Genomic DNA, 57,671 nt, shown 5'->3' with positions numbered 1-57,671 from the left:
ATAAGTTATCACCATTCATTATATTGCAATGACGTTGATTCTGATGGTGATGAAGTCTTACATTGGATTTGTGCTCATACGTTTCTGTCTGCTTATTAAACACATACTGTTCTGTTAGATTCAATTCCTTTTTTGTCAATTGCTTCCCTGTTTTAGAATCTACAGTTAAATGATGATCTCCTGCAAAAAACCAAGATGTTCTATTGGCATTCCAATGCTGAGTACTTAATGCTCCCCAGCCCGATTCTTTATTTGCTTCTTCAGGTTCCCAATTCCACAGTGCTTTACCTTGTTTTTCTTTTTCCAAACTAATGAGATTTAAGCCAACAGGACGTTCAGGAACACCATGCGGTCCGCCCCTACCTATCATTACGGCGGGTTTTCCATCAAAAGTTTCTCCTAAAACTGGGGTATTATAATGTGTTAATGCTTCTTTTGTTACCCATACACGTTCTCCAGTGCGTTTATTAAAAGCATGCAGGTAATTCCACGTTCCATTTCTAGTTGTGTCTCCTTCTACTGGTGGTTCTACGTTTAAAATTAAATCCTCAAATAAAATGGAATCGAATTGCTTATTAAAAGGTCTTCCTGTTGAAGGTTCCCATGTACGCTCCCAAACTAAATCGCCGTTAATCGTAAAACAAGCCATTCCTCCGCTAGCATTGATACCCCAAACATTTGTTCCATCGGTTATAGGGCATGGTGTTGTGGCATCACTAAAACCATAATTATAGGCACTATGTAATGTTCCTTTTATAGCTTTCTGCCATAACGTTTCTCCTGTATTAGCGTCTATACAAAGTAACAGTATATCTTTACCCGTGGCTCCTCCTCGTTTTAATTTATTTAGTTCCGCCAACTTAGAATTTGCCTGTATTAAATCTTTTGATTTTACGTGAACATAAGCTTTATATAGATTAAGCTTTTTTGAAAATGCTTTACCTTGCTCTGTTTTCCTCATTAAATTATTATAAACGGAAGGCTTTTCTAAATCTGAAACGCTTTGGTAATGTTTATGATTTTTTAGTAGTTCTTTCCAAGCGCTTTCGGGAGCATCCATAGCCTTTTTTAACCCGAGGAATTGCTTATCTTTTTTCAATTTCAAACGATTTACAACCTCGTTAAAAAGCGAATCATAGTACAGTTTTGCCTCCTTATACACTTCTAAAACTTTAGAATATTTTGGTGTATCTACTGGCGGATTAATAGTTAAAAATAATTTATCATCCCAAACGGCTATTCCACTTTGACCACCTTCAGGCAACGTTGTTTTCCACTTAATATTTTCACCTGTTCTAACGGACCATTTAACCGGTACATCTAGGTCCGTCTTTACTTTCCAGCTTCCATCGGGACCGCCTGACATCGGCCACTGATTAATGCTATTTGGGATAGTTACGACAGATTGCTCTTCTTGATTGCAAGAAAAGAATAAAAGACATAAACAAATGAGTTTTCCTAATAGTTTCATGAATGGAGTTTGTACGTATTTTTAATCCGCTTTAGAATATATCTTGTAAACTCTTCTACCATAAATTGCAACAACTAAAAGACATACAAATGATAAAAAGAAGGAATACCTCATCTCAGAAACTCCTAGGAAGCTAGTATCTTCATATCCGCTGCCTCCAAAATCTAATATAGAACCTTGTAATAATGGCATTAAAGCACCTCCCACAATAGACATCACTAAAAACGAAGAACCAAATTTAGCATCTTCTCCTTGTCCATCTAACGCAATTCCATAGATAGTTGGGAACATAATTGAGAAAAATAATGATGTAGCAACTAAAGAATAAATACCCAACATTCCTGGTAAAAAGATGGCTCCTAAAATGGTTGTCATACCACATAAACCAAATATCATTAATAATTTACCAGAATTTATTCTAGCCAATAATACGGTTCCTACTGCTCTTCCAATAAGAGAGAAAATATATCCTGCCAAGCCGTACATTACGGCTGTTTGACTATCAATTCCTAAAGTCTCTGCATATTGATAAACATAAGTCCAACACATTATTTGAGCACCGACATAGAGTCCTTGAGAAATAACACCAAAAGAAAATTTAGGTTGTTTCCATAAACGTTTTACAGATTCTGAAAACTTAACTTTTGCCCCATGGTGCTTACTTTTAGGCATTTTTACTACAGCAATCAAAATAAAAAATACTGCTAAAAAAACACCTAGCGCTACATACGGATCTCTAATAACTTGTAAATCGGAAGTCCTTACAGCTGCTTTTGCTGTTTCAGATAAGGTATCATAAATAGGCGTAACACCATCTTCAGCTAAATTGTCTGATTGTAATGAACCAAGCACAAAATTCTGAGCTATTAGAAGTCCTGCAATGGACCCCATTGGATTAAACATTTGAGCAAAAGTTAAACGTTGCGTTGCTGTTTCTTCTGCTCCCATGGCCAAAATATAGGGATTCGCAGTGGTTTCTAAGAAAGCTAAACCAAATGTTAATATGTACAATGCCGCTAGAAAGAATCCGTAACTTTCCCAAGAGGCTGCTGGATAAAATAATAAAGCTCCAATAGCGTATAATGCCAACCCAATTAAAACACCACTTTTATAGGAATATTTATTCACAAAAAGTGCCGCGGGTATTGCCATAGTAAAATACCCTCCATAAAATGCCAATTGCACAAGCGATGCTTGTTTGTTACTCAATTCTAAAACCTTTTGAAAGCCTCTTACCATAGGATTGGTCATGTCGTTTGCAAAGCCCCATAAGGCAAACAAAGAGGTAATTAGTATAAAGGGTATTAAAAGTTGTTTACTAACAACTGGAATTTTTGATTGCGGTTCCATTTAATCTGATTTTTAGTTTATAATTGGTTAATCTGACTTTTTTACACAAAAAAATACAATGCTAATCTTAAAACATTAAAATTAACATTGTATTGGTTTTATTTTAGATATTTCTTTTATTTCTCTTGTACAATTCTTTTTATTTAATTGAAGACTTTTGGTAAAGGACCTGTACTATCAGCAAAACTATCTACCTTAACTCCCACAGTATTTAACATGCTTACAAATAAATTAGACATATGCACATGTTTTGCATCAAATACCTCATAAGAACCATGCTTAAGTCCCATATGTTTTCCGCCTGCTAGTATTAGAGGTAAATTATTAGCATTATGTGTTGAACTACAAGCACTACCGTAAAGTACAAGGGTGTTATCTAATAAAGAGCCGTGTTCATCATGAGTAGTTTTCATTCTGTCCATAAAGTAAGCAAACTGCTTACTTAGCCATTGGTCATATTTACCCAAACGCTCTTGATAACCAGCCTTTTTATCATGTGTCATACCATGATGTCCGGTTAGATTTAGCGCTAATTTTGGAAAAGCATCTCCAAAACCAAGGCCATCTTCGCGAGCCATCATATAGGTTATTACTCGCGTTAAATCTGTTTCAAACCCTAAAATCATGAGATCCAATGTAGAACGTAAATATGCTTCTGGGTCTACAGTAGCATCGGTATCTAGATTTAATCTAGAGGCATCAAAATCTCTCATAGGTATATCTAACCACTTCTCATTTCTTTTAACTTGCTCTTCTACTTGGTTTAAGGTGGTCATATACTCATCTAGCTTAGATTTATCATTATATCCCAGCCGTTTTTTTAAACTCTTGCTATCCTCTAAAACCAAATCTACAATTTTCTTGTCTTGTTGTAAACTCTTCCTTCTTTCTTTGGTAGTGGCTCCATTATTAGGCGAAAAATAGCGTTCAAAAATTTCTCTTTGACGATGTTCTGAAGGTATCGCTCTTCCGTTAGCATCAAACGATAGTGTAGAGGCTCTAGACTTATAGCCCACACCTCCATCTGTAGACAAGGTTAAATACGGAATTCTTGTATGCCTTCTCAATTTCTGAGCTGCTAGTTGATCTATAGATATGGAATTGTTATAAGTATTACCTCTTAAATCGCCTCCAGTTAGCCAAGTATCTCCTGCAATGTGCCCTAAGACATATCTACTATTTGGATGGCTTAAACCTCCCAAGATGGTCATATCATTTTTGAACGGTGCTAATGGGGCAATTGATTTAGTAAATTGATAATCTGATCCTGTTTTATGTGGAAACCAATTCCATTGACTGTATAGTTCATGATCCGCTCCTGGAACACTTACACCATTTGGAAAATATACAAAACACATACGTTTTGGCTTAGCGGGAACCTCTGCAAACTGACTTAATTTGCCCATACCCATACACTCCATATAAGGCAGCAAAACTGCTGCACCAACACCTTTTATAAAGGTTCTACGGTTTAGATGCCACGATTTTCCCATAATCCAAATGTTTTGAAAATGATTTACTCAGTATTATATGTTTTAAAACCGATTGAAATTTATAGTCATTCTTTTTAACCTCTTCTACTATTCTATCAATCTCTTTATCATCGGCAAAATTAACATCTCTTCCCAGTGCGTAAGCATAAAGGTGCTCTACAACAGATCTTGTAAAGTCGTCTCTTTTCAAAGATAATATATATTCTTTAATCCCTTGAATACCATCAACTTCCGATCCATCTGGTAATTTAGATTTAGAATCTATAGCCTTTCCTTTTGTTTCGGTTATATACCTTCCTACGGCATCATAATTCTCAAATGCCACGCCATACGGATCTATCTTTAAATGACAATCTACACAAGAGGCTTTGTTTCTATGTAATTCCAATTGTTCTTTTAGGGTAAGCTTTTCGAAGCCTGGTGTTTCAGGATCTAATTCTGGGACATTTGGCGGCGGCGGCGGTGGTGGATCTCCTAATATTTTTTCCTTTATCCAAACCGCTCTTTTTATAGGATGTGCTTGTACACCATCTGAATGTCCTGTTAAAAATGCACCCTGAGATAACAAGCCACCGCGATTTTTATCTCTATTAATGGCTACAGGTCTAAATCTTGTTCCTTTAACATCTTTAATGCCATAAAATTCGGCAAGATTCTGATTGAGCATAGCAAAATCTGAGTCAATAAAATTCATTATACTCATGTTTTCTTGAAGTACGTAATGAATAAAATTATAGGTTTCACTAGCCATATCTTCTTTTACAAATCGTGTAAAATCCGGATAAAGCTTTGCGTTAGCAGTCATATTTTCTAAACGATCTACTCGTAACCATTCATATGAGAATGCCTCAATCATTTTTTTAATCTTAGGATGCCCTACCATGCGCTCAATTTCATTGCCTATATTAGCTTTCAATTGTCCTTGCGAAGACAACTCCAAAAGCTTATCATCTGGTGGAGAATTCCATAAAAAGTAGGCCATTTTAGAAGCTAACAGGAACTCATCGGCTTTCACTTCTGGCGTAACCAATTCTGGTTCTAACATATACAAGAAATTAGGAGAACATAGTACAGCTACTAAAACCTCTTTTATGCTTTCTTCAAAAGAATCAAAATTCCATCGGGTATCTTTCCAGAAATTCACATATTTCCCAAGTTCGCCTTCTGCTAAGGGTCTTCTGTAAGCGCGTTCTATGAAACTTCTCAGCACCTCTGTAGCATAAAGCTCTTCATTAGTTTTATTGTCGGATTCAAAAAATATCGACGTATGACTTTTTGGTGGCCAAACTGGATAATAAGGCACTTCTAACTCTACAGATTTCACTTTTAGTGGTGGGCCATTTTCTCCTTTTTTCTTAACTAGGTGGTCATTCCAAAGCCCAACCATTAAGGTATTTGACAGTAATGTGTTTTCTCCTGGATCATAAACAGGTACTGGCAAATTTTCTAGATGCCCATAAAACGCATATGTTTTTAGGCTCCCAGATTCATTCGTAACTTCTTTATTAACATCAAAAGTTCTATAATCCATACCATCATCTGTTCTTGTGGCTACAAAGGTTCTTATAGACGGTGTTAAATGGGCGTATTTCTTCTCATTCTTTTCGGCCTCAGCTTTCAATTCTTCAGTTAAAGTACTCTGACCTTCTTGTAAAGGTGTTACTCTAAGCTCTTTGAAACCTACAAAAAACTTACCTCCTAAAAATGTTTTGTATTTGCCCTTTCTTAAATAAGCCAATGACACGGGTGTTACAATTTCTTCTCTCTCTTTAAGCGATTCGTCTAACTGCAAACGTTCTTGAATCTTATTAAACTTACCTATCCTTAATATGAAAGAAGGCATATCTTCAGTTGGCACATAGGGATGCACTAAATCTATCTGGTAAAACCCATCTTTGGGTATTATAATATCAATATTAGCTGTAGAAAACCCATCTACTTTAACAGGCATAAGCAAACTATCTTTTTCTACAAGATTTTTGTTTCCGTAGGTTGCATTTAAAGCTGTTAAATGCATCATATTTTCCGTTTCCTTTGCTGGTGTATCTTCTCGCAGTTCAATGAGCCCTTCTCTTAGCGCAATGGCATGCCCTTTTGAAGCTTTAACCCTTAAAGCAAAAGGTCCTGTTCTGGGGTAGTTATTTTTTATAAGCACCTTTAAATTTGGTGATGGTCCCTGCCAAGAGCGAGGTGGTACGTCTTTATGTGGTAAGGCGGAATACAAAACCATACCATCATCTTCAATAGAATATCTATCTGAAGCCGAACCACGCATACCAATACCAATCATTTTTTTAATAGCATCTGTAGTATCAATATTTTTTCCATTTTCATCAATGACATCTACAATAAAATTATCGCTTTGAACAGGAGCAGATTGAAATCCGCCAAATTCTGCTGAAGGTGCATTAACCCCTATATTCTTTCCAAAGGTGACCTTGTACTTTTTTGAAACAGGTTTATCGCCTTTAACAATGGCTTTGTCTAAGGCTTCTCTGGCAATTTTTTGATAATAATCGATATGAAGGGTAGACATCTGAAGCACATCTCCATTGTTGGTAAATCCCATTTTTGATTTTCCATCATCTGGAAGCACGTCACCAAAATTAATTGGAAGGTGCAATAACTGACTCAAAGTGTTTGTGTATTGTGCTTTTGTTAATCTTCTAATAGTTGTTTTAGTTTGCCCTTCTTTAGCTTTAACCGCTTTATCTAATCCAGTAGTAATCCAATCTACTACCAATCTGCGTTCATGGTTAGATAGCTGCGGTTTTTTCTTTGGCGGCATTTCTCCAGAGTTAATCATATCTAAAGCGGCATGCCATCGCTCTGCGTCATGTCCGTTAACCATATCCCAATTAAGTCTATCTAAACGCACACTGCCTTTTTGCTTTTTTGGTCCGTGGCAACTTACACAGTATTTATTGATAATCGGTTTTATGTTATTAACATAATTCAATCCTTCTCCAGAGAGTTTATGCGTATTTTCAAACTGAGAAACTATGGCTAATTCTTCTGCTTCTTCCTTTTCTTCAATAAGGGCAACTTCTTTTTCTAGCTCTGGGTTAATTTCATTTAAAGATGTATTAATCCATTTTAAAATGCGCTCGCGGTCTGCAGTACTAAGGGGTTCTTTTTCTTCCGGAGGCATGTTACCTTCTTCTATTTCGGTGTATACCGACTGCCACTTCTTTACATCATCAATATTTGAAAATTTCCAGCCAATATTATCTAAACGCAAATCACCTTTTTGCTTATCATTATTATGGCACTCAAAACAATTCTTATCCATAATAGGATGTATAGAATCTGCAAACATTAGGGCATTGCTATAGGTTTCAGACTTTGCTAACTTTTTTATTTCGGAGATAATAGCGTCATTTTCACTTTCTTTTATTCCGAAGAAAGCCTTCATGTTTTTGGGCATATCTTTGGTAAGGTACCCCGAACCATGGGTAAGCGTTCCTCCATAATGACCAGCTAATGATAAAACAATCACATTGAGTAAAAGCAGACCTCTATAAATTTGAATATGAAGCTTAGATTTAGAAAATGCCCAAAGTCTGTAAACCAGTAACCACACACAAATAAAAGCTGTAATCCAACCTAACCATTTGTGATAGGCTAAGGTTTCTTCATTATAACCACCACTTGAAGCCAAAAAGAAACCAAAAACAGCTGCAGGAATAAAACTTATGGCTGTAAACCACAAAAGTACCTTACCTGCATTTTCTAAATTCAGTTTTGGAGATACTAAACTTACTACTTCTAGAACCAAGACCCCAATTAAAGCCCCAATTGGAACGTGTAACACAAGAGGGTGAAAATTGCCAAAATAGGCAATAAGGTCACTAGTAGTGCCTTCGTTTAATGGGAACATTAAAAGGCTCGCCAAAATAAACGTAAATACAACGGCTATGGAAAGGGTTAATCTCATAAAATTTCTGACTCCAATAAACCATATTCTTTAAGAACTTAAGTTCCTATGGGTAAAGAATATGTACCTATGCATAAAACTACTTAAATACTCCGAAAGTTTTTGTAACATATAATTCAATTTGTATCAAATATGATTCAAATTAAAATAGTGTTACTAAATATAAATCAAGCATTTACAAAGTTTAAACACAGTACTGATACGATGTAAATCTATTGAAAAAACCCATGTAAATATTTTTGCAAAGCTTTTGCACAGCTTTTGCACAACTATATTTCTACTGTTTAGGTTTTAAATTTTTGATTATCAATATAGCGTCGGCCTCATGCCTCCAAGGACGATAATCCCAAAAGCCATATTTATGCGGAAAGATCATTTTTTCTTCTTTTGAGAATTCACCTGTAAGTGTATTAAACCATTGTTTGGTGGCTTTAGAATAATCGAATTCTTGGTCTAAATAGCGTTTAATATCATCTGAATGAATTTCTTTTGGTAAATATTGAAGTACTATACCTTCGGTTTTGTTGGTAAGGTTATAGGATCTTTTGTTATACTTGGTTACTGGCTCAAAGTTTTCAAAATTTAAAGTATCAAAAAGTTTACGCATGTGCTTAAAGTATTCATACTTTGGTTTATAAACACCTTCTGGCTGTTCAAAAGGGTTGTGAATTATAGCATTCCAAGACGCACCCTGCCAATAATATGTAGTGTAGGTTCCTGCAAATAAGCACATGTAGTTTCTTCTTAAACAGGCTTCGGCATTACTATAACCCCCTGGGAAAATTTCATAAGGTGATTCTTCATACCCCCCATGTTCTATATTAAAAACAGGTTTATTTGGAAATAGATTATAGGCACTTAACATACTTTCATGGAGTGACATCTTCCAATCTTGAGTAGAAATAAAATCCACATCTTCTTTATGACTTCTACAGAAACTATAAGCGTGTACCGACAACAAACGGTTATACGAATCTAAATCTCTTGTACGCTCAATACGCTCTTCTATATGCTGCACCACATTTTTATTTTGCGCTACTGCAATCTTATTAGTTGCTTCCTTAGACACATCCCAAATGATATTGGGAAACGCTTGGTATCTTTTTATTATATGATCATAATACATATTATCGGCATCAGAACCCGCTTTAGGCCATGCTACACGTTTGTTCCAAACATAAATCATTAGGTGACTTATAATTTCATGCTGGTGCATTTGTGCTACAACTTTATCAAAATGTTTAAAGAAGTTGATATTGATAGAACTGTAGTCGGGATTACTATTAGAGCCCAAAAACGGATAAATATCTTCGCGTTCTCCATAATCGTGTTCTGGGTGTTTTGGTAGGTTTTTATCTCTTACCCAATCAAAATCTAATCCGTAAGCATATACATTCATAACGATTTGATTGAATCCATTTTCATTTAACAGCCCCAATAAATGCTTTGTTTTAGGTAGATCTTCATTTCCCCAATCTAGGGCATATAACCAATCGCACTCAAAAGCTAAATTGAAATAATGCGAACCATCTTCATAAAAGAAGTGTCGGGGATTTTCTTTTTTTAAAACAATACCACCATGACGGTCTTTTTTCTGGTTTTCTGTTATTGTAATCCTTCCTTTTTTGCCTTTTAAGCCTTTAATATTAGATTGAATTACAAAGGACTTCTTACCTATTTTGGCACTAGAATATCTAAACACCCATTGATTACCCCCGTTATAAAAAAGAGGTACTTTTTGCTCACCTTCTCCCGATGTTACCACCGCAAACACCTTTTCTTTAAAAGGTGTTTCAATACTTTGTCTTGCCGTATATATTAAATCATTAACCTCCCACTGCTGAGATGTAATTGATTTTGGGCTTTTCCAGACTTTAATTTGGGCAAAGCCTAATTGCCCTATAAAAATTAATAAAATAAGTGTTCTTAATGCTTTCATTAGTTGGTTCCTAAATATTTAACGTAGGTGTAGTATACACCATATTTCTTTTTTCCTTCAATAAAATCTGTGATTAAAAGTGTTTTTCCTTCTTGAAGATTTACTTCAAAGGTTACTGCTTCTTGGTTGGGCTGGATTTCTTTTTCAATCATTTGGTTAGCAATACTAATTCTAACCTTATTGGGGCTAATCCTTTTATAATCGTATAAATCTTTAGGATTTTCTTTTGGAACACCTAGAATAGGTCCCGAACATTCCTTAGGCCATCGCATACAGGAGATAAGATACGTTCCTGTACTTTCGATTCTTAGGGCATGCGTGTTATTTGGATTTTTCATTCCTGCAGATACCTGCTCTGGTTTCCAAATCCCACCGCCTTCTCCTATGGCATGTTGAATGGTTAGCTTAATCTCATTTTGTGCCGCATTACCAACCACTTGCATTGGTAACTCATGGTACACTTTATTCTTTTTTGTTGCTGCTATAAATTTTGAATTTTCTAATAACAGTTCTTTAACCAACTCCGGATACTCACTAGACAAATCATGCTTTTGTTTAGGATCATCTACAATATCATAGAGTTGTTTTCCATTAATTAAGCGCCACTGGTTTTTCATAATACAAGTGCCCCAAACTGGTTCTGGCTGTCTCCAGTCTTGTCGGTGATGCACAAAAACACTTCTTTCTGGAATTTTGGTATTTATATTGTTTAATACTGGCGAAAAATCTATACCATCTAACTGTTTTTCTTCTGGCATATCTAAATTACACATGGCGGCCAAAGTTGGCAATAGGTCTACATGAGCCACTAGATCATTTATATCTTTACCTCCTTTTATATTTCCATTGGGCCAACGTATAAAAAAGGGCACTACATGACCTCCTTCTAACTTAGATCCTTTAATACCCTCGAAACCTTTGTTATATCCTAATTTCCCATCAGGGCTATAACCAAATCGGGTTCCGTTGTCACTCATGTATATAAGAATGGTATTATCTAACAGCTCTTTTTTCTTTAAAAACTTATAGAATCGTCCAAAGTTTTCGTCAATATTAGCAATCATACCATAGAGGTTGGCATCAATAATTTTATCTCCTTCTAAATGTTTATAAGGTGCGGCATATTTTTCATCTACTATTAGAGGATCGTGTGGCGCGTTGGTGGGTAAGTACACAAAAAATGGTTCTTCCTTATTCTTGTCTATAAACTTCATGGTTTCATTAAACCAAACATCTGTGCAGTACCCTTCAAATTGTTTAGGCTCATTATTCACATAATACACATCATTAAAATAGCTGTTACCCCAATAATCTGAGAGTTCACCAACACCACCAGCCAAATGATGAATTGCCTCGTCAAAGCCACAGTCTGTAGGCCTTGTTGGGTAATTATCTCCTAGGTGCCATTTACCAAAGAGCCCTGTTTTGTAACCGTTTTGTTTAAAAACATCGGCTATTGTAGTAACACCCTCAGATAAGGCATCTCTTCCCTTAAATGTAGCCCAAGCACCATTGTTTATTGGATATTGGCCTGTCATAATTGCTGCCCGTGTAGGCGTGCATAAAGGGCTAACATGAAAATCGGTCATTCTTACTGACTTCCTATAAAAAGCGTCTAAATTAGGCGTTTTCAACCAAGGGTTTCCATGGCAGGATAAATCTCCTACACCTTGATCATCGGTTAAAATTAGAATAACATTAGGTTTCTCAATAGGTTGAGAAAAAACAATTGTAGATAAAAAGCAAAAAAATAGTAATAATTTTCTCTTCATTAAAAATCTTTTAAAAACTCTAAAATTAGCTTATTTTAATTTTATTCGCCCCTCAAAACTGTTAATGCATATGTTTTCTACAGAAAGTATCTTATACAAATTATATACTTTTTGATTTTAATAATGATATTGCCCTTAATAATCTAAACCTTTTGAGCTCCTATCTACTGATTTTAACCAGGTTTTAAGCTGAAGTTTCATTTGAGTTACCAATTCTGGATGGTTTGCCGCTATATTTTTTTCTTCCTTTTCATCGCGCAATAGATGATATAACTCGTAGGTATTTCCATTATCTTTAGATATTAATTTGTACTGCTGATTAACCCAAGATATTTGGTTTTTAAAAATGAAGCCCATAGGTTTTTCTCGTATGGCATCGGCATTTTCTAAAAACGGCATAATATCTATTCCATCTAGCGGACGGTTATCAGGATACTTACTGTTTAATATCTTTAAAATAGTTGGTAAGTAATCGCTTGTAAAAGCAGGAAAATAAGACCTTTGCTCGCCTTTTAATTTATTCTTCCAAACCACAAAAGCAGGCGTTCTTAGTCCGCCTTCATGCAAACTACGTTTTCGTTCTCTAAATGCGCCGGCACTCCCTGGTGTTTTATTTTCTGGACCGTTATCACTACAAAACCAAATCATGGTATTGTTAGATATTCCGAGTTGATCAAGAGTTTTCCATAGGCGACCAATTTGTTCATCCATTGCGGTAATGCTTCCATAATACAATTGCTGTTGCAAGGTAAGTCCTGCATATTTACGCATAAACTTTTTGTTAGCTACAACAGGTAAATGTGGTGTATGCGGCCAAATTGTGGTAAAAAATGGAGTTTTATTTTCTACAGATTTCTTAATAAATGGAATAACTCTATCCATAATAATCCTTGTATCCTCACCTTCTAGATTTTCTTTTACTTTTTGATTAGATTCCGTCCAATATGCTGTTCCGTAGTTTTTAATTGATTCACTATTATCTACTGCTGTCCAGCCAAACCTTAAAGATTCTTCTTCTTGAAACTTTTCTGGTTTTATCATAGGATCATAAGTAGGCACCTTAGATTCTGTACAGAAATACTCATCATAGCCATGCATTGCTGGAACACTATAATCCTTAAAGAATTTTTCACGTCCACCTCTATTCGCGTCCAATTCCTTTTTAGTTAGAACACCCAAGTGCCATTTCCCAAAATGTCCTGTTGCATATCCGCTTTGTTTTACTAATTCAGCAATGGTTATTTCTTGTTTTTTCATATGGCCAGAATTGGCCGATGGAATTCCCATTCTCAAAGGGCTTCTACCCGTAATAACACTTGCCCTTGTAGGCGAACAAACGGCTGATGCCGAATAGAATCTATCTAAAACAATTCCTTGTTTTGCAATAGCATCTAAATTAGGCGTTTTTAGTGTTAGGTTACCATTAAAGCCAGCATCAAACCAACCTTGGTCATCCGTCATAATAAGAATTATATTTGGCTTTTCACTGTTTTGGGCGAATGGGATAAACCAATTAAAAAAACATAAACCAATTAAAATCTTTAGAGGGGTATTTTTCATTTAGTTTTACGCTTTAATTAATATGTTTTTAAAGGTTGTTTCCGTAATTCCATCCTTCTCGAGGTTCCATTCCTTTAATAAATTGATTTAATTCTGGTCTATTAGTAATTCCTTTTTTTGGATGCCATTCTATCTTTCCTCCAACTTTTGAAGCTAATACTCCAAGTAGCATCATTACAGTAAATGGGGCTGCATAATCAAAATTTGCTCCTGGTTCAGGACCTTCTCCTTTTATAGCTCTAATCCATTCTACAAATGGACCTCCCTTAACTCTTGGATACTTTTCCTTTGGAAATCCTTCGGCTTCAAAAGCCATCATATCTTCTTTATTTACCAATTTTGGATTATTAGATCTATGGTCTGTAAAACAGATATTCTTTTCGCCGTAATAAAGTGTTCCTCCCGACGGAAGTTTTTTACTCCAAGTCCATTTTTTTGGTGTTGCTGGCTTAAATTTATCAGAATTACCATTATACCAATAAAAAGTACAAGGTGCTTTACTTCCTCGTCTTTTAAATTCCCAACGTACTCTACTGGCATCTGGACACATCCAAGTGTTACCTCCAATTTTTTCTTCGAGCTCTACAATTACAGGCTCATATAAATCCAGAATAAATACAGGTGCGTCTGCAATATGTGGCATCCAATCACCAAACATGCCATTACCGAATTGATTATAGGACCTCCAACTTTTTGGATGGTAAAATTTATGAAACGATGTATCAGCTGGTCTTGGTCCAAGCCATAAATCCCAATTCAATTCTTTAGGAACTGGATGTTCTTCTGGCGGAAATGAAGTCATTTTATGCCAATATCCCCATTTACCTGGAAATGATGTCTCAAATGTTGGACCTGATTTCCAAGAATGAACCTCATTTATTTGTCCAAAAACATCGGCCTCATACCATTCTTTCATTTGTCTTATCCCATCATAGGTATGTCCTTGTACAGCCATATTTGTAACTACACCATACTTAGCTTTCGCTTTTTGAAGCGTTTGTGCTTCCCATATACTATGCGTTAATGGTTTTTGGGTACATACATGCTTTCCCATTTCCATAGCATGCATAGTTGCGGCAAAATGCGTATGATCTGGCGTATTAATGCAAACGGCATCAATTTGTTTATCCATTTTATCTAGCATTTCCCTAAAATCCTCAAACCTTTTGGCTTTGGCTATTTCTGGAAACTTAGATACTTGTTGCCCAAACATTCTACTATCTACATCGGCCAAAGCAACGATATTTTCTCCTTTACAACCAGAGTATGCCATTCCCGCAATATTACCAGCCCCAATCATAGCAATATTTAACCTATTATTTGCTGATGTTCCTAACTTACCAATGCTAAATGTTGGCAGTATAACAGCTCCAGCACTTGCCTTTGCTGTATTCTTTATAAACTGTCTTCTCTTCACTAGGTAATATTTTAGTTGGTTAAAAAGCCTTTATCTATTTGATTAAGTGCTTTTTTGAATTTTTGGACCTGCCTTGGATGTTCTTCTGCTATATTCTTTGTTTCATTTGGGTCTTTAGCATGATCAAAAAGCATTAGTTCTTCTTTTCCGTCTTTCTTAAAAATTGCCATTCTATAACGACTATCTCTCATGCTAATAATATTGCGCCAATAGCTATGGACTATATCTTTTCCTTTTGCCTTTGGGTTTTCAAGGATGGGAATCATACTTTGTCCATCTAAACCAATAGGTTTTTTAACACCTGCCAGATCGCATATTGTTGGGTAAATATCTACGGAAGCAACTAACGCATCTGTTGATACTCCTGGTTTCTTTATATTAGGTGTTTTAATAAGAAATGTACTTTTTAAAGCGCGCTCAAAAGAGCTGTGTTTTCCCCAGATAGTATGATCTCCTAAATGCCAACCATGGTCTCCCCAAACTATAATAATGGTGTTTTTATCTAATCCTAAATCTTTTAGCTTATTTAAAACTTTACCTACCTGTACATCTGTATATGACACCGATGCGTAGTATGCATGCCGAACATTTTTAGCATATGCATTTGATAATCGCTTTCCTGCACCACCTTTTTCAGGATGTTCGTATTGCCCAAAAAACTCACCACTATCATGAAGAAATACATTGCTAACATTTTCAGGTAAATCTGGATTAGGAGATAGTTTTATATCATCATGATTATATAAATCCCAATACTTCTTTGGGGCACAAAACGGTAAGTGCGGTTTAAAAAAACCTACTGCCATAAAAAAAGGCTTGTCGTTTTTGGCTAAACGTTCTAATGTTTTAACCGCATCGTTTGCTAACATGCCGTCTGGATATTGTTCATCTTTAACATTTAAGAACTCATATGGCTGTCGTTCTCCCTTACCTCTTGTTCGTCCGTTTGCATAGGCATGTAATAGTCCTTGTTTCCATGGGTTATTAGGATCGTAAACGAACTCATCCCAACTATTAGGCAACTCCAGTTTACCTTTATAATATCCACTAGCGTTGTGGCTTATTTTACCCATACCCACAGTATAATACCCATTTCTCTTTAAATGATGAACAAACGTTTCGGGATACTCAGATTCTGGTTTTCCAGTCAATTGTTTGGCTAAATGGGAATGAGAAATATCACTAACTTTTTTTAGGTTTTGACCTGTGAGCATGCAGGCTCTAGATGGGCCGCAAGTTGGCACCTGAACGAAATGATTGTTAAATAATCTGCCTTGAGAAGCTAAGGCGTCTAAATTAGGCGTTATCAATTGACTGTTTCCGTAAGCGCCTAATTCGGTTCTTAAATCATCAATACTTATAAATAAAATATTTGGTTGGTTAACCTTTTGACCGTAGGTAGTAAGGAAAACGATTGATACAATTCCTAAAACAACTAGTCTTCTTTTTAAATGCATATTCAGTATTAGTTTTTCTTTTTGGCGGTTTTTACTCTCACACTTTCAACAAGTTCTAAGTAGCTCTTATTTCGTCTTTCAAAATCATAATTATCAAAAATAGTTCCATTGCCAAACATTCTAGGGTCACCTTGCCTTTTAAGTTTAGCAAAGAGCTCATTTTTCAGGCGCTTCTTGATTTTTACAAAATCTGTATTTTCCGCTAGATTATGAAGACATTCTGGATCCTTAGTTATATGATATAGTTCTTCCTGAGGCCTTTTGCCATAACACAAATCATATATAAAAGTTCCAGGCTTAGCTTCTAATGTCTTGGTTTTTGTTGGACTCCAATCGGTATCTCTATACCCTGTTCGCGGTTCTCCACATGGCCATCGATTGGGTTCAAAATTATACATATACACGTACTCACCTCTATGTATGCTACGTACTGGATACCCCCATCCATTCTGTCTTACACAATCATTGCGTTCTCTTCCAGTTATAACGTAATCTCTTTTCTTTGATTTATTGCTAAATATATCAAAAAGACTTTTACCTTCTATTGGTTGCAAGGCCGTTTCTTTCTGATTTATACCTGCTACCTCCAAAAATGTAGGTGCTAAATCTATAAAACTCGTAAACTCATTAACTTCTCTTCCTGAGTTATTTATCTTTTCTGGCCAATTAACTATAAACGGCACTCTAGTTGCAAACTCATGCGGATGTCCTTTATATCTTGGAAAAGGCATGGCATTATCTGAAGTTACAATAATTATTGTATTGTTTAATTCTCCAATTTCAGCAAGATGTTCAATAATATTACCTAAATGGGTGTCGAAGTATTCTACCTCAACAGCATAGTCTAGAATATCATGTTTTACGGCTTCAGATTCTCCCCAGAAGGTAGGCAAGAAATCTAAATCTTCTAACTTTTTTCCACTTTTAACACCAGATTTAAACTCGTATCCACGGTGAGGCTCTTTACAGCCATACCAAAAAAAGAAAGGTTCTTCTTCTGGCTTTTCATTCATAAATTGTTTGAAGTTTCCAGTATAATCAAATTTGTGAATACCTTTTGCAGGAACCGATTCTAATTGCAATTGGTTATAAGGCTTACCTGTTAAATTCCTTCCTTTAGGATGAATTCCAGGATTCCACCCTTTTCCGGTAAAACCTGTAAAATAGCCATTATCTGTTAACACTTCTACCACGCTTTTGTACTTAACAGGCCACGTTGGTTGATGATTGGCAGCTTCTTCTAATTGCCATGGATTTCTACCAGTTAAAATAACGGCTCTAGATGGTGCACACTTACTACTAGGTGTATACATCCTATTAAACTTTAATCCCGTTTTAGCCAGTTTATCAACATTAGGTGTTTTAAGAAATTTATAACCATATGCACTTGCGTGAGACATATCATCTGCAATTGCAAAAAGGATGTTAGGCCTTTTTTGACCATTGCACACATTGGATATGAATAGCACGGCAAAACAGGATAAAAGTTTAAGGTTTTTCATTTTTGAATTATAGCATTATTGTCTTTCAACTTTAAGCACGTAAGCAAAATCACAAGGTTTATCTTTTGGAAATTGTACTGTAAGGCTTTGTGCATTTTGTTGCCATTTTAGTTTAGCGCTACTTCCCAAGAGACTTATGTCTTTTATTTCTCTTGGGTATAACTTACCATCATACCCAAAGGCATTAATTTCTAAATCATCTTCTGGCCAATCTAAAACAATAGCATAAAGTACTCCATCTTTTTGGGTAAATCGGATATCTTCCGAAGTGTATTTTGGGATGTCTTCTCCTTTATTCTTGCCTTGTCCGTGATGCCCAACATTTTTAATAAATGCAGGTCCTTCTCCATAAATGGTCCAAGGTGTTGTTCCGTAAATGGCTTCTCCGTTTAGTTTTAACCAGTCGCCTATTTTATATAATTCTTCTTTAACATTTTCTGCAAAAGCACCATCTGCCTTAGGAGGGACATTTAATAAAATACGGCCATTTTTCGAAGTAATATCGGCAAGCATGTCTACTATTATATTAGCATCTTTAATGTAGTTTTTCGGGTTATAAAACCATACCGTTGGCCAAGTAATATGTTGTTGCATGTTAATATCTGCCATCCAAGGATCAAATTGTAAACCATCTAGGTTTCCGTTTTCTATATCCCTCATGGCTACTCCTGGTGGTATATCAAAACTCTTATACACAAACTCCACCTCTTTACCCCATTTTTTAGCTGCATTAAAATAGCCGCTTATGTAGTCTTTTTGAATACTTTCGGGCATACCGTCTATATAAAGTTCTTTCTCCGATGCCGCAATTTTACCATCTTTTAATTGTTTTCTAAGTTCTGGTCCTACTGTACCTCCAAAACCAACATCTACCCAAACCATGTCTGGTTCATATAACTCATACCCTTCTTTCATTCTGTCTAACCAACCCTTAAGATATTCTGAAGTATAACGTCCTTCTTTACCATGAACTCCAGAAACATTACCATCTCTTCTTTTATAACTCCCTTTGGGATCTAAATAAGTAGTGTTTGTTTTGCTCATTGGCCCCCACAATGTTGAACTATGGAAAGATGCCATAAGCTTCATATCCGTCTTTCTGATTTCTTTAGCCAGTTCTCCATAAATATCAATTTTTGGTCCTTTTTGTACCGTGTTCCAATCGGTAATTTTACTATCCCAGTTCAAACAACCGTTTACATGCCATGCTACAGGACCTGCAAATTGGGCGCCTGCCTTTTCAAACAGATCTACCCATTCTTTAGCGTTAAATTTTTCTCCTTTCCAATTTAGGATGGCTTCATCATCGGGCATATCGTTCTGCCCCATTTCTAGTTTTACTGATTGCGCTCCCCAATGAGAATAAATACCAAATTTGGCATCTAGCATCCATTGTGGGGTATCGTGTTTTTGAAGTGAATTCCAATTTGCCGTGTAGCGTTCCTTTTCTTGTTTTTCTTCAGTAGCTACTTGTTTTGTTTCTTGTTTACAGCCGGACAGCATCAGCAAGAGGAAACCGATTAACAATACATTTTGTGTCATTTTATTTAGTTTGGTTTACATCAATAAAAACAGTTTCTTCTCGTTTATCTTCTGCTTTTAAATTGAAGGTTATATTTTTTGTTTCTAAGGCTTCTATATGACGGGCATAAATACCATAAGCTGGAACTGCACCTAATTTTGTAAATTCAGGATATTGTGTCTCATTCTCTGGAACAACAATTTTAGCATCTTCTTCTGTTCCACCACCGGGTAGTGTAACATAAATGTTTTCAAACTTTATTTGTCCTATTTTATGATTTGGTGTTCCTGTAAAAAAGAACCCAGATGTTGGTTTTAACCTACAATCTTTTAGGTCTCTAACAGTAGCTTTAATATTGCTTATGGTTACATTATTTATGGAACCAACAGGTTTTTTAGGGGCACCTCTATAGGTAAGACCACGCTCTCCTAAACGCACAAAAATGGGCATTTCTACATTTTCCATTTCAATATTATCAATCACTATATTATTTATGTTTGCGCCATCAACACTTAGCACTTTAATGCCTCCTCCTTTGGTATCATGAATAAAGCAATCTTTAATCGTGATATCTTTAAAGTCTCCCATAGATTCTGTACCAAATTTAATGGCTCCCCAATGACTTTTTAGCTTACAGTTTTCTACTAAAACATTAGCCGAAGGTTTAGGACTTGTGGCTTTAAAACAAATGGCATCGTCACCAGAATCTATTGTACAATTCTTAATAATCCCTTCAACACTAGAGTCTATATCTATAGCATCGTTATTTCTATTGGCATGACTATGAATATCAATGCCATCTACCTCAAAACCTTTGCATTGATAAAAGTGAAGTGTCCAAGCGGCTGGTTGACGTAAATGAATGTCTTTTAGTTTTACATTTTTAGCTCTAACCATTCTAATTAAAAATGGACGGTTTGAATATCTTATGTTGTTGTTTACATATTTATTCCCTTCTGAAATTATTTTTTTGAAATCAGGAATTTTAATTTCAATTCCGAGCTCCTTAATGGTTTTTTTCACATTCTTAGGTGTAAACATTTCACCTTGTCCATTAATGGTTCCCTTACCTGTTATAGCCACATTTTCTACGTCTATAGCACCAATAAAACACTGCCCTCTAAATTGCCCAGTAGCATCTATAAATGGATCTACCACCGGATAATCATTTGGGTTAACGCTTCCTAATAGAACTGTATTTTCGGTGACTTTTAAAGTCACATTATCTTTTAGTAACAACGTTCCTGAAATAAAAGTTTGTCCGCTAACAATCACTGTACCTCCTCCTGCTTCGTTACAGGCATCAATCGCTTTTTGAATTGCTTTGGTATTTATGGTTTTATTATCATCAACCGCCCCATAATCTTTAACATTCCATTCTGTTTGTTTTTTACAGGAGATGCTAACCAACAACAGCATCAAAGCGCCTATTTTTAATATATTTTTCCTCATAATCTAATCTACTTTTTGAAGTTTTCCGTTAGCCTTTATCTTATTGAATTTTACTTTAGATGTGTTTTTAACAGCTATAACAGGGGTAGATTTTGCGTTTAGATCTAAAGACATGTTTTTTAGACTGCTGTTATGAACATCATCAAGAACAATGGCGGATCTATCATCTGCTCCTCTTAGTTCAAATGTTACATTGTTCATTTTTAAACCTTTTACATGGCGTACATACATGCCGTAACTTGGCAGCACTCCAAAAAACAATTGCTCTGGGTAACGTGCTTCATCTTCGGCTATAACATTGTTTTTTGCTCCTGTTTTTCCAAAACCGGAGTATGAAAAATGAATATTTTCCATGGTTACATTTTCAATATAATGCCCTGGTAATCCTGTAAACATAATGCCTTCGGTAGGCGGATCTATCCTTCCTGTTAATCTAGCTTCTATATTTCTGAATGTAATATTTCGAATTTTCCCTACAGGGCGTCCTTCTGGTTTTACATCAGTTTTATATACCTGTTTAATGGATTTTGAATAATCTCGCCCGCGATTGCCTAACCTTAAGAATATTGGACCTCCACAGTTAAACATTTTAATGTTTTCAAAAAGAACATCTTCCAGTATCGCGCCATCTACCGCTAATAGTTTTATGGTTCCGTGACGACTATCGAAAAACTGAGAATTGGTTACTCTTACATTTCTAAATCCGGATTTTGATGCCGTTCCAAATTTTACAGATGCCCAATAACTGCTCACGGTACAGTTATCTACAAAAATATTTTCGGTGATTTTATCTACACTACTTTTTAAACAAATGGCATCATCTTCAACTTGTAAATTGGTATCTGTTATCCATACATTAGAGCAGCCATCGTAGTTCATGCCATCATTATTACGGTTCTCCTTGTTGTAAACGTGGCACTTATTAATATAAATAGAATCGCACTCTCTAAAATACATACACCAAGACCCTGAATTTTTAATAATAGCTTCTTCAAACCTTATGTTTTTACATTCTTCAATTCTGAATAATTTAGGCCGTTCATGACTGTGCTTAAACATATATCCTTTACCATTTATTTCTGACCGTGGATGTCCAATTATGGTAATATTTTCTTCTCCTTTTGCGTAAAATAAACATTTGGAAAAGTGTGGCTCTTCTGTAGCAATTGGAACTTCAGAATAATCTTTAAGATCTGAGCTTCCAAATAGTTCGGTACCAGATTCTAATTTAAAGGTGATATTACTTTTTAAAAACAAAGTTCCTGTAACGTAAGTTCCTTTTGGAATTATTACGGTTCCTCCTACTTTATGAGCTTCGTCTATAGCTTTTTGAATTGCTTTTGTGCTTAATGCTTTGTGAGACTTTTTAGCCCCATAATCTAGAATATTAAATTCCTGGGCGTTCAAACTTAAACTAAGAAGAAACGCCAAACACAAGGTTATTTTTAGTTTCATGATTTTAGTTTGAAGTATTGTAATATTCCCAAAAATCGACCTTCACTAACTCATCATGAGATTTGTCTTTTAATTCGATGGCCTTTTGCCTCATTTCGTTTCTCATTTGGGCGACTCTTTCTGCATATTCCGGAAAATCGGCCAAATTGAAGGTTTCCCAAGGGTCTTTTGTAACATTGAATAGTTGCGTTACTCTTGATCCTGAAACAATATCGCCTCGTTTTCTATCTTTGTCTGGAGCTCTTACATATTCTATAAGTTTATAATCTCCTTTACGATATGCTCTTTGATGCTGACGATAGGCATGATAGGTATAGTCTCTTACCCCTTCTTTTTCATAATTTATAATTGGCAATAAGCTTTTACCCGATGCGGACTCTGGAGTTTTGATTCCAATCATATCGCAAAGTGTTGGTAAAATATCATAATTATAGCAAAAGGCATCCTCTCTTCTACCTTTATTTGCTTCTTCTACTAAACCTCCTGAAAGAATAAAAGGTATATGGATACCGTCTTCATCATATATATTTTGTTTTCCTAATAGACCATGATTACCAACTGCTAAACCACTATCTCCTGCCATAACAATAATTGTATTTTCATATTGTCCGCTATCCTTTAAAGCTTTAATTACTCGTCCTATTTGCGCATCTAAATGACTAATAATCGCATAGTAATCTGATAAATGTTGCTTTGCTATTTCATTAGTTCTAGGCCATTCTGCAAGTAACTCATCACGCAATACAATATGCCCGTTATCAAAAGGGTGTTGCGGCATATACGAAGGTGGTAAAGCAATATCAGCTTCGGGGTACATGTCTTTGTATTTTTTAGGAGCCTGACGTGGATCATGAGGTGTTGGGAATGCCAAATAATGGAAGAAAGGTTTCTTCTGCTTATATTCCGAAATAAACTTAACGCTAGCGTCTGCTAATACTTCAGACACATGTGGCCCGGTTTTTTCCGTTCCTGTGGGACCTCGTTTATCATCTTTTGTTAATGGACGACTCACAACTTCGCCTTTGTCATTATATTCCAATAGGTAACAGTGCTCTCTTTTATAATTACCATTTGGTTCCCAATCGTGATAAGGCATTCTAAACTGATCTGTTAAATATGCTGGCTTTCCAGAAACTTTTGCACCATCATTAAATGAACGTGCCAAAGATTTCATGTCTTGATGCCATTTACCAACATGGTAAGCATAGTAACCTTCTTTCATGAACATCTCGCCCATAGTTGTATGCGTATCTGGAATATCAAAACCTCTTCCTTTTAATTGAAACAAATTTCGCCCTGTAAGTAACATGGCTCTACTAGGTACGCAGGTTGCACCAGAAAAAGCGCCCATTAAATAGGCTTTAGTGAATGTGATACCATTATGTGCCAAATCATCGAGATTTGGCGTTAATACGGCTTGACCTCCAAGTGCATGAACACCTGTATACCTATGGTCATCGGTATAAATTACTAAAACATTTGGCTTCTTTTTTCTTTGAGCTTGTAGTTGAAACGTCATTAATCCTAACAAGCAAAAAGCTATTAAATTTTTCATCTTATTTAGTTAATATTAAATGTGCTTTTAAAATTATGATTCAACGATAAAAACAACTAAAAAACGGATACATTATAACTACATTAGCCATACACAGCACTACATTTTAACTACACGCCACTAATGCACACCTACTCAAAACCCCTTAATAACCATATGTTTAGATAAAAAAGACAATCCTATAGAACTAAACTCTACTCTCTTACAACAGAATAACCTTGGTTTCTATATTTTTCTAAAACACGTTTCATTTCAATGACTTTATCTGGGTATTTTTCAAATAAATTGATGCGTTGCCCCCAGTCATTTTTCATATTAAACAAGAGCCCTTCAGTATTAAATTTTTGATAACCTCTTAACGCATTATAGGTGTCTGGAAGATCTTTTTTTCCTGCGCCACTTTTGTTGTTTATATACAGCCAATCGCCCATCCTTAATCCCCATTTATCTTTATAGGTATTATGAACGGTAGCTTCTCGTAAAGGAGATTTATAAGCTTCTTGTAACAATATGGGTAGAAAATTATAACTGTCTGGCGCCGCTTTGGCTGGAAGTTTAATGCTACAAATATGGGCTATAGTAGACATGATGTCTATTTGAGAAATCACCTCATTAGAAACCGTACCCTGTTCTACTTTATTTGGCCATTTTACAATGAAAGGCACGTGATGACCACCTTCCCAAACATCTCGTTTTACACCTCTAAAATCGCCAGAACTGAAGTGTCCAAAATTTTCGGCACGTTCTATAGCGTAACGTTCGGGTCCATTATCTGCTGTAAAAATGACTATAGTATTGTCTTCAAGTCCATTTTCTTTCAATGCTTCTAACACCTTACCAACTACATGATCTGTTTGGTATACAAAATCTCCAAAACCTCCTGCCTTAGATTTTCCAATAAATTCTTTATTCGGAATAATTGGCGCATGAGGTGATGGTAAGGCAAAATACAAGAAGAAAGGTTTATTTTTCTTTTGTTTCCCTATCCATTCTACTGTTTTTTCAGATAGTGTTGGTAGTACTTCATATGGATTCCAACCTTTTACCATAGGGCCTGGTCTAAATTCCCAATGCCCTTCTGCGGTTTTTAGGTCACCTAAATCTAAATGTGTATTTGGAGCTTTAATTGGAAGCCTATTTTCTATCCAACAATATGGTGGAAAGTTAATGGTTCCGTCGCCAAAATAATAATCAAACCCCCTGTCTAAGGGACCTCCTTTAATTGGAACTTCCCAATTAATATCCTTATGACTATAGGCTTTAATTTTCTTGCCCCATTGATTTTCATTAATCGTTGGAGGGTTTTTAATATCCCAATCCCAACCAAGATGCCATTTTCCAATAGCCGCGGTAGTATAGCCTTGTTCTTTAAGAATTTGAGGCAATGTTATATCGCTATCTTTAAAGTATGGCTTGCCAAAGCCTCCTACTATACCATGACCTCTTCTCCAATGGTACTGCCCCGTGAGTAAAGCAAACCTACTAGGTGTACAGATTCCCGAAGAGCTATGAGCATCTTTAAACAACATACCTTCTGCGGCTAATTGATCTAAATTAGGTGTTGGTATTTTTGAATGTGGGTTTTGACAATTCAAATCACCAAATCCCATATCGTCTGCATAAATGATAACGATATTTGGTTGTTTTGTATGTTGTGCTATTACATTGCCAGAAAACAAGCTAAAAACGAATAGGAAAACTACTTTTTTCATTTGTTTTTATAAGTTTTTGCTTTTGGCGGTATGGCTTGTTCATAAAACGCATCTCTCTTTTTATGATAATCTTTGTAACCTAATAAGACACATGGTATGTTATTTTCGTTCCATTCAACCCATTTTGAATACATCTTTTTAGCTAGTTTGGACTTTTTACTTAATATGTTGTTAGCCTCAGAAACATCGTCTGGCAAATAATACAATTCTGGGTTTTTAGTTTCTTTTACATGCTTAGTTCCGTCTGATGCCAAAACGGACCATTTACTACCTCCACGCCAGTACATGTAGTCATGTGGCGCTTCTTTGTTTTCACCTGTAACAAAAGGAATTAGATTAACGCCTTCCATTTTTGTTGTTTTAAAAGCATCTCCTCCTGCTACCTCAACAGCCGTTCTAGAAATATCTAATGAATTTACAGGATAATCATAAACGGTTCCAGCTTTTATCCTGTTTGGCCAGCATGCAATAAACGGCACGTGAACTCCACCGTCATACATATTACCTTTACCTCCTCTAAATGGTTTATTACTTGAGCCGTTTCCTTTTCCTGGACTTTTTGGAGATGCTTGCGGCCCTCCGTTATCACTAAGAAAGAATATTAAAGTGTTTTCATAAATCCCATTGTCTTTTAACGATTGTACCACTTCACCTATTCCTCTATCCATTACATCTACCATGGCAGCATAAACACGCCTTTTCTTATCTTTTATATGGCTATACCTTTCTATATCTTCCTTTGGTGCTTGTAGTGGTTGATGCGGGGCATTATAGGCTACATATAAAAAGAAAGGCTCATCTTTGTTATCTGATACAAATTTTGCTGCATCTTTACTTAAGGCCGTAGTTAAATATCCATCAAAACTTGCGGGTTTCTTATTTCTTACCAATCCTTGTAAATAGGCTTCCCAAACTTTTTTTGTTAGATCTATTCTAAAATAATCATGTCCTCCTCCAAGAAATCCATAGAAATAGTCAAAACCTCTATTATTTGGATGAAATTCTTGCGCAGCACCTAAATGCCATTTGCCAACAACTCCAGTTGTATACCCTACTTCCTGCATGCGTTCTGGAAAGAGTTTTTCCTTTGTATCAATTCCCATATGAGGGTTGGCTGGATCATAAGCAGGATTGGTTTCAAAACCAAATCTGTAAGGGTACCTACCTGACATTAAAGCTGCCCTACTAGGCCCACAAAACGCATGATTGGTATAGCCTTGCTTAAAAATTACACCATTAGCTGCTAGAGCATCGAGATTTGGCGTTAAAATATCTTTTGCTCCCGTAAAGCCCGTATCGGCATACCCCATATCGTCTGCCATAAATACAATTACATTTGGCTTTTTGCTGGTGTTTTGTGCGTTTAAATTAACTGCCACCAATAACGGCAGAAGTAAAACTAGTATTTTTCTCATTTGTATTTATTTTATAAAATCGTTTTTATTCCCAATTAAGTTTATCTATACTTACACCTCTGTATGGCCATTCTACGCTAGAAATATACCATTGGTTATTTTCATCTTTAAATATTTCTGGCGCATGAGATTTTAATGTGGTTATCTCTTTTTCATGGTCGGTGCCAAAACTAATTTTATCTGTAGAATGATAAACATAGGTTTTAAATTGATAAGCGCCCTTTATGTCTTTGCCATCCCAATTACCATCCCAAGAGCACACAAATAGGTAAAACGCATCGTTATGAAAAATTAATGATGGAGATTCTGGATCAAATTTATTAGTTACTAAAATAGTTTCGGCTTCACTCCAGTTTTTTAAATCTGAAGATTTACGCATTTTTACGCATTTATTAGAACAGTAAACGATATAGTACATACCATCATGAAACAATAAGTTGGGATCTCTAGCGCCTTCTTTTTCATGGAACAATTTTCCTTTTGTTTCCCATTTGTACAAGTCTGAAGATGTTGCTAACCTTATTGGACTAGGACCATAAATCATTTGGTAAAGTCCGTCCTTTTTAAAGATATAAGGCGCATGGTTTGAAAGCATTTCACCGGGTCTTTCTTTTGGTGATAACACTTTAGGTAAATCATGATAATGATACCTTTCTATGGTTTCTTTGAAGTTTGTTTTTGAGGATACAGCATGAAATGAAGCATATTCTCCCTGATGCACATTTCCTATTAAACTTTCGGCTTCAACCAAAGGATGGGTAATTCCAAAAATATGCCATTTCCCAGAGCTATCTTTTACAAAGGTATGATCATTAGGCACCCAATCTGCGTACCATTTTCCCTCCTTTAAATGTTTGGTATCTGGACCAAAAAAGTAGTCCCCCTCTGGTTTATATACCCATTTATAGTTGTTGGTTTGTTTTGGAATAAGTGTCTTATTTTCTTCATGATTTTTACATTGAAAAAAAACGAAACAAGACCCCATTAAGGCATAAATGGACAATGTTTCAATATGTTTTCTAAAATTTTTCAAAGTTTCTTTATTGATTGGTTTTTGGTTGTTTAGGCCTGTTAGATCACCTAGTCTCTCAAAATTAAGCCATTAGAATCTGCAAAAAGGACAGAAATACATTGAAAAACACAATAAATGGTTAAAAAAACACCCCTAGACATCATTTGTATAGGGGTGATATATATTTACATGCGTATTTTGTTTGGTCTTATTTTGAATGCTCTAAAACCGCTTTGTTTGCCTTATCTATTCTTTGGCGCTGTTCTTTACTTAAACCATGTCTGTATAAAGTTTGAATCTTTGGCTTGTTATGATGTCTTTTCATTTTTGGATCATGTACATCTAAACTAAGGTCACAATCAAATCTAAGTAATACGGCATGATTCTTTTTCCAATTACCATGTGGTACAGTAAAATGCGATATACCCCAAGTAATGCCTCTACCATCCTTTGTATTCGTAAATACATCCGGAATATAAGGTCCTGCTGCATCTGGCATCATTTCTACATTGGCCGCCACATCAAAATTCACCCAATCTTTTGCATATTGTATGGTATTCATTTCATTTCCATCTCTTATCGCAAATGCCGCCACACCTTCTTTAAATGGGAATAATGTAGTTTCATGACCAGAGTTCATAATAGGATTTAATGGATGCTTTTCAAATGGGCCCAACGGATTGTCGGCTATAGCCAGACCATGCATACGTACTAATTGTGTTGTTTCACTTTTAGCAAAATCGGACTTATAATACAAGTATATCTTACCATCATGAACAATTGGATATGGATCGTGAATAGAAAATTGATCCCACTCACCTGGTGCGCCATTAGGTATAACATCTTTACCATATGGTGTCCATGGTCCATCGGGAGAATCTGCATAAGACACTGCCACTGGGCAATTATCTCCTCCATTTTTACCTGGAGCTACAGAAAACGCTTGGTAGTATAAGTAATACTTACCTTCCCAAACCAAAATATCTGTAGTAGTAACAGAACGATGCCCTAAGTTAGGTTTTTCGGCTCTTGGAACTGCAACGCCTTGTTCTTGCCATGTAAAACCATCTTCTGAAGTGGCATAGAAAATATCTGCTAAATCCCAATCTGCCGATGGAATAGAATCATTACTTAAATGTGCATTAGATACACCAACGGGCGCTGATGCCGTTTCTCTATGCGTATACCACATATAATATTTACCATTTACAAAGATAATTTTTGAAGGGTCTCTACGAGAAATTGTACCATCTCCATCATTATAGTCGAATCCTTTTAACTTGGTATATTTAAATTGAGTGAATAGCTCATTAGTTTCTTGACGAGGTCCCATAAATGCATCGTAATTTCTTTCTAAAGCGGCACTTAAAGGTCTATTTGGTTTTGTTTCTGGCAACATAAAAGGGAAGCCTCCTTTAACGTTTTGTTCTTCCGATTTTACCTCGGCTTTAGTATTTGAGCATGATGATAATAACATACTAAATGCTACAAATACAATGGCTAGCTGATTTAATTTTAATGTCATAATGGATTGAATAGTTTTTGTTCTTGTTTGTTAGCTTTATTTCTTAATTATTTTAAAATTGATGGGGTTATCTAAATTCAATTTCACAAAGTACATTCCGGCATTGTTTCCGCTTAGATTTAACTCTATTTCACCCGAATTAATTGTGAATATATCAGATGTTATTAATTGTCCCCTAATATCATAAATTTCAATTGGTATTCTTCCCTCGTTTATTGGTAAACTTAATTTAAAATTTCCGGAAGTTGGGTTTGGATACGGTTCAATATCACTGTAAAAATCAATTGATTTTATCAACTCGCCTTCACATGCTTTATCCGTTTTTATTTTAACGGAATCTCCATGATTCACATTAATTGTAAAAGCTGAAGACATGGTCTCTAACACCAAAACATCATTAACCATTACTTTATAAGGTGCTGTCCCTGTAGCTATATTTACATCTAGTTGTTTACTTTTTAAAACTGATTTTAGCGTTATTTCTTCGGCCTCATTTACTTTAACTACGAAACATTGGTTTTCTGTTTCGCCTTTTATATTTATACATACGTCATAGTCACCTGGTGCTATATTATCAAAAGATATTTCAGCTGTAAATTCATAAGTAGTAGCATTAAAAGTGACTTCATAATCTGCTGAAATACTAGGAACGATTCTGAGTTTCCCATTATCTTTATTCGGACAATTCTCTGAGGTAACCGCAATTGTAAACCTCACATTCTGTATAGATATTACTTGTTCTAAAAATGACGGAAGCACAATGCTAGAACCTGCATTTAAAACTCTATTCCCTCCTTCTAAAGCTCCGGAATCTGGATTTGAAGAATTTGTTATTCCTGGAATCTCTACACCTGCATTTTTAGCAGAAGATGTATTTTGTAAATTAAAATCGCCTGTAGAGGCACTTACAAAATCACTATCCTGATTGGCAAAATCTATTTCAATGTTATTCTGAGGATTAAACTGAAAGCCATAGTTAGAACAATGCGTAAAATATTCCGTAAGATTTGATGTCTCTAATGAGGGGCTTGGATTTAAAGATACCCAGCCTAAATTACCTCCTGTTGGCGATAGCTTTTGTCTGCCATAGCTTAACACATTTTTAGAATTAGTCATAAATACATTGTTCGCAAAATGCCCATCTTCCATAGTCCCTTTATTTTCCTCTTCTGCTAATCCTAGTTCTTCCCAATTGTCTATTTCTAATCCCCATATGGTAAACAACTTATCATAATTCCAGATTGTATTATTATAATAATTCACTGGTTCATCCATTCTATTATAACGCGGACCTAAATACAAAAACTCTCCTGCCTGCTCATTTTCAACAGGTCCATTATAATTATCGGCTTTAATGTTATAAATTAAATTATGGTGCGCTGTATAGTTTTGGGTATCTTCCATATAAAACGCTACTACTTTTTGCCTACTGTAGTTTCCATCCCATACTGGTAAACCTTTAACATCATGTACTTTATTATAAGCAAGTGTGCTTCCTTTAAGACTCAACGCCCCTATTTTGCCAGTACTTGTTGCTTCAAATGGACCAGCATCTTCTCCCATTTTCATTGCACCATAAAAGTCTGAATCTAGTATATCAACTTTTGCATCTCCACCATCTATTCTAATTTGAAATCTTCCTGCATCGCCAAAGGTACACTTACTAATACTGGTATTATCCGATTGGTTAACATGAACTCCGGATGTAAAGACGCCAACAGTACCAAAATCTTCGATAGTACAGTTTTCAACCGTGTTATTCTGACCAAAATGAAAGGCAATCATATTTGCCCAAGTATGTCCAAAATAAGAGTTTTTTAGTGTATTATTAGAGCTGTTTCTAAAGAAAATTCCTTGCCTATCAGTATTTCCTTGTCCGTAACCATTAGGAATCCAGAACGGGTGTACATATCTAAACGTACAACCATCTATTGTTGTATTATTTGTGGATTGTGCATCTACATTTCCGGCCACAAAGTTTATTCCTGAAATATTAGTTCCACTGGAGTTGTTTAAGACTAAGACCCTTTCTCTAGTTTGAATTTCTATTCTACTTTCATTTAAATTTTCTCCTACTTGAGGATAATAAAACAAGGTATTATCATCTATAAACCATTCACCTGGTGTATCTACTAAATTTTTATGGAGTACAAAACCCCAACCCATTTTAAATCTTGTGGTTGCTATGGCGCCTTCTTTTTTCCAGTCTGTATTGTTATTTATAGCTTTAAAAGAAACTGTATTACCAGAATTAGACACAATATCTCCGTAGGCATAATTTCTCATTTTACCCGTCATTGCTCTAATAATCCCTCCTGTTAAATCTACACTAGGAATTGTAGTCTCTTCAAAAGTAATTTGTGCTGTAGCATCGGCACCTTCAGGTTTAGAACCGTTCTTAACAGGGGCATAACCTCCATTATTATTTGCAGCAATGACTTCCATGGTTTGGTCTATTGTTCTATTTGGATGCCTGCCTAACTTTTGAATTCTGCCGTTTGAAAACAACTGACTATAATCTGTTTCTATATTTACTCCTGAAATGTTAAGAGCTTTGACTCCTGAAGTCATGCCCGAAGCATCTTCCCAAGTTCCCGACACTACATCTGCTCCAGTTACCAATACGTAATCGTCTTGATAGTTTGAAATTGAAATGTTGTTTTTATTAACTACGACTCTTTCTCTATAAATACCTTCATGTATCACAATAACATCTCCATTACTTGCCTGACCTATTGCTTCATTAATGGAGTAGGTTTTAGCAGGATCTTCAGATATTGTTCCTAAAACCCAAGGTATTTCTGTAGAATAAACGTGTATTTCATTTTGAGTGCTTGCGGTAGTAAAAGAAAAACACATCAACACAAAAACGACCAGCTGCTTATTAAAAACAGGCATACCTTTATAAATTACTTCTCCCATTAATTATTGTTTCACATGTATCACTAAGGTGTTTATATCTAAAACACTCTTTTTGTCTCCACCAACTGGAACTAAGTTTGAAATAAGTTTATATTTCCCTGGTTTAAGCTTTGTATCTGTTTTAAAATCATGTATTAAATTGGCGTAACCCGCATAAGCTAAAAACCTTATTTCTTTGACTTTTTTATCATCATAGTTCATTAATCTTAAAACTATTTCTCTGTCTTCATTGGCTTTATAGCTTAATGGAATTTTTAAAGATTTTGAAGCCAATACGTTAATTTCTGGAACATCAAAAAACACGGCTTCATCATACAGTTTAATTTCTGATTCTAGCTTAGAATTATTTGACTGTTTAATATCTACTAATTCATAACCTCTTACCCAATCATAATATACTGTGTTTTTAGAATCATCTGCTAATTCTTCATCTGTTGGAAGGGAAATCCAAGGAAATGGGTACGTCTCATGAACTAACCTCATATACATTGGTTTGTCCATAGGCTTATCTGTTATCTTATCATAAAATTTTTGATGTTTCGGTTCTTGATTATCGTAGTAATAACTTGCAGAAGCTTCATCTCTCCACCAACCGCCGTAAACGTGAAAATCTTTAGACGCTACTTCGGTATCTTCAAACCTAACCTGTGAGGCTCTATAATCATTTCTTTTACCATCACAATGTGTGTACCAATAATGTGCATTTGAATGCATTCCGCTGGCAAAATATTTCCCTTTAAAATCACCTTCTCTTCCTATACATTCTTGAATATCCCACTCTTGATGGTACTTATCACACCCTTTAGGTCCTTTTCCGCCACCGCCAGAAAACCAAAATGTAGTAGACATTGTAGTTGCTGCCGCCTTTACTCTACATTCATAATAGCCAAAAAGCGCTGTTTTTTTTGATACTACTGCGGCACCTTTAATATTGAACATTACTTCTTTAGAACCAATTTTAACCAAGGTATCTTGCTTCATTTTTTCGCCTTTAAGTTGAAGATAGCCATCTGCCACTTTTACTTGAGAGGACATAAATAAGCCTGGAGCTCTACCCTTCCATGTTGGATGATGGTCTAACCATTTGGTTTCATCCAATTTATTACCATTAAACTCATCTGAAAAATCTGGATTTAATACCCAGCGTTTACCAACTGGAGGCTTTGGAGGTCCTGACTGCGCTTGTAAGGAACCTCCAAAACTCACCAATAACACTAAAATAAAAAGCTTTATAATTGTATAATACTGTTTCATAGATTGTTATATTTCATTATAAAAATCTATTTTTTACCGGTATTCTGCTAAAGCAAATGTCTAAATATATAGCAGGTATGTTCTATATAGTCGTTTTATATAGTATTTGTAAAGTTGTTTTTTTAAAGTACATAGTTTTAATCCCTAAAAATAGCATCCCAATCTTCTGTTGAAAAGGCAGAAGCAGGTAAGCCGCTAACATTAAATAAACAACCTTCAATAAAACTATGCCATCCGTAACGAACGTTTTTAGGATGCGCTACTGCATTGCTCCATACTTGTAACGCATTACCTTTCTCAATAATTTTAGCTTCGGCAGGATGAAAAACGCCATCTGTCCCGGCAATTTCAAAATGGTCTAAAGGTTTACCTAAACTTGTAAGCCCCAGAGGTGCATGCTTAAACCTTATTATGGCTTTACTTCCTTTTAGTTCTAAAGTATCGAAAACAGGTCCGGAATAAGAAAACCCTTCAATATTATAATCCTTTGCCAATGCCCATAGTGCTAATCGTTCTCCAACCTCTTTCTTTTTTGGAGGGTGAATCCTGGTTTTGTACCCAACATCATTAATTACGGCCATTCCTGTATTGGGTGTTGTTAACATTGTCTTTAGTTGTGCTTGCTGCACACCAACCCATCCTTTTATGTTATTTCCAAAAGGCGCTATTTGAACAAAATAAAATGGAAAATTGCCTTGATTCCATTGGGCTCTCCAAGACTTAATCATTTCTGGAAATAACCTAGAATATTGTTCAGGGTTCCATCTATTCCCTTCGCCTTGGTACCAAATTGTTCCTTTTATACCATAAGGTATTAGCGGATTAACCATAGCGTTATATAATACCGAGGGTGCTTTTGTTTCTCCTTTTTTTGATTTATCATTCACAATTTCAGGAAACTTCTCTTTTAAGGTTTTATTTGGCGTCCAAGCTTGCGCTGGCGTTCCTCCAACATTGGTTGAGATTAAGCCAATTGGAATGTCTAAACTTTCATAAAGTCGTTTTCCAAAGAAATACCCAACGGCGCTAAATTTTGCGGCTGTTGAGGGCTTGCTAATTTCCCAAGAACCGCCACAATTTTCTAGTGGTATATTGCTAACAGTCTTTGGCACTGTAAACAGTCTAATTTTGGAATTTGAACTATTTAAAATAGCATCTGTACTCCCTTCTATATGCTGCCCAGGGCCTCCTTCTAATTTCATGGCCATATTGGACTGACCTGAGCATACCCAAACCTCGCCGACTAAAACATCTTTGAACTCAATTTTAGTATTACCTTCAATACTCAAGGTGAAGGGTCCACCGGCATTTATTGGGCTTAACTTCACTTTCCAATTTCCATTTTTATCAGCTGTCGTGTGGTGTGTTTGATCATGTATTGAAACCTTAATTTCCTCTCCTTTAGATGCCTTTCCCCAAACTGGATTTACTTGTTTCTGTTGCAGCACCATGTGGTCTGCAAAAATATTTGGCAACCTTAGTTGCGCAAAAGTCTCTTGGCCAAACACAAAACAAAAGCATATGAAAGTTATAATTCTAAGTGTTCTCATATCTAATTCTTTCTTATTTAAAGGAGGTAAAAAAACGCTCAAACTTGGGTAAAATATTAGTAGCTCTTAGGCGCTACCACTTTACCTTCGGTGACACCTTGCCAACTATCAGTTCTAAAATTCGTTACTGGAAGTCCGTTTCTATCGTATAAATTAACTTTGGGATTGTTTTCAAAACCGTAACGAACAGCAACAGGATTTTCTACATTATCTGAATAGACCTCAACCTTGTTCTTACCTATAATTTTAGCTTTGGCCCAAACAAATTTTTTATCCGATCCAGAAATAGCAAATCCTTTAATTTCCTCAAAATCAAAAGCACTCAACCCTTTATCTATATGGCTAAATGAAATGATAGCTTTGTTTCCTTTAATTTCCATTGAAGAAAATCGTGGACTATCTGATGCCATTGCATAACCATAATCTTTGGCTAAAGCATGGCGCACTAATCTGTTAGCCGGTGTTTGTTTATCTCTTGGATGTATATCTTTGGCTTCTCCAACATCGGTAACTATAGCCTCTCCAGTATTGGGTAAAGACAAGGTCATGGTTTGTGCTTCTCTTAATTCTGCCCAAGAACCCCCGGTTGGGACTTTTGATTCCTCAAGAAAATCTGCCATTTGCACCCAGTAAAACGGGAAATCTCCCTGTCCCCATAAATTTCGGTAAGTCTTTATTAGTAACGGGAATAGTTCTCTATATTGATAAGCTCTACCTGCGTTGGTTTCTCCTTGACACCATATAATACCTTTTATGCCGTAACCAACACTGGCATTTACCATACCCTTGTAAATACTGCCAGGGCGCTTTCTTCCAATTCGAATATCTTCTGGCGGCCACTTCTTTTTTCCTGGCTTACCTTTTGCTAACCAGTCTTTATACGTTTCTTTCTTTTTCTCAAAAACCGCATCGGAATAACCTGCAATTTGATCATCCCAAGATTTTACAAGTTCATCATGCCCTTCTTCTTCTAAAACTTGTCTTGGAATCCATGCTTCTATTGCCGAACCTCCCCAAGCATTATTTATCAATCCTATGGGTACGCCAAGTGTATTGTTTAAACGTTTTCCGAACAAATAACCTATTGCTGAGAAATTCTTAACAGTTTCTGGCGTACAAAGATTCCAGCTTACATCTAAATTATCTGTGGCTTTCTCACTCCCTACTTTTGGAACATTCATCAATCTTATATTAGGATAATTTGCTGATGCTATCTCTACATCGGCATGATTAGAATTACCGATAGCCCATTGCATATTGGACTGACCAGAACACATCCAAACCTCGCCTACTAAAACATCCTGAATTTCGATTTTGTTACTCCCTTGTACGGTTAAAACAAATGGGCCTCCTGCATCAATAGGACTTAACTTTACCATCCAACGGCCATTTTTATCTGCAATAGTTTGATGTGTTTGATTTGCAATTGAAACCGATATCTTTTCACCATTGGATGCTTTTCCCCAAACAGGGTTTATTTGTTTCTGCTGCAGTACCATATGTTCCGAAAACATATTTGACAATGTTACTTGGGCATTTAATTGAAACAACCCAAAGATCGTTAACCAACAAACGAATCCTTTTAATGCGACCGATTTCATATTGCTTTTATTTTATTGTTTAGACCATCCTTCTGTTGTGCCTTTTAAATAACCAATAGCCCAACCACTTCCTTTTTGAGAAGCCCAAAATACATCTTGTCTGTAAGGGTCTGGCTTTACATCAACCACTCTATCATGTTGTCCTAAACCAATATTTACTTTGTTCCAGCTATTCCCGCCATTCCTAGAAATATAAACCCCGGGATTTAATTTTGCTTTGGCATTTTTTGCTCTGTGCGGTAAGGGAGCACTTACTATTAAAATATCAGGGTTTAAAGGCGAGGTTTCGCACTGCCAAACATAAGGCAGGTTAAAAATCCTTTCCCAAGACTTTCCTTTAGTTGTACTTCTCCATACACCGCTGCCCTCATCTGTACCATTTTCATTTCCAGCAGACAGATACATGTATTTATTATTTCTATCTATAAATATATTGGTTACATTTTTAATTTCAGAAGGAATTTTAACTTCTTTCCAATCGCCACCCTTATTTGTTGATTTGAATAATCCACCATTGTCGTCATTAACTGCCGCATATAAAATTTCAGGATTATCAGGATCTAAAACCACCCTTCTTACACTTGCGCCTTCATGAAAACCTTTGTTACTAAGCTGCCATGTATGGCCTTCATCAAAAGAACGATAAAAACCATAGGTTCCTTTTGTTAAGGTTTTAGCATAAGGGCCTGCTACTTGAGAAATAGGTGTTTTGGTAGCACAGAAATACATGTTTTTAGCATTAATTGGATCAAAAATTAAAGAATTCATGAATACTAATCTTTCGTGCATTGGGGTGTCTGCAGCAAAAATGGTTGCTATACTTTCCCAAGTTTTACCGCCATCTAAGGAACGTCTTAATTTACCTCTATGATTTTGTCTGTACGGTAAAAAGTAAATTTTATTGGGGTCTTCTGGATGTACGGCAATTGGTCCTGTAGAATGTGCTCCCCCATGATGTATCTGTCCTTCTAGCTGTTCAACTGCTACGGCCATTTTATCTGGATAATTACCTAAAGGTGCTGTTTGCCATAAGCCATGTTCTCCACTTCCCAATAAATATCTGTCCTTTATCCCTGTTTCCAATAACATATAGCGCCCAGGTAAATTACTGTCGCCTTTACCAATCCAATGTTTAGAGTTTAATGCTGTTTCATTATCATCTATTTGTTGCCATGTATTGCCGCCATCTTTAGATTGTAACACTTGTTGATCTAGGCAAATATATGCTGTTCCGTCTACACTCAATTCCAAGAAACGATTACCCCAAACATCTTCTCTTCTGTCCATTTCTGGCTGTAAATGTGCAAAAAAGGTATTTGGTGTTACGGGGTTATTTCTTGATTCCCAATAAGCTTTATCGGTTTTTTCTATCCAATATTTTCCTGTTCTAGCTACCGCTACCCATGTTTTTCCGCCATCACTAGATTTCCAAGCATCACCTGTTAAAAATGACTTATCATGTTTTGTATTATGAGACAAGTAAATATCATTTTGATTCTGAGGGTTTACTTGAATTCTGTGCCATACATCTAAAACTTCCGTTGGATACTTAGGATATTTAGACCTAACCTCTTTTACACTTTTTTGAAACCAAAACGCAACAGCTTTCCAATACCTATTTTGTAATGCTCTACTTGTTATTTTGCTTAAATCTACGGGCAGATTCCCTGTGATGTTTTGCCACGTTTTCCCGCTATCTGAACTTTTGTAAACGCCGCCTTTGGTGGTTAATGTTTTTCCATTTGGAATGAATGCAGTTTGATCCACTAGGTATAGTACAAATTCCTTGGTCTTTTTGTTATAATAAAAGTCTAAGTCTCTGGGGCGATTTACCTCCAACCCATTACCACTAGGTTTCCAAGTTCTTCCTTTATCCTCGCTTCTAAAAACGCCTTGGTTGGTAATAGCAATAACTATTTTTGAGTTGTTCGGGTTTACTACTATTCTTCCAACATCTAAATTCTTAAATTCTCCTATTTTGAATAGTTCCCATGTTTTTCCAGAATCTACACTTCTGTAAATACCTTCATTTTTGGACTGGCGTGATTGTCCATTTTTATGACGATGGTTGGCTTTAACATTCCAGAAATCTCCTTGTCCTACATACCAAATCTTATCGTTTGAAGGATCTACCATTATCTCAGCAGAACGTCCTTTAAATTTTCTAACAAATGTCCAAGTTTTGCCTGTATCTTGAGTCTTAAACAACTGCCCACCACCAGTAATTGCAAAACCAAAATTTGGTTTTTGATAAGAAAACATAAACTTTCTTACTCTTGCCAAATCTTTACCGTCTCCATCAGGGTTTTTAACAGTATACCATGTTTTCCCAGCATCCCAAGAACCATAGGTATTAAACATATCTGGCGACATGAAAATTACATTCTTATCTGTAGGATGGCACCAAAATTCTTCACAATAACCAGACATACCCGGACCTACTTGTCGCCATGTCACTACATCTGTTGATGCAACGGTTTTAGAATTTAACCTTTTAAAATAGTCTTTGTTTATTTGGGACTGAATATGAAACCCCAAAAAAACAACACTTATTAATAGATAATATCTTTTCATTTTTTTATTTTGAAACTAATGCTACAATAACTGTTTCTAATCCTTCTGAGGTAATTGTACACGTAATATCTCCTGCTTCTTGAGTAGATTGTAAAATTGCCAAGCATTTACCGTGAAAAGCAGAACGTTTATTTGCTTTAAAGGGCTCTAAGCCCATACTATCACCATTACCCACTCCGGCAATAGTTACCGGTCCTTTAACATCAAATTTTAGTGTATTGTTAGCCGTAGGCACTTCATTTCCATCCTTATCTAGAATTGTACATTCCACATAAATTACATCTTGTCCGTTAGCCTTCATTTCAGTTCTTCTGGTTTCGACTTTAATTTTTGCTGGAGCTCCTGCTGTTTTAACCACTTTTTCGGCTATTACATTTCCATTTTTGTAAGACACTGCTTTTAGTTCTCCTGGTTGGTAGACAACATCCCAACTTTGATATTCAACAGCATTTGAATCGTTTGTTTTCCTACCTAAAGATTTTCCGTCTTGAAATAGTTCAACTTCATCGCCGTTTGTAAATCCATAAATGGTTACTTTCTTACCTTCCATTCCCTTTAAATTCCAGTGAGGATAGATATGTACCATAGGTTTATCATCCCATTGACTTTGATAAAAATAAAACCCATCCTTTTTGAATCCGGCTAGATCTATGGGTGCAAAGCAGGAAGATCGTGCGGGCCAACCAAAAGGAATAACTTCTCCAAGATAGTCCCAACCTGTCCAAATAAACATTCCCATTATATTTGGATATTTTTTTACCATACGCCATGCTTCCATACCTTTTTCACCTCGTATGTCTCTACTCTCAACCCATTCGTAAGCATCGTTATGTTCGTAGTTCAGTTTATCCCACCATGCTTTCTTAGCTTCATCATAGAGATATGTAGAACGCGGGTAAAATGATTGAGCAGATTGGTGTTCTGTTATTACACTTCTAATGTTTGGTAAGCTTTCCATTTCTGTTAAATAACGTTCTTCTGTGATATAGTTAAATCCGTAAATGTCGCTTGTTGCTGCCGCATCTTGATTTGGGCGTTTTGGATCCCAATATCCGTGCACACCATTTGTTACTGGCCTGTAATCTAACCTATGGACTATATCTGCCAATCGTTTTCCAATAGCAATACCTTCTTCATCGCGCATTTGGTCTATTTCGTTGCCAATACTCCACATAATAACAGATGGGTGATTTCTATCTCTTAATAGCATATCTTCTAAATCTATATCTGCCCATTCTTTAAATTGGTTGGCATAGAAATCTACTGGAATTCTTATTTTCTTACCGTTTTGAGTTGTCATCGGTTCTTTAATAAGTTCCCACTCATCGAACGCTTCATTCATTACCAAAAAGCCCATACTATCGCACACTTTTAAAAACTCTTCAGAGAATGGATTATGAGCGGTACGAACGGCGTTACTTCCCATTTCGCGGAGCTTTTCCAACTGGCGCTCTACTGTTCTTCTATGAATTGCAGCCCCCAATGGCCCGCCTGCATGATGTAGGCAAACACCCTTTAGTTTTGTTACTTTTCCGTTTAGTTTAAAGCCTTCGTTCTTGTCAAATTCTAATGTTCTAATACCTGTTTTGTTTTCTTCGGAATACACTACAACATCGCCTTCTAAAATCTCTGTTTTAATCGTATACAAATTTGGAAGCTCTTGTGACCATATTTGTGGATTTGAAATTTCTAAAACCACTTTAGATTGTGAAGTTGCAGAAGCTCCAACAGTTAACACTTCTGAAGAAGACCCTACGTCTTCACCATTTGGGGCTTTTGCTGTATGACGAACTGTAACGGTTTTTCCGTCTCCCAGATCATTTCGTACTTGGGTTGTAATTTTAATTTCAGCTTTTTCTGAAGTATAATTATCTGCCACAATATAATTACCCCAAATTGGCACATATACTTTGTTAGTCTTTATTAAATGTACATGACGATAAATACCTGTACCAGTGTACCATCTTGATCCTGGCTGACTTGAGTTATCTAGTTTAACTGTTAGGACATTATCTCCTCCAAATTTGATATGATTGGTCATATCATAATGAAATGCAATATATCCTAACGGTCTCTTACCAAGGGAGTGCCCATTTATAAACACCTCTGAATTTCTGTAGGCGCCATCAAAATAAATCACAAAACGCTTGTCTTTATCTTCTTTAGCTACCGAAAATGTTTTTCTGTAAGTTACCTTTCCTGTTTGCAACCAACCTCCACGAGAGAATGATGGGTTGTCTTTACTAAAATTACCTTCAATACTCCAATCATGAGGAACGTTAACATCGGTCCACGACGCATCATTAAAATTGAGCGCCTCGGCACCTGATACGTCTTCAGCAATAAATTTCCATCCGAAATCAAAACTTTCTTTAGTGTTTAAGGTTTGTGGTTTATTGCATCCTAAAGTGCATAACAACATACCGTAAATACTTATTTTTAAAAGTGTCTTCATTTTTAACTACAGTTTTAATTTATAATCATGTGCTCCTGGTGCAAAATTGCTACGGTAAATTTTAGTTCCTGTTACATTACCTCCTTTGCCCCATCCAACCTCAACACGGTTATCACCTAATACAATATTGATGAGTTTCTTTTTCATTTTCTCGGCAATTTTTTGATACTTTTTGTTGAAGGCTAAATTATTAACTTCATGAGGATCTTTTTTTGTATCGTATAAAGCAGAATCTAAATCTTCATAGGATGCATTAAGCGCCCATTCCATATCTTTCCCTCTGGTTTTGTTGGGGCGCGATTGCATAGAGAACACATAATCTTTAGTTCTTATAAACGCTCTTGGGCCAGTAACAGCGTGTGCCTCACCTATTATATAATCTCTTTTTGGAGATTTTCCTGCAGCAACATCGGCCATATCCAAACCATCTAAATACTGGAACTTTTCACTTTTAAGGTCTGCTCCTCCAGCAGATAAAATTGTAGGTGCTATATCTACAAACTCTGTATAATCTCTTACCACTTTTCCTGCTGGAAATTTCTTTTTGTCTGAAGACACCACTATAATTGGGTTATGGGTGTCTATTTCCCATGGAGTAAATTTAGAAACAGAGCCATGGTCGTTTAATTTCCATCCATGATCTCCCACTACATACATTACCATCCAGGGCTGCTTATTTTTTTCGCTATAGGCAATAAAATCATCTACGGCTTGTCCTACTAAATCATCTCCGTAAGCACAAAATGCGTAATAATCCTGAATCATATCTTGTTTTTCCTTATCTGTAAAATGATCTGTATAACTGCTCATAACTTGTTTCTTTTGTTGAGCAGACATAGTTTTTAATTCACTTTTATCAAATCCAGGAACTTTATATGTATGTTTTTTGAATCTATCTCTGTAGCTTGCTGGTGGCAGCACAGGTGTATGCGGAAAGTCATATCCTATATGGCAGAATAACGGCTTACTAGTGTCCACCCCATCAAATGTTCTTGAACCTGCTTTAAACTTTGTGTTTTCATTTTTAAGAAAGTCTTCAAAGATTGACGAGTAATACCCATCTCTTGTTTTACCAGCTTTTCTAGAACTTACTCCTGCCAAAATTGGAGAAGAAAAAGGTGTTTGCGGACCTTTCTTTTTATTATAAAGTTTTAAAAGCTCATATTTTTTCATGGCTTTTTCTGCGCTTCCTTTATATTTTGGAAACTCATTTTCTAAACGTTCTGAGATGTATTCAAATTCGCCATTTTCAGTTACAAAAAACTCCATACTTTTTAATGGTGTATCTAGTTTTTTTCCGTCCATTTCATAAAACCAATCCTTACCCCAACCTGTTAAACCATCTTTTCTTAATTGTTTGAAACTAATATCTGTTTGATATAATTTATGGGGAACAGCCTTACCGTTTTTAATGGTTTTAATTCTAACACCTAACTTACCAATATGGACTGTTTGGTAGCCTAAGCTTTCCATTTGCTCAGGTAAATAGGGTTCACAGTGTTCTGCATTATTATTGTAATATTCAAACTCATAAACACCAGACCTGAATGGATAACGACCAGAATGCATTGAAGTTCTTGAGGGAGCACAACCTGCGGCTTGACAATAGGTATTAATAAATGTGGTTCCCATTTCTGTAAGCTTATCTGCTTGGGGAGACTCTACATAACCTAATTCACTGTGTTCCCTACCATGAAGCATTTTATTAAATGCATTAATAGCATCGTACCTGTGGTCATCTGTTAAAACCCAAAGAATATTTGGTTGTTGCTCTTGGGCGAAGTTGAATTTAACTCCGGTTATACAAAGCATTAGAGCAAAGACTAATTTATTTTTCATTTTTATTTAGTGTTTCCTAGTTGTAATTTATAATCATGAGCATTTGGCGCAAAGTTGCTTTTATGTACTTTCGTTCCAATAGCCTTTGTGTTCTTTCCAAAATTATCGCCGCCCCAATTTACTTCTGCTCTTCCGTCTCCAATAACAATATCAAGAAGCTTCTTCTTCATTTTCATTGCTACATTCTTGTATTTAGGATTAAAAGCAACATTATTAATTTCATTAGGGTCTTTAGCGGTATGATACAATGCAGGATCTAAATCTTTGTAAGTAGCATTCATAGCCCAATCCATCTTTACACCTCTTTTAGAATTAGGACGTGTTTTTACAGAAAACATATAGTCTTTAGTTCTTATATAAGCTCTTGGACCAATACTATGATGACTTTCGCCAATTACATAATCTCTTTTAGGCGCTTTACCGGTTGCAATTTTTTCTAAATCTAATCCGTCTAAATGACTGAATTTGCTGCTATAAATATCTGCACCTCCCGCATTTAAAATTGTTGGAGCTATATCTACAAATTCTGTAAAATCCTTTACCACTTTCCCTTTTGGAAATTTCTTTTTATCTGAAGACACCACTATTATTGGGTTATGACTGTCCATTTCCCATGGTGTATTTTTGGTTATAGCACCATGCTCGTTTAGTTTCCACCCATGATCTCCGCATACATATACTATTAACCATGGTTGTTTTTTGTTTTCGCTGTAGGTTATAAAGGTATCAACAGCATCTCCAATTAAGGCATCACCATAGGCACAAAATGCATAATAATCCTGAACCATTTTTTGTTTTTCTTCATCTGTAAAGTCATCAGAGTAACTTGAATTCACACGTTTCTGAAAGGCTTTTGCCATTTTCTTAAATTCTTCATCTGTTAGTTCAGGAATCTTATAGGTATGCTTTTGAAAACGCTCACGATATTCCTTTGGAGGTAAAACTGGTGTATGAGGAAAATCGTAACCTATATGGGCAAATAACGGTTTTGCCGCATCCACACCATTAAAAGTTGTATTTCCTACTTTGAATTGTTTGTTTTCATTTTTAAGAAAGTTTACAAAAGCTGTTGTGTAGTGTCCGTCTCTTGTTTTTCCTGAAGGTTGTGGACTTACCCCGGCTAGCACGCCTTTATTAAATACACTTTGTGGCTGCCCCTTTTTCTTGTTGTACTTATAAAAAAGTTCATATTTATCAAAAGCTTCTTTAGCCATACCCGCTAATTGTGGGTTTTCTTTTTCTAACGTTTCAGATTTATAGTAAATGGTTCCATCGCTATCTTTAAAATAGGTAACATTTCTTAGGGGTTTCTTTAATTTAACGCCGTTTACTTCTTTTACTATAGATTGCTTTCCCCATTCTGGTAAACCTTCGTTTTCAACAATTTTAGAATCTATGTCTACTTGATAAACAGGAAATTTAACAGCGTTGTTATTTTTTAATGTTCTTATTCGAACACCTAGTTTACCTACATGCATGGTTTGGTAACCCAAACTCACCATCTCTTCGGGTAGCAAGGGGTAAGAATTTGTAGTGTTATTATTGAAATATTCAAACTGATAAATTCCCGAACGAAATGGATATCGCCCTGAGTGCATTGATGCTCTTGAAGGTGCACATCCTTGAGCTTGGCAATAGGTATTAATAAAGGTGGTTCCCATATTAGCAAGGCGGTCTACATTGGGTGATTCTACATAACCCAGAGCGCTATTTTCTCTTCCGTGTAGTATCTTATTAAATGCTGGAATGGCATCATAACGTTGATCATCGGTTAAAATCCAAAGCACATTAGGTTGTTGTTTTTGCGCGTATATGGTAAGTTTACCTACCAATAAGCAGGCAACTAGTAGTACTATCTTTTTAGTCATTTTTGTTATTTCATTTTAAAGCTTCTGCTATAAACAGGATGCGTAGTTATACTGTTAACCTCTAATACATTAGTGGTTTTGTTTAATTCTGGCCAATACGTGCCGTCTATATATATTTCATCTTTTGGCTGAAGTGGGATAAACTTTAATTCTAACTTCATGTCTGAAGTATAATCGGGAAGTAAATATTTCGTGCTAAAGTCCCAAACATTACCATTATAGTAGTTATCGTATTTAAATACACTGTTTTTGTAAAAACGCAAGGCGCTTGCTTTATAGTCTACTTTTACTCTAACGTCTTTTAAGTTTGAAGAAATGCCCTCGGGAAATGCCAATTCTATAACGGTACCTTTATGCCAAATAGAATCTAATGGACGTGCAATTTTGTTATTGACTTTACGATTATTAGAGCGATTTTTAAAACTTAGGCCTTTACCGTTTTGCGTTTCTTTAAAGCTAATAGGAACGTCCTGTTTTTTAAAATCTACGTTTAACTTATCAAACAAACCGTCTTGCCTGCTTACTACATTTACCAATGGGTTTGATGGATACGTCCAAATTGTGTTTTTCGTATTCTCGCTTATTAACTCTAAGGTATTGGCAACATTATTAAATACCAGAACTTCAGCATTAGAAAGGTATAATTTATCTTTATTCTTGTAAAGTTGTTTGGCTTGTTTTTGAGATAAGATTAAAAATCGAAGGGTGTCACCATTCAGTTGCTTTACATCAAAATAGCAATTTAAACCTGCTTTAATATTAACTATTTTTATGACTTTGTCTGCTTTAAAAACTTCAACATTAGCTCCTTCAATCTTGTCTATTGTTGTGTTATCTAAAACAAATTGGGCTGGTATACCTTCATTTTCAAAAAACACATAGGTTTTACTTTGTTTTAAATGTAAAACTGGTTGTGCGGAAGCGTGTTTTATGGTTGTGTTTTCTAAGGTTAAATTAAAAGGCCAATAAAAATAGGTATGTTTAGGAACGGTTATTGGTTTTTCAGGGATTTTAAGTGTCTCTCCTTTTAATTTTATTTCAAACTGAACATTGTTGAATTGATAGGTTGTATCTAACTTCACATGGTTATTTACAAAAATGAATCCTGTTTTACCATCTGTTCTTATAGCTCTTTGTAATTTATGAGTATTGCCAAGTTTAAATCCTTTTAGTTCATCCAATTCATCAGGCACAAAGGTTTTACAAGGTGCTACATACTTACCAAAATCTGTCATGAAATTTAACTGAATTGGGTACTCATGGAAACTCTTACGCGCTTGACCAAACTCTCCAATGGCTGCTTGAAAATCTCTACTTATCACCCCATTATCATTGGCTCCTTGCTCAATATCTCTATTCATATAAGTGAGTTTTCCTTTAGGATTATGCCCGCCAACATTCATAAAATAGCCTAGTCCGTTTGCTCCACTTCCAAACTCTACTAGAGATAGCGCGCCATTATCTAAGTAATCTAAATTGGTACGTCTGTGGTAAGCCATATCCATACCAATTCCTGTTTCACTTGTTAAATAGGGATTGGCATTGTATGATTCTTGAACGCCTTCGGCTTCTTTTGCTCCTGTATTTAACTCGGTATCTATATCATTTTTTGCTCTATATATGCTAAAACTAAAGGCTTCTGGAACATGTTTTGCATTTGCAGGTATCCAGAAATAATCGGCATAGGTACCGTAAGTAGGCACAGTATTATCTTGTGTAAAAGGTGCATGTGCCCAACCTGTTACTGTGTATAATGGTACATCCATACCATATTTTAGGGCTGTTTCTTTCTCCCAATCTATAAGTGCAGGACTTCCTTTTGATACATGATGCGAATACTCGTTATCAAATTGAATAGCATAAATAGGCCCACCATCTTTCCAATACAACCCTTGCATCTGCTCTCCAAGCTTTTCAAATAACGTATCAACCGCATCCAAATATTCTGGTGCCATGGTACGTAATTTTCCGCCTCTACCACTATTACCAAAAGGATTTTGTGGGTTGCCTAAGCGTTTTACCAACCAATCTGGGTGACCGCCATTTCTAACCTCACCATTTACCCAAGGCCCTATTCTGGCAAAGAATTTTAAATCGTGTTTTTTACACAACTGAATGAACCGTCTGAGGTTATTATTTCCTGTAAAATCCCATTCGCCTTCAATTTCTTCGTGCATAATCCAGCAAACATAGGCTGAAACACCATCAAACCCTTGAGCTTTCATTTTCAGCAGGGCATCTTCCCAGTATTCAGAAGGGTAACGTTGGTAATGAAATTCGCCGTAGGAAGGAATCCAAGGTTTATCATTGTAGGTTACATATTGACTGTTTACTGTAATTTTATCTCCATTAGGTGCTACAGCCGACATTTTTGGAATATCTCTAGGAGTTTTAATATTTACTTCAGAAAAATCAAATGAAAGGGCTTTGGTATAGGTTATAACATCTGCCGAAGCATTATTTACAATTGCGGTTTCCTTTTTACAGGAAGCTAAAACCCCTAAACATGCAATTAGAACAATGATTTTCTTCATTAATTTTAAATTTTAATTTTTTTTACTATTTCGATGTCCTTTAGAACTCTTGGGTAATAAAGCTCCCATGAAAATTTGAAAGATCTAATATGAAGCAGGGACACTTCTTGATACTGTTGTGTAGATTCTATAAGATCTAACCAATGTTTTGAAGCGCTTTCAAGATGTTCTATGGCTCTTTCTCTTTTAGCTTCATTCTTGGTTTTTATGGCTTCATCTAAATACAGTCCTGCCCAAAGCTTATCGGCAAAATATAGACTCATATTTGCCCAAGCTTTAACATCATTAAGTTCAATAGTAAAATTTTCAGAGTTTCTGGTATTCTTACCCTTTATGGCTTTACAAAGCTTCAAAATCTTTTGTCCGTTTTGCTCCATTTCTTCGGCAATTTCTTGAGGCGTTACCAACTCCTCAGATATTGATTTCCCGTCTAACATTAGATTATTATAATCTGAAATATTGAGGTATAATGGATCTAAAGTTGGGTGCGTTATCATTTCATCTATTCTAATAAAAGCATCTTCGGCTTCCTTGTAGTTTCTATACAATTGTTTACCGTTTAGGAATCCTTCACTGTAGGTGGTAAAGTCCCATGTTCCTTTATAAAAGGTTGAAAATCGCAATGGCATTTCACTACCTAATTGCAATGCTTCAAATAAAGGTGCTCCTACCTCATCTCCGTATTTTTGCTTAAAATTTTGAATGAAGTAATCATCACTTGTTTTTGGATCATACATTAATCGTCCCCACATTTGGTAGAACTCCCAATCTTTTTCATAGGCGTATTTCCAATTGTATTTCACATTGGGATTCATCCTGTATTCTTTTGCTGGAATATAAGTTTCCGAACCAATAAAATACCCCATGGTGATATCTGGAAAGTCATTAACCTTAATATGTTCTTTAATGAATGCTGTGTTTCCCCAATTCAACATAATAAAGTCCTCATTACGCATCATCCACGCCATTTTATAGTTTTTTGGTTTAGGGTTCCAATATTGATCAGATACCTTTCCGCCATGAGTAATAGCCAAATTAGGAGTTGAATGTCCGTGAGACCAATTGAACTTAAATTCCATGATTATTGGTCCTTCTGTATCGTTATAAGATTCAATGTATTCTCTAGCTATTTCTGGTTCTACTTTAAAAGGTGCTCTGTGAATGAATTTCACTTTTCTATTGGCATTTTTCATACCTTCAATAAAGGTGCTTTTTACCCATTTCATGGCGTCTTCCATAGGCATTTTCATGCGTTCACCAATACTGACTCCTAATCCTGTTAAATTGGGGTACTCATTTATGGTTTGTGTTATGGTTTCACGCATGTAATCCACTATGACTTGAGATGTATCGGCAGGCGTAAATCCGTAATGCCACTCTAAGTCATCCTTATAATTGGCTACATTATGTGTTTCGGTTAAACCTGGGGAGGTTATGATGTTCCAGTTTACGATATAGGTCTCAATACTGCGGTCTTTGGCCATTTTAAATAAGGTACGCCAAAAGGTTTGCCAATCTTTAAATTCTTGTCCTGTATACTGTGTGGCTTCTGGAAACTTTTCTGGCTGCACCATGAATGTGAATGGATGTAAATTCCACAGTGTAAGTGCATTTAATCTATTTTCTGCCATCATATCTAAATAACCTTCCCAAAACACGGTGTCTTTTACAGTTTTCATATGAAGATGCAAGGACTCACCTATGCGATACGAAGACCAAGGCAGATTGAACTTTACAGCTCTAAACGAGAAATGTGGGTTTTCGGTTTTGGCTTGAAATTTAGCATCGGTTCCATAAAGTTTTAACTGATCTTTCAACTCTAGAATCCCATACATTAAACCAGCCTCATCTTTGGCTAGAAGATAGGTATCATTTTCTTTAGTAATAATTTGAAAACCTTCCGATTTAATAGCCTCTGGTTTTAGCTTTAACTTTTTTATCCAAGCTTTATCGTTTTCAGTATCTAGTAAAATGATTTTTGAATCGAAGGATTTAGACGTTTTTAGGGCTTCAAGATTTAACTTTGAAAATTTAATTTGACTGGCCAATTTCTTTAAGGCTATTTTAGTAACATCGGATTCTGATGAGAAAAAAACACCTCTGGACTGCGCATTTACAGTTAAAAAGAAAAGGCTAACAATTGCTAAAGCTAAACTTCTAAGATTCATTTTATATGTGGTTTACTATTTCTTAACCAAAGGATCTACCTTACCATAACCTCCTTTTGGAGCATCATGAGCGGTAGCATGTTGATCAAATTTCGGAACTACTTTTTTAAGTTCATCGCGCTCCTTTCTATGAGCTTCAGACACTTTACTCCAATCTTTAATCTTTGGAAATGAGATTAAATCCTTTGGATATTTACTAACATCATACCATACATTATTACCATCTTTCATTACTAAATCGCCTCTAATAATGGTGGTTTCTTTATGATACCCATACACCCAATCTCTATGTTTTGGTTTATTTGTGGTTAAGAAAGGTATTAAACTTTCTCCATTCATCTCATAAGAATCTGGAATTTCAACACCACCTAAATCGGCAATTGTTGGAATTAAATCCGACATGTTAGCCAAAACATCTTGAGCCCCTTTTTTAGTGAGGTTCATCCCTGGTGCATAAATGATTAAAGGCACATGGGTTCCTTTTTGCGAAATTGGGCTAGACTTACCATAACCACTCGTGCCATTGTCTGCACAAAAAATGAAAATCGTATTGTTTTCTATACCTAAGGCTTTAAACTTGTTTAGATATTGCCACACTTGATAATCTAAATAGTTTACGTGATGGTGAATTCCACTTTCAGTAATTGTTCCATAGGTATTATACACTCCATTATCTCCAGTAACCTTTGGTGTTACGCGCGTATACTTTTTGCCATCCCAATTAATTTTTGGTGTTCCTGGCCATTTCCCTTCTGAACTCGGGTTTAGAAAATCCCAAGCATCATGTCCTAAATGACTTGTGTGATATACAAAAAATGGCTTGTTCTCTTTTACTTTTCTTTCTATAAAGTCGAATGTAAATTCCAGTTCTACATCTGGTCCAAACGTATCTAATCCGTAACGCTTTTTAGAGTTTTTATCATTAGGCCACCATACAAATTTTTGTTTGGCACTAGGGTGATTCATTAATTGCACATGAGGTTTCCAGTACCAACCAGATTGCACATAACTTTTCTTATGAATTGGCTTATTTGTGTCGGCATTATAAATTACTTTTTTACCCGTTACCTTTCTTGTTTCTAATCTAAAATCTGTAGTGTGAATGGCCTTATTATAAGACCCTTCTCCTGGAGTAAAGCATCCTTCATCAAATGGAAACCCATCAATACTCATTTGGGTTTTGCCTGCCCAAAACGTGGCATATCCTCCGGCTTTTGCAACATGAGCTATACTATGTGGTGAACTATCATACAGGTTCCAGTTTCCCTTTCCGTTTGGCGCTTTTCCCTTGTCTTTATTATGCCACCATTTGTGTAAATGCGCATAGCGTCCTGTCATCATCATTGCTCTACTTGGCCCACAAACTGTTGATGCCCAAGCTGTCTTAACGTAGCAACCTTCTTCAGCAATTTTGTCTAAAATTGGTGTTTGTGCTTTATATTTCACATCTGACGTTGTTCCCCCTTTAGGCGGACTCCACACGGTTGAACCATAAATTGGTAATTCTCTAGCACTAATATCATCTGCAAACAGCAGTACAATATTTGGCTGTTTTTGTGCATGTCCCTTTAAAAGCAGTAACACAAAAGCCATTAAAACTAAATTTATTCTCATATTTTTCAATTTTCTTATCCTTTCACTATTAATTTAAAACGGTCTTAAACCATCCGCTTCCCCAACCTGCACACCACAGCACATTTTCATTGTATGGGTCTGGTTTAAAGTCGGTCATTTTATCAGGTTGTCCGATACCTTTGTTAATCTTACTCCAACTTTTCCCGTTGTCTTTGGTTAGATATAACCCCGGATTTTTAAAGCCTCTTTGGTAAGGTACATTCACAGTTATGATATTTGAATTAACTGGAGACACTTCTACCTGCCATACATATGGGGCTTTGAAAAACTTTTTCCAATTTTTACCGTTGTCTGTACTTTTCCAAACACCACCTGCTTCATATGCCCCGAAATTGGAACCCGTTGATAGGTACATGGCTTTTGTATTTCTATCTATAAACAGGTTGTTAACGGATTCTATTTGGGATGGAATTTTTACCTTTTTCCAAGTTAAAGCACCATCTGTAGATTTATACAATCCGCCAACATGGTGTTTATTTCTTTGATTTACTGAAGCATAAATGACTTTTGGGTTTTGTGGATCCATAGTTAACCTTCGCACGCTACCCAATTTTGGTAGCCCTTTATTGCTAAGCGTCCAGTTGTAACCACCATCATTAGAGCGATACACGCCATATTTCCCTTTAGACATGACGTCTTCTTTTGGAGAAGCTCCAACCTCTTGTACTGTATGCCTTATGGCACAGAAATACATGTTGTCTGGATTTTTGGGGTCAATCATTAAGGAGTATTGCGGCGCTATACCTCTATATTCGGGATTTTTACCTTCAAAAATTGTAGCAATGTTTTCCCAAGTTTTTCCTCCATTGGTTGATCTACGCATTTTACCACGGTGTTCCTGCCTCCAACCAATAAGGTAAATGATATCTGGATTATGAGGATGTACTGCAACTGTAGAAGCTGAATGTAAACCGTGCTTTCCACTATGATCATGCACTTGTCCTTCTATTTGTTTTACAGCTACTGCGTCTTTATCGGGATAATTCCCTAAAGATGCTGTTTCCCATAAACCATGTTCGCCACTGCAAAGTAAGTACCTGTCTTTAATTCCTGTTTCAAGCAGCATAAATCGCCCTGGTAAATTACTATCGCCTCTACCAACCCAAGTATTACTACCTGGTGCGGTTTCATAATCATCAATTTGTTGCCAAGTTTTACCGCCATCACTAGAACGTTGTGTTTGTTGTTGTACGCCAATAAACACTTCACCTTTAGCATTTATAGCTAAACTTCTACTACCAAATCTTACTTCGTTTTGTTCGGCATTTGCTATGCCTACATGAGAGAATTCCACATTTGCACCTTTTTCAAATCCTTTACTTTCCCAGTATGCATTATCCTTATTTTGATTCCAATAGGTTCCTGCGCGTGCGCAGATTTTCCAAGTTTTACCTCCATCTTCCGTTTTCCAAGCATCACCCGGACCAAAACTTTTATCATGACGCTGGTTAGCTACTAAATAAATCTCGTTTTTATTTAAGGGATTTACAGCAATTCTATTAAAAATGGAATAAGTGTTTTCTGGAAATTTTGGGTACGCTTTTCTTGAGTCTGTATCAAACCAATAACTTAAGACTCTATGGTAGTTATTTCTATGATACTTATCTGTTATCCTATTATAGTTTACACCCAAATTTCCAGTAATGTTCTCCCATGTTTTTCCGCCATTACTACTTTTATAAACACCACCTATAGTTGTAATAGACTTGCCATTAGGCTCGTAAATTGTTTGCTCCACTAAATACAGTACAAATTCTTTAGTCTTAGGATTATAATAGGATGTTACATCTCTTGGCAGGTTGTTTGGCAGTCCTTTTCCACTAGGTTCCCAAGTCTCTCCCGTATCATTACTAACAAAAAAACCATAGTTCGTAGCAATGTACATTTGATTTGGCTTTACGGGATTGATAATAATACGTGCAACATCTAAATCTTTTGAAATAGTATTGGCTACCTTTTTCCATGTTTTACCGTAATCAGTAGTTTTTAACACGTAGCCATAACTGGCAATTTTGTTTTTCTTACCATGAATTAATGCTTTGGAACGATGGTTATACTTTACGTTCCAAAAATCTCCGGCTCCAACAAACCAAATAGCGTCGTTTGCCGGATGAATAGCCATTTTTGTATGGGCATTATATGCCGATTTTTCGGCTCTTGGAATGGTATACACTAATTCCCAATGCCTTCCTCTGTTTGTGGTTTTAAATATTTTTCCACGTCTTTCTAAGGCTAAACCAAAGTCTGGATTCTGCTTAGAAAAGGTGATATCTAGAACACGCTCCATACATTTTCCGTCACCGTCATAATCTTTAATAGAATGCCATGATTTACCATTATCCCATGTACCATAAGACACGTGCATATCTGGCCCCATAAACATCACATTTGTATCTGTGGGATGACACCAAAACTCTTCGTTGTAACCAGACATTCCTGGTCCGAAGTTTTTCCACTCCACAGATTGGTCTGATGTTACTCTTTCACTTTTTATTTTTTTGAAAAACGAAGCTGCTTTTTCTTGTGCTGTTAAGCTCATTGCTAAGAGCAATACAAGTGCAAAATGGCTATGCCTAGGTATCCTATTAATGTTCATAATTTAAAATGGCTTTACTACAAAGCTAGCTGAATGATGTACCGTACTGAGTCACAAATGATTTTGATTTTTAAAGAAATGGTTTAGTATAGTTGTTTTAAAGGTATCTTTATTACACTATTACTATACAAGATCATTTTTCAATCGTTTAACAACCAACAGATTACCAGAATCACTTTGTTTAATTCTAGGGTATCAACTCTAATGGGATTTCTAATTTTTTATCATCAGAACCTTCTGCAAAATTGCTTATGGCCCATTCATTTTCATAATTCCAATCGCAATTAACACGTCTATCTCCAAGAACAATAGTTCCTAATTTGGTTCTAAACCAATCGGCTAATTTTTTATACTTCGGATTATTAGCTACATTATTTTGCTCCCCTGGATCTACACGCAAATCAAACAGTGCCATTTCCGCCTGTTCTCTTGAAGTTGTTAACGGCCATTTTATATCCTTTAACAACTTGCCTTTTTTGGGTTTAGCATTGTCTTTTTTGGTTCGCATTGAAAAGGAAAATGCTTTGCTTCTAATAAAACTAATTTCTCCAACACCATGATTAATTGCTCCAATGGTATAAGCTCTTTTTGGTACATTGCCTTTAACGACTTCTCCCAAATCATAGCCATCTAAGTGTTTAAAGTTTTCTTGTTTTGTATTAACCCCAATAGTGTTGTAAAATGTTGGTGCAAAATCTACGTATTCAATAAATTCATTAACTACCTTCCCTTCTGGAAATCTTTTTTTATCTGAAGACACTACCACAACAGCGGTACTATTAGATGCTTTATAAGGTCCAAATTTATTTGCTCCTCCTTGCTCTCCTAAATGCCAACCATGGTCACCTGCTGCTAATAGAATTAAATACTCCTGATTATTATCCTCGCAATATTTTTTAAATGTTTTAATAGACTTCCCAATCATCTCATCTCCAAATGCACAAAATGCATAATAATCTCTTATAAACTGTTGCTTTTCTTGGTATGTCATTTTATCCACAGCTGCTTTTTTATACCACAATTGTAGATTTTTAGGGAGGGTCTTAAGCTCTTTGCTTGAGAATTCTGGAATTTTATAAACCTTATCCTTAAACTTATCTCTAAATGCTTTTGGAGGTGTTACTGGAGTATGCGGAAAGTGATAACCCAAATTGATAAACTGAGGCTGATTGGTATCTGGGCCATTTACCGTTTTACCTTCAATAGTTGTATAGGTAGTATTGGGATTAGACAAGTACCTTTCAAACACTTCATGTATTCTTCCATCTTGAGTTAAGTGCCCTGGTTGTGGACTTTCTCCACCAATAATACTGGTTTTCCCATTTAGTTTTGTATAACATCTAAGAATCTCATATTTCTTATCAAAAGCTTCTTTTACTGTAATATCTTCTTTAGAAATTTCGCCTTCGGTAGTCGTAACAAATTCGGTTTTACTACCATCTGGATGTGTCCATACCTCTTTACTTGCTGCAATACCCCCATTCTTTCGGACCTTTTCGCTTGTCCAATCTGATAAGCCTGTCTTTCTTATGGTATTATCGGTTATTGATAAATCATATACATCTGTTCTAGTATAGGAAGGTTTTCCTATCCACTTAAAAATATACAACCCGGACTTCCCAAAATTTGTGGTTTTATACCCATTGTCTTTCATAACTTCTGGAATGGAACCCTTGTAATGTGAAGCACTCGTATGCGATTTTTCGAATCCGTAAATACCAGAATGCCAAGGATACATTCCTGTATGCATTGACCCTCTTGAAGGTGCGCAACCAGGAGAATTACAAAAAGCATTTGTAAACAAAACCCCTTCTTTTGCTAAGGCATCAATATTTGGAGATTCCACATAACCAAGAGGACTATTAGACACTCCAGAGACTGCCTGATTATAACATTCAATAGCATCTGCCCTTTGATCATCTGTAATAATCCACAGAATATTGGGTTTCTTTTGCGCAAAGACATTTAGAGATATAAATACAATTACTATAAGCAGCTTTAAGTGAGCACATCCTTTTTCCATCATAATAAAATTTGTATCCTACAAATCTATTACGGGGAGGCCCTAATTTTGTATACAAATGATTTTGTTTACTTTAGAAATGGATTTGTTCAAACTCTGCACAACTTGTATGGGTATACATTTCCTGCATTCCATTGGCAGACATACAGGTTTTTATCGTTATCCACACATACATCATGACAGTGCTTAAAAATGGGCACATCCTGATACATTATTTTCAGCTTTCCATTTTTATATTTTGGCTTTGTCCCCCCGGGATTTGAAACTACTTTATGGTTTTTGTCTAGAATGGTTACAAAACCTCTATTCATTTTCATGTTATAATCACCTTCTTCCATACCAAAGCAAACACCAGAATATAAGTTTTCTCCATCAATAACAGGCCTACTTACATAGGCGCCTGGTAAGTAGTAGGTTTCTATAAATTTACCGTCTAAAGTAAATCGCTTAAAGGCATTCTTAATCCGTGCGGAACATAATAGGGTTGGATTATTGGGATCTCGCGCATCTAAGGCTACGCCATGCGCTTGTTTAAACTTAGCTTCTTGCAGAAAACTATCGCCACCAAATTTCCTGATATAATTGCCCTTGGCGTCATACTGTAATATAAACTGAGAACCATAACCATCTGCGATGTATACATCGCCATTAGGTCCAATAGCCGTCTCTGTTGGACGGAAATGCATGTTAGATTTATAGGCGCCATTATCTTTAGGTGAATCGAAAGTTTTAACAATGGTTCCTGTTAAAGTTGTTTTTAGAACCTTCCCTAAGTTTGGATCTGTTATATATAAATATTCGTCATCACCTTCATCATGTAGAGTCAATCCATGTCCTCCAGGAAGTTTCAGCGTCCAACTATCTAAAAGCTTTCCTGATTTATCATAAATAAGTATGTTGTTTTTGACATGATCGGTAAGCATAAATAATCTGCCTTTTTTATCCATTACCATTTCATGACAATTCTTTACTGGATGGGTTTTAGGATTTAGATTTCCCCATTCTAACTCTAAACGATACTTAAAATTACCGTGACCAAAAATTGTCTCGCTTAATTTTGGCTTGGAAGCCATTATATAAAATGGCACTGATGAGGCCACAGTAGT

At 35.9% G+C, this 57,671-nt stretch carries 32 protein-coding genes (1 of these 32 cut by a window edge); all 32 read right to left on the bottom strand.

All coding sequences use genetic code 11. The features are described from left to right. A protein-coding gene (locus FUA24_RS15205) for a PQQ-binding-like beta-propeller repeat protein (protein WP_148543815.1) crosses the window boundary here: on the bottom strand, positions 1 to 1,471 show its 5' portion. It extends 428 nt beyond the left edge of the window; 1,471 of the gene's 1,899 nt are visible here — the first part of the coding sequence; it begins with the start codon at positions 1,469 to 1,471; the stop codon falls past the left edge of the window. A 21-nt stretch (positions 1,472 to 1,492) separates the two neighbouring features. Further along, the gene (gene fucP, locus FUA24_RS15200; RefSeq protein ID WP_148543813.1) at positions 1,493 to 2,821 is read right to left on the bottom strand and encodes an L-fucose:H+ symporter permease; all 1,329 of its coding nucleotides are present in this window, start codon (positions 2,819 to 2,821) and stop codon (positions 1,493 to 1,495) included. A gap of 143 nt (positions 2,822 to 2,964) precedes the next feature. Beyond that, positions 2,965 to 4,314 (bottom strand): DUF1552 domain-containing protein, encoded by a 1,350-nt coding sequence (locus FUA24_RS15195; protein WP_148543811.1) that lies wholly within the window; start codon positions 4,312 to 4,314, stop codon positions 2,965 to 2,967. Next, complete coding sequence (locus FUA24_RS15190; RefSeq protein ID WP_148543809.1) at positions 4,286 to 8,251, bottom strand: DUF1592 domain-containing protein; 3,966 nt, start codon at positions 8,249 to 8,251, stop codon at positions 4,286 to 4,288. The genes FUA24_RS15195 and FUA24_RS15190 overlap by 29 nt, the downstream gene beginning before the upstream one ends. 277 nt (positions 8,252 to 8,528) lie before the next feature. Next, on the bottom strand, positions 8,529 to 10,190 hold the full coding sequence (locus FUA24_RS15185) for an apiosidase-like domain-containing protein (RefSeq protein ID WP_148543807.1): 1,662 nt from the start codon (positions 10,188 to 10,190) through the stop codon (positions 8,529 to 8,531). After that, complete coding sequence (locus FUA24_RS15180; protein WP_148543804.1) at positions 10,190 to 11,962, bottom strand: arylsulfatase; 1,773 nt, start codon at positions 11,960 to 11,962, stop codon at positions 10,190 to 10,192. Before FUA24_RS15180 ends, FUA24_RS15185 begins: the two co-directional genes overlap by 1 nt. Before the next feature lie 135 nt (positions 11,963 to 12,097). Then, complete coding sequence (locus tag FUA24_RS15175; RefSeq protein WP_148543802.1) at positions 12,098 to 13,522, bottom strand: sulfatase family protein; 1,425 nt, start codon at positions 13,520 to 13,522, stop codon at positions 12,098 to 12,100. Positions 13,523 to 13,550: 28 nt separating this feature from the next. Beyond that, a complete protein-coding gene (locus FUA24_RS15170; protein WP_148543800.1) occupies positions 13,551 to 14,939 on the bottom strand; it encodes a Gfo/Idh/MocA family protein in 1,389 nt (462 codons plus the stop codon). 11 nt (positions 14,940 to 14,950) lie between these two features. Continuing rightward, complete coding sequence (locus FUA24_RS15165; protein WP_148543798.1) at positions 14,951 to 16,396, bottom strand: sulfatase; 1,446 nt, start codon at positions 16,394 to 16,396, stop codon at positions 14,951 to 14,953. A gap of 8 nt (positions 16,397 to 16,404) precedes the next feature. After that, entirely contained in the window at positions 16,405 to 17,898 is a 1,494-nt protein-coding gene (locus FUA24_RS15160; protein WP_148543796.1) for a sulfatase family protein, read from the bottom strand. 15 nt (positions 17,899 to 17,913) lie between these two features. Continuing rightward, positions 17,914 to 19,440, bottom strand: coding sequence for an alpha-L-fucosidase (locus FUA24_RS15155; RefSeq protein WP_148543794.1), 1,527 nt, complete (start codon positions 19,438 to 19,440; stop codon positions 17,914 to 17,916). A gap of 1 nt (position 19,441) precedes the next feature. Then, positions 19,442 to 20,872, bottom strand: coding sequence for a glycoside hydrolase family 28 protein (locus tag FUA24_RS15150; RefSeq protein WP_148543792.1), 1,431 nt, complete (start codon positions 20,870 to 20,872; stop codon positions 19,442 to 19,444). A 3-nt stretch (positions 20,873 to 20,875) separates the two neighbouring features. Then, entirely contained in the window at positions 20,876 to 22,327 is a 1,452-nt protein-coding gene (locus FUA24_RS15145) for a glycoside hydrolase family 28 protein (protein WP_148543790.1), read from the bottom strand. 4 nt (positions 22,328 to 22,331) lie between these two features. Continuing rightward, a complete protein-coding gene (locus FUA24_RS15140) occupies positions 22,332 to 23,882 on the bottom strand; it encodes a sulfatase-like hydrolase/transferase (protein WP_148543788.1) in 1,551 nt (516 codons plus the stop codon). Between the two features lie 194 nt (positions 23,883 to 24,076). Further along, the gene (locus FUA24_RS15135) at positions 24,077 to 25,594 is read right to left on the bottom strand and encodes a sulfatase family protein (protein WP_148543786.1); all 1,518 of its coding nucleotides are present in this window, start codon (positions 25,592 to 25,594) and stop codon (positions 24,077 to 24,079) included. Then, positions 25,591 to 27,009, bottom strand: coding sequence for a sulfatase-like hydrolase/transferase (locus FUA24_RS15130; RefSeq protein ID WP_148543784.1), 1,419 nt, complete (start codon positions 27,007 to 27,009; stop codon positions 25,591 to 25,593). Before FUA24_RS15130 ends, FUA24_RS15135 begins: the two co-directional genes overlap by 4 nt. Positions 27,010 to 27,034: 25 nt before the next feature. Continuing rightward, entirely contained in the window at positions 27,035 to 28,042 is a 1,008-nt protein-coding gene (locus FUA24_RS15125; RefSeq protein WP_148543783.1) for a family 43 glycosylhydrolase, read from the bottom strand. 187 nt (positions 28,043 to 28,229) lie between these two features. Further along, complete coding sequence (locus FUA24_RS15120) at positions 28,230 to 29,546, bottom strand: glycoside hydrolase family 117 protein (protein ID WP_246147058.1); 1,317 nt, start codon at positions 29,544 to 29,546, stop codon at positions 28,230 to 28,232. 36 nt (positions 29,547 to 29,582) lie between these two features. Further along, positions 29,583 to 32,468, bottom strand: a complete 2,886-nt coding sequence (locus FUA24_RS15115; RefSeq protein ID WP_148543781.1) for a T9SS type A sorting domain-containing protein — start codon at positions 32,466 to 32,468, stop codon at positions 29,583 to 29,585. Positions 32,469 to 32,471: 3 nt separating this feature from the next. Continuing rightward, entirely contained in the window at positions 32,472 to 33,722 is a 1,251-nt protein-coding gene (locus tag FUA24_RS15110) for a family 16 glycosylhydrolase (RefSeq protein ID WP_148543779.1), read from the bottom strand. Positions 33,723 to 33,859: 137 nt separating this feature from the next. Further along, positions 33,860 to 35,272: a sialate O-acetylesterase gene (locus tag FUA24_RS15105; protein ID WP_148543777.1), complete on the bottom strand. Its 1,413-nt coding sequence runs from the start codon at positions 35,270 to 35,272 to the stop codon at positions 33,860 to 33,862. Positions 35,273 to 35,328: 56 nt separating this feature from the next. Further along, positions 35,329 to 36,873 carry a sialate O-acetylesterase gene (locus FUA24_RS15100; RefSeq protein ID WP_148543775.1) on the bottom strand — a complete coding sequence of 515 codons (1,545 nt, stop codon included), beginning with the start codon at positions 36,871 to 36,873 and terminating at the stop codon, positions 35,329 to 35,331. A gap of 12 nt (positions 36,874 to 36,885) precedes the next feature. Then, positions 36,886 to 39,447, bottom strand: a complete 2,562-nt coding sequence (locus tag FUA24_RS15095; protein WP_148543773.1) for a VPS10 domain-containing protein — start codon at positions 39,445 to 39,447, stop codon at positions 36,886 to 36,888. 4 nt (positions 39,448 to 39,451) lie between these two features. Then, complete coding sequence (locus FUA24_RS15090; protein WP_148543771.1) at positions 39,452 to 41,902, bottom strand: glycoside hydrolase family 2 TIM barrel-domain containing protein; 2,451 nt, start codon at positions 41,900 to 41,902, stop codon at positions 39,452 to 39,454. 6 nt (positions 41,903 to 41,908) lie between these two features. Beyond that, positions 41,909 to 43,741: a sulfatase-like hydrolase/transferase gene (locus FUA24_RS15085; protein WP_148543769.1), complete on the bottom strand. Its 1,833-nt coding sequence runs from the start codon at positions 43,739 to 43,741 to the stop codon at positions 41,909 to 41,911. A gap of 2 nt (positions 43,742 to 43,743) precedes the next feature. Next, a complete protein-coding gene (locus FUA24_RS15080) occupies positions 43,744 to 45,609 on the bottom strand; it encodes a sulfatase-like hydrolase/transferase (RefSeq protein ID WP_148543767.1) in 1,866 nt (621 codons plus the stop codon). Between the two features lie 5 nt (positions 45,610 to 45,614). Continuing rightward, positions 45,615 to 48,143 carry a beta-galactosidase gene (locus FUA24_RS15075; protein ID WP_148543764.1) on the bottom strand — a complete coding sequence of 843 codons (2,529 nt, stop codon included), beginning with the start codon at positions 48,141 to 48,143 and terminating at the stop codon, positions 45,615 to 45,617. Between the two features lie 5 nt (positions 48,144 to 48,148). Beyond that, entirely contained in the window at positions 48,149 to 50,311 is a 2,163-nt protein-coding gene (locus FUA24_RS15070) for a hypothetical protein (protein WP_148543762.1), read from the bottom strand. Positions 50,312 to 50,326: 15 nt separating this feature from the next. Continuing rightward, positions 50,327 to 51,925, bottom strand: coding sequence for a sulfatase-like hydrolase/transferase (locus tag FUA24_RS15065; protein ID WP_187388295.1), 1,599 nt, complete (start codon positions 51,923 to 51,925; stop codon positions 50,327 to 50,329). 28 nt (positions 51,926 to 51,953) lie between these two features. Continuing rightward, positions 51,954 to 54,485, bottom strand: coding sequence for a sialidase family protein (locus tag FUA24_RS15060; RefSeq protein ID WP_148543760.1), 2,532 nt, complete (start codon positions 54,483 to 54,485; stop codon positions 51,954 to 51,956). Positions 54,486 to 54,729: 244 nt separating this feature from the next. Beyond that, on the bottom strand, positions 54,730 to 56,568 hold the full coding sequence (locus FUA24_RS15055; RefSeq protein WP_148543758.1) for a sulfatase-like hydrolase/transferase: 1,839 nt from the start codon (positions 56,566 to 56,568) through the stop codon (positions 54,730 to 54,732). Positions 56,569 to 56,654: 86 nt separating this feature from the next. Further along, the coding region (locus tag FUA24_RS15050; protein ID WP_148544296.1) for an NHL repeat-containing protein at positions 56,655 to 57,671 on the bottom strand (1,017 nt) is incomplete at its 5' end.

The sequence above is a fragment of the Seonamhaeicola marinus genome (genome assembly GCF_008085455.1).
Note: the sequence above shows the minus strand (reverse complement) of the source record. Positions and strands in the feature narration are given on the sequence as shown.

What these genes read in the sequence shown, in the direction of transcription:
- fucP (WP_148543813.1), bottom strand. Translation starts at nt 2,821, where the DNA reads ATGGAACCGCAATCAAAAATTCCAGTTGTTAGTAAACAACTTTTAATA.
- FUA24_RS15195 (WP_148543811.1), bottom strand. Translation starts at nt 4,314, where the DNA reads ATGGGAAAATCGTGGCATCTAAACCGTAGAACCTTTATAAAAGGTGTT.
- FUA24_RS15190 (WP_148543809.1), bottom strand. Translation starts at nt 8,251, where the DNA reads ATGAGATTAACCCTTTCCATAGCCGTTGTATTTACGTTTATTTTGGCG.
- FUA24_RS15185 (WP_148543807.1), bottom strand. Translation starts at nt 10,190, where the DNA reads ATGAAAGCATTAAGAACACTTATTTTATTAATTTTTATAGGGCAATTA.
- FUA24_RS15180 (WP_148543804.1), bottom strand. Translation starts at nt 11,962, where the DNA reads ATGAAGAGAAAATTATTACTATTTTTTTGCTTTTTATCTACAATTGTT.
- FUA24_RS15175 (WP_148543802.1), bottom strand. Translation starts at nt 13,522, where the DNA reads ATGAAAAATACCCCTCTAAAGATTTTAATTGGTTTATGTTTTTTTAAT.
- FUA24_RS15165 (WP_148543798.1), bottom strand. Translation starts at nt 16,396, where the DNA reads ATGCATTTAAAAAGAAGACTAGTTGTTTTAGGAATTGTATCAATCGTT.
- FUA24_RS15160 (WP_148543796.1), bottom strand. Translation starts at nt 17,898, where the DNA reads ATGAAAAACCTTAAACTTTTATCCTGTTTTGCCGTGCTATTCATATCC.
- FUA24_RS15155 (WP_148543794.1), bottom strand. Translation starts at nt 19,440, where the DNA reads ATGACACAAAATGTATTGTTAATCGGTTTCCTCTTGCTGATGCTGTCC.
- FUA24_RS15150 (WP_148543792.1), bottom strand. Translation starts at nt 20,872, where the DNA reads ATGAGGAAAAATATATTAAAAATAGGCGCTTTGATGCTGTTGTTGGTT.
- FUA24_RS15145 (WP_148543790.1), bottom strand. Translation starts at nt 22,327, where the DNA reads ATGAAACTAAAAATAACCTTGTGTTTGGCGTTTCTTCTTAGTTTAAGT.
- FUA24_RS15140 (WP_148543788.1), bottom strand. Translation starts at nt 23,882, where the DNA reads ATGAAAAATTTAATAGCTTTTTGCTTGTTAGGATTAATGACGTTTCAA.
- FUA24_RS15135 (WP_148543786.1), bottom strand. Translation starts at nt 25,594, where the DNA reads ATGAAAAAAGTAGTTTTCCTATTCGTTTTTAGCTTGTTTTCTGGCAAT.
- FUA24_RS15130 (WP_148543784.1), bottom strand. Translation starts at nt 27,009, where the DNA reads ATGAGAAAAATACTAGTTTTACTTCTGCCGTTATTGGTGGCAGTTAAT.
- FUA24_RS15120 (WP_246147058.1), bottom strand. Translation starts at nt 29,546, where the DNA reads ATGACATTAAAATTAAATCAGCTAGCCATTGTATTTGTAGCATTTAGT.
- FUA24_RS15115 (WP_148543781.1), bottom strand. Translation starts at nt 32,468, where the DNA reads ATGGGAGAAGTAATTTATAAAGGTATGCCTGTTTTTAATAAGCAGCTG.
- FUA24_RS15110 (WP_148543779.1), bottom strand. Translation starts at nt 33,722, where the DNA reads ATGAAACAGTATTATACAATTATAAAGCTTTTTATTTTAGTGTTATTG.
- FUA24_RS15105 (WP_148543777.1), bottom strand. Translation starts at nt 35,272, where the DNA reads ATGAGAACACTTAGAATTATAACTTTCATATGCTTTTGTTTTGTGTTT.
- FUA24_RS15100 (WP_148543775.1), bottom strand. Translation starts at nt 36,873, where the DNA reads ATGAAATCGGTCGCATTAAAAGGATTCGTTTGTTGGTTAACGATCTTT.
- FUA24_RS15095 (WP_148543773.1), bottom strand. Translation starts at nt 39,447, where the DNA reads ATGAAAAGATATTATCTATTAATAAGTGTTGTTTTTTTGGGGTTTCAT.
- FUA24_RS15090 (WP_148543771.1), bottom strand. Translation starts at nt 41,902, where the DNA reads ATGAAGACACTTTTAAAAATAAGTATTTACGGTATGTTGTTATGCACT.
- FUA24_RS15085 (WP_148543769.1), bottom strand. Translation starts at nt 43,741, where the DNA reads ATGAAAAATAAATTAGTCTTTGCTCTAATGCTTTGTATAACCGGAGTT.
- FUA24_RS15080 (WP_148543767.1), bottom strand. Translation starts at nt 45,609, where the DNA reads ATGACTAAAAAGATAGTACTACTAGTTGCCTGCTTATTGGTAGGTAAA.
- FUA24_RS15075 (WP_148543764.1), bottom strand. Translation starts at nt 48,143, where the DNA reads ATGAAGAAAATCATTGTTCTAATTGCATGTTTAGGGGTTTTAGCTTCC.
- FUA24_RS15070 (WP_148543762.1), bottom strand. Translation starts at nt 50,311, where the DNA reads ATGAATCTTAGAAGTTTAGCTTTAGCAATTGTTAGCCTTTTCTTTTTA.
- FUA24_RS15065 (WP_187388295.1), bottom strand. Translation starts at nt 51,925, where the DNA reads ATGAGAATAAATTTAGTTTTAATGGCTTTTGTGTTACTGCTTTTAAAG.
- FUA24_RS15060 (WP_148543760.1), bottom strand. Translation starts at nt 54,485, where the DNA reads ATGAGCTTAACAGCACAAGAAAAAGCAGCTTCGTTTTTCAAAAAAATA.
- FUA24_RS15055 (WP_148543758.1), bottom strand. Translation starts at nt 56,568, where the DNA reads ATGATGGAAAAAGGATGTGCTCACTTAAAGCTGCTTATAGTAATTGTA.